The sequence below is a fragment of the Mycobacterium sp. DL440 genome (assembly GCF_011745145.1).
Classification (GTDB): Bacteria; Actinomycetota; Actinomycetes; order Mycobacteriales; family Mycobacteriaceae; genus Mycobacterium.
Window position 1 is genome coordinate 5644105 of sequence record NZ_CP050191.1, and the last position, 57127, is coordinate 5701231.

The 57127-nt window shown below is 63.9% G+C and carries 56 protein-coding genes and 5 pseudogenes (1 of these 61 cut by a window edge); 36 read left to right on the plus strand and 25 right to left on the minus strand.

The annotated features are described in order from the left end of the window. Positions 1 to 90: 90 nt before the first annotated feature. A complete protein-coding gene (locus HBE63_RS27445) occupies positions 91 to 552 on the plus strand; it encodes a MarR family winged helix-turn-helix transcriptional regulator (RefSeq protein ID WP_166907967.1) in 462 nt (153 codons plus the stop codon). Here HBE63_RS27445 and HBE63_RS27450 read toward each other — a convergent pair. The 4 genes from HBE63_RS27450 to HBE63_RS27465 all read right to left on the minus strand — a co-directional run bounded on the left by HBE63_RS27450 (position 513) and on the right by HBE63_RS27465 (position 6391). Beyond that, the gene (locus HBE63_RS27450) at positions 513 to 2552 is read right to left on the minus strand and encodes a universal stress protein (RefSeq protein WP_166907969.1); all 2040 of its coding nucleotides are present in this window, start codon (positions 2550 to 2552) and stop codon (positions 513 to 515) included. The genes HBE63_RS27445 and HBE63_RS27450 overlap by 40 nt on opposite strands. A gap of 148 nt (positions 2553 to 2700) precedes the next feature. Further along, positions 2701 to 3726, minus strand: a complete 1026-nt coding sequence (locus HBE63_RS27455) for an alcohol dehydrogenase catalytic domain-containing protein (RefSeq protein WP_166910275.1) — start codon at positions 3724 to 3726, stop codon at positions 2701 to 2703. A 2-nt stretch (positions 3727 to 3728) separates the two neighbouring features. Next, the gene (locus tag HBE63_RS27460; protein WP_166907971.1) at positions 3729 to 5645 is read right to left on the minus strand and encodes an NAD(P)/FAD-dependent oxidoreductase; all 1917 of its coding nucleotides are present in this window, start codon (positions 5643 to 5645) and stop codon (positions 3729 to 3731) included. A gap of 149 nt (positions 5646 to 5794) precedes the next feature. Further along, positions 5795 to 6391 (minus strand): TetR family transcriptional regulator, encoded by a 597-nt coding sequence (locus tag HBE63_RS27465; protein WP_166907972.1) that lies wholly within the window; start codon positions 6389 to 6391, stop codon positions 5795 to 5797. Positions 6392 to 6472: 81 nt separating this feature from the next. Between HBE63_RS27465 and HBE63_RS27470 the strand changes: the two genes are divergently transcribed. From HBE63_RS27470 to HBE63_RS27480, 3 genes are all read left to right on the plus strand, one after another. Further along, complete coding sequence (locus HBE63_RS27470; RefSeq protein WP_166907975.1) at positions 6473 to 7528, plus strand: NAD(P)-binding domain-containing protein; 1056 nt, start codon at positions 6473 to 6475, stop codon at positions 7526 to 7528. 178 nt (positions 7529 to 7706) lie between these two features. Continuing rightward, positions 7707 to 8276, plus strand: a complete 570-nt coding sequence (locus HBE63_RS27475; protein WP_243858328.1) for a TetR/AcrR family transcriptional regulator — start codon at positions 7707 to 7709, stop codon at positions 8274 to 8276. 76 nt (positions 8277 to 8352) lie between these two features. Continuing rightward, a complete protein-coding gene (locus HBE63_RS27480; RefSeq protein WP_166907979.1) occupies positions 8353 to 9186 on the plus strand; it encodes an SDR family oxidoreductase in 834 nt (277 codons plus the stop codon). Between the two features lie 46 nt (positions 9187 to 9232). Here HBE63_RS27480 and HBE63_RS27485 read toward each other — a convergent pair whose 3' ends face one another. After that, positions 9233 to 10024: an LLM class F420-dependent oxidoreductase gene (locus tag HBE63_RS27485; protein ID WP_166907981.1), complete on the minus strand. Its 792-nt coding sequence runs from the start codon at positions 10022 to 10024 to the stop codon at positions 9233 to 9235. A 15-nt stretch (positions 10025 to 10039) separates the two neighbouring features. Between HBE63_RS27485 and HBE63_RS31615 the strand changes: the two are divergent. Next, positions 10040 to 10411: pseudogene (locus tag HBE63_RS31615) on the plus strand (transcriptional regulator); the annotation flags it as partial. Between the two features lie 52 nt (positions 10412 to 10463). Continuing rightward, on the plus strand, positions 10464 to 10640 hold the full coding sequence (locus tag HBE63_RS31620) for a hypothetical protein (protein ID WP_243858820.1): 177 nt from the start codon (positions 10464 to 10466) through the stop codon (positions 10638 to 10640). A 46-nt stretch (positions 10641 to 10686) separates the two neighbouring features. Here the strand turns inward: HBE63_RS31620 and HBE63_RS27495 are convergent, their stop codons facing one another. Beyond that, entirely contained in the window at positions 10687 to 11172 is a 486-nt protein-coding gene (locus tag HBE63_RS27495; RefSeq protein ID WP_243858330.1) for an MFS transporter, read from the minus strand. 14 nt (positions 11173 to 11186) lie between these two features. After that, positions 11187 to 11507 (minus strand): annotated as a pseudogene (locus tag HBE63_RS31220) (acyl-CoA dehydrogenase family protein); the annotation flags it as partial. Positions 11508 to 11529: 22 nt separating this feature from the next. On the opposite strand from HBE63_RS31220, the gene HBE63_RS27505 reads away from it, so the two are divergent. Next, positions 11530 to 12447, plus strand: a complete 918-nt coding sequence (locus HBE63_RS27505) for a class I adenylate-forming enzyme family protein (protein WP_243858332.1) — start codon at positions 11530 to 11532, stop codon at positions 12445 to 12447. Beyond that, positions 12444 to 12791 carry a hypothetical protein gene (locus HBE63_RS27510; RefSeq protein WP_166907987.1) on the plus strand — a complete coding sequence of 116 codons (348 nt, stop codon included), beginning with the start codon at positions 12444 to 12446 and terminating at the stop codon, positions 12789 to 12791. Before HBE63_RS27505 ends, HBE63_RS27510 begins: the two co-directional genes overlap by 4 nt. A gap of 48 nt (positions 12792 to 12839) precedes the next feature. Here the strand turns inward: HBE63_RS27510 and HBE63_RS27515 are convergent, their stop codons facing one another. Beyond that, the gene (locus HBE63_RS27515; RefSeq protein ID WP_166907989.1) at positions 12840 to 13730 is read right to left on the minus strand and encodes a crotonase/enoyl-CoA hydratase family protein; all 891 of its coding nucleotides are present in this window, start codon (positions 13728 to 13730) and stop codon (positions 12840 to 12842) included. Positions 13731 to 13859: 129 nt separating this feature from the next. On the opposite strand from HBE63_RS27515, the gene HBE63_RS27520 reads away from it, so the two are divergent. Next, positions 13860 to 15329 carry an amidase gene (locus tag HBE63_RS27520; protein WP_166910278.1) on the plus strand — a complete coding sequence of 490 codons (1470 nt, stop codon included), beginning with the start codon at positions 13860 to 13862 and terminating at the stop codon, positions 15327 to 15329. Between the two features lie 36 nt (positions 15330 to 15365). On the opposite strand, the gene HBE63_RS27525 is transcribed toward HBE63_RS27520, so the two are convergent. Beyond that, positions 15366 to 15962 (minus strand): TetR/AcrR family transcriptional regulator, encoded by a 597-nt coding sequence (locus HBE63_RS27525; RefSeq protein ID WP_166907990.1) that lies wholly within the window; start codon positions 15960 to 15962, stop codon positions 15366 to 15368. A 95-nt stretch (positions 15963 to 16057) separates the two neighbouring features. On the opposite strand from HBE63_RS27525, the gene HBE63_RS27530 reads away from it, so the two are divergent. Genes HBE63_RS27530 through HBE63_RS27550 form a run of 5 tightly spaced genes read left to right on the plus strand, consistent with a single transcriptional unit; the run spans position 16058 to position 20256 of the window. Beyond that, positions 16058 to 16588, plus strand: coding sequence for a DUF4242 domain-containing protein (locus HBE63_RS27530; protein WP_166907992.1), 531 nt, complete (start codon positions 16058 to 16060; stop codon positions 16586 to 16588). Beyond that, the gene (locus tag HBE63_RS27535) at positions 16585 to 17607 is read left to right on the plus strand and encodes an acyl-CoA dehydrogenase family protein (RefSeq protein ID WP_166907994.1); all 1023 of its coding nucleotides are present in this window, start codon (positions 16585 to 16587) and stop codon (positions 17605 to 17607) included. The genes HBE63_RS27530 and HBE63_RS27535 overlap by 4 nt, the downstream gene beginning before the upstream one ends. Next, complete coding sequence (locus HBE63_RS27540; RefSeq protein WP_166907996.1) at positions 17583 to 18299, plus strand: ABC transporter ATP-binding protein; 717 nt, start codon at positions 17583 to 17585, stop codon at positions 18297 to 18299. Before HBE63_RS27535 ends, HBE63_RS27540 begins: the two co-directional genes overlap by 25 nt. After that, positions 18296 to 19462 (plus strand): ABC transporter substrate-binding protein, encoded by a 1167-nt coding sequence (locus tag HBE63_RS27545; RefSeq protein ID WP_166907998.1) that lies wholly within the window; start codon positions 18296 to 18298, stop codon positions 19460 to 19462. Before HBE63_RS27540 ends, HBE63_RS27545 begins: the two co-directional genes overlap by 4 nt. Next, positions 19459 to 20256 (plus strand): ABC transporter permease, encoded by a 798-nt coding sequence (locus HBE63_RS27550; protein WP_166908000.1) that lies wholly within the window; start codon positions 19459 to 19461, stop codon positions 20254 to 20256. Before HBE63_RS27545 ends, HBE63_RS27550 begins: the two co-directional genes overlap by 4 nt. Positions 20257 to 20294: 38 nt before the next feature. Here the strand turns inward: HBE63_RS27550 and HBE63_RS27555 are convergent, their stop codons facing one another. Next, the gene (locus tag HBE63_RS27555; RefSeq protein WP_166908002.1) at positions 20295 to 22433 is read right to left on the minus strand and encodes a DNA gyrase subunit A; all 2139 of its coding nucleotides are present in this window, start codon (positions 22431 to 22433) and stop codon (positions 20295 to 20297) included. Positions 22434 to 22449: 16 nt separating this feature from the next. After that, positions 22450 to 24480, minus strand: coding sequence for a toprim domain-containing protein (locus HBE63_RS27560; RefSeq protein WP_166908006.1), 2031 nt, complete (start codon positions 24478 to 24480; stop codon positions 22450 to 22452). Between the two features lie 346 nt (positions 24481 to 24826). On the opposite strand from HBE63_RS27560, the gene HBE63_RS27565 reads away from it, so the two are divergent. Beyond that, positions 24827 to 25255, plus strand: a complete 429-nt coding sequence (locus tag HBE63_RS27565; RefSeq protein WP_166908008.1) for a hypothetical protein — start codon at positions 24827 to 24829, stop codon at positions 25253 to 25255. On the opposite strand, the gene HBE63_RS27570 is transcribed toward HBE63_RS27565, so the two are convergent. Then, on the minus strand, positions 25248 to 26165 hold the full coding sequence (locus HBE63_RS27570) for an alpha/beta fold hydrolase (RefSeq protein WP_166910280.1): 918 nt from the start codon (positions 26163 to 26165) through the stop codon (positions 25248 to 25250). The genes HBE63_RS27565 and HBE63_RS27570 overlap by 8 nt on opposite strands. Before the next feature lie 192 nt (positions 26166 to 26357). Here HBE63_RS27570 and HBE63_RS27575 point away from each other — a divergent pair. The 3 genes and pseudogenes from HBE63_RS27575 to HBE63_RS27585 all read left to right on the plus strand — a co-directional run. After that, positions 26358 to 27458: pseudogene (locus HBE63_RS27575) on the plus strand (sulfite oxidase); the annotation flags it as partial. Between the two features lie 84 nt (positions 27459 to 27542). Beyond that, complete coding sequence (locus HBE63_RS27580; RefSeq protein ID WP_166910281.1) at positions 27543 to 27914, plus strand: YidH family protein; 372 nt, start codon at positions 27543 to 27545, stop codon at positions 27912 to 27914. Beyond that, complete coding sequence (locus tag HBE63_RS27585; RefSeq protein WP_166908010.1) at positions 27911 to 28243, plus strand: DUF202 domain-containing protein; 333 nt, start codon at positions 27911 to 27913, stop codon at positions 28241 to 28243. The genes HBE63_RS27580 and HBE63_RS27585 overlap by 4 nt, the downstream gene beginning before the upstream one ends. Before the next feature lie 59 nt (positions 28244 to 28302). Here HBE63_RS27585 and lysE read toward each other — a convergent pair whose 3' ends face one another. Continuing rightward, entirely contained in the window at positions 28303 to 28902 is a 600-nt protein-coding gene (gene lysE, locus HBE63_RS27590) for an L-lysine exporter (protein ID WP_166908012.1), read from the minus strand. 439 nt (positions 28903 to 29341) lie between these two features. Between lysE and HBE63_RS27595 the strand changes: the two genes are divergently transcribed. Continuing rightward, complete coding sequence (locus tag HBE63_RS27595) at positions 29342 to 29614, plus strand: hypothetical protein (protein ID WP_166908014.1); 273 nt, start codon at positions 29342 to 29344, stop codon at positions 29612 to 29614. A 9-nt stretch (positions 29615 to 29623) separates the two neighbouring features. Here the strand turns inward: HBE63_RS27595 and HBE63_RS27600 are convergent. Then, a protein-coding gene (locus HBE63_RS27600) for an IS3 family transposase (RefSeq protein WP_166908016.1) occupies positions 29624 to 30786 on the minus strand; the annotation gives its coding sequence in 2 pieces (ribosomal slippage) (positions 29624 to 30499 and positions 30502 to 30786; 1161 coding nt in all). Positions 30787 to 30965: 179 nt separating this feature from the next. On the opposite strand from HBE63_RS27600, the gene HBE63_RS27605 reads away from it, so the two are divergent. Next, the gene (locus HBE63_RS27605) at positions 30966 to 31553 is read left to right on the plus strand and encodes a DUF305 domain-containing protein (RefSeq protein ID WP_243858792.1); all 588 of its coding nucleotides are present in this window, start codon (positions 30966 to 30968) and stop codon (positions 31551 to 31553) included. Between the two features lie 21 nt (positions 31554 to 31574). On the opposite strand, the gene HBE63_RS27610 is transcribed toward HBE63_RS27605, so the two are convergent. From HBE63_RS27610 to HBE63_RS27635, 6 genes are all read right to left on the minus strand, one after another. Then, positions 31575 to 32258 (minus strand): TetR/AcrR family transcriptional regulator, encoded by a 684-nt coding sequence (locus HBE63_RS27610; RefSeq protein ID WP_243858334.1) that lies wholly within the window; start codon positions 32256 to 32258, stop codon positions 31575 to 31577. A gap of 10 nt (positions 32259 to 32268) precedes the next feature. After that, positions 32269 to 33498, minus strand: a complete 1230-nt coding sequence (locus HBE63_RS27615) for a CaiB/BaiF CoA-transferase family protein (protein WP_166908022.1) — start codon at positions 33496 to 33498, stop codon at positions 32269 to 32271. After that, a complete protein-coding gene (locus HBE63_RS27620) occupies positions 33498 to 34691 on the minus strand; it encodes a cytochrome P450 (protein ID WP_166908024.1) in 1194 nt (397 codons plus the stop codon). Before HBE63_RS27620 ends, HBE63_RS27615 begins: the two co-directional genes overlap by 1 nt. A gap of 194 nt (positions 34692 to 34885) precedes the next feature. Beyond that, a complete protein-coding gene (locus HBE63_RS27625) occupies positions 34886 to 35668 on the minus strand; it encodes a FadR/GntR family transcriptional regulator (RefSeq protein WP_055119796.1) in 783 nt (260 codons plus the stop codon). Positions 35669 to 35743: 75 nt separating this feature from the next. After that, a complete protein-coding gene (locus HBE63_RS27630) occupies positions 35744 to 36742 on the minus strand; it encodes an LLM class flavin-dependent oxidoreductase (protein ID WP_166910283.1) in 999 nt (332 codons plus the stop codon). 289 nt (positions 36743 to 37031) lie between these two features. After that, complete coding sequence (locus HBE63_RS27635) at positions 37032 to 37451, minus strand: hypothetical protein (protein WP_166908026.1); 420 nt, start codon at positions 37449 to 37451, stop codon at positions 37032 to 37034. Positions 37452 to 38658: 1207 nt separating this feature from the next. Here HBE63_RS27635 and HBE63_RS31625 point away from each other — a divergent pair. The 13 genes and pseudogenes from HBE63_RS31625 to HBE63_RS27700 form a co-directional block, all read left to right on the plus strand. After that, positions 38659 to 39023: pseudogene (locus HBE63_RS31625) on the plus strand (ABC transporter permease); the annotation flags it as partial. Between the two features lie 817 nt (positions 39024 to 39840). Next, entirely contained in the window at positions 39841 to 40773 is a 933-nt protein-coding gene (locus HBE63_RS27645; protein WP_208301226.1) for an ABC transporter permease, read from the plus strand. A gap of 59 nt (positions 40774 to 40832) precedes the next feature. Beyond that, complete coding sequence (locus HBE63_RS27650) at positions 40833 to 41645, plus strand: ABC transporter permease (RefSeq protein ID WP_243858794.1); 813 nt, start codon at positions 40833 to 40835, stop codon at positions 41643 to 41645. Positions 41646 to 41667: 22 nt separating this feature from the next. Next, entirely contained in the window at positions 41668 to 42744 is a 1077-nt protein-coding gene (locus tag HBE63_RS27655; RefSeq protein ID WP_166908031.1) for an MlaD family protein, read from the plus strand. Further along, positions 42741 to 43742, plus strand: a complete 1002-nt coding sequence (locus HBE63_RS27660) for an MlaD family protein (protein ID WP_166908033.1) — start codon at positions 42741 to 42743, stop codon at positions 43740 to 43742. The genes HBE63_RS27655 and HBE63_RS27660 overlap by 4 nt, the downstream gene beginning before the upstream one ends. After that, the gene (locus HBE63_RS27665; RefSeq protein WP_208301227.1) at positions 43730 to 44701 is read left to right on the plus strand and encodes an MlaD family protein; all 972 of its coding nucleotides are present in this window, start codon (positions 43730 to 43732) and stop codon (positions 44699 to 44701) included. Before HBE63_RS27660 ends, HBE63_RS27665 begins: the two co-directional genes overlap by 13 nt. Next, positions 44701 to 45801 (plus strand): MlaD family protein, encoded by a 1101-nt coding sequence (locus HBE63_RS27670; RefSeq protein WP_166908035.1) that lies wholly within the window; start codon positions 44701 to 44703, stop codon positions 45799 to 45801. Before HBE63_RS27665 ends, HBE63_RS27670 begins: the two co-directional genes overlap by 1 nt. Beyond that, positions 45798 to 46796, plus strand: coding sequence for an MlaD family protein (locus HBE63_RS27675; protein WP_208301228.1), 999 nt, complete (start codon positions 45798 to 45800; stop codon positions 46794 to 46796). The genes HBE63_RS27670 and HBE63_RS27675 overlap by 4 nt, the downstream gene beginning before the upstream one ends. Continuing rightward, the gene (locus tag HBE63_RS27680; RefSeq protein ID WP_166908037.1) at positions 46793 to 47743 is read left to right on the plus strand and encodes an MlaD family protein; all 951 of its coding nucleotides are present in this window, start codon (positions 46793 to 46795) and stop codon (positions 47741 to 47743) included. The genes HBE63_RS27675 and HBE63_RS27680 overlap by 4 nt, the downstream gene beginning before the upstream one ends. A gap of 39 nt (positions 47744 to 47782) precedes the next feature. Then, positions 47783 to 48448 (plus strand): hypothetical protein, encoded by a 666-nt coding sequence (locus HBE63_RS27685; protein WP_166908039.1) that lies wholly within the window; start codon positions 47783 to 47785, stop codon positions 48446 to 48448. Between the two features lie 29 nt (positions 48449 to 48477). Further along, complete coding sequence (locus tag HBE63_RS27690; protein WP_166908041.1) at positions 48478 to 49101, plus strand: hypothetical protein; 624 nt, start codon at positions 48478 to 48480, stop codon at positions 49099 to 49101. A 141-nt stretch (positions 49102 to 49242) separates the two neighbouring features. Further along, positions 49243 to 49674 carry a hypothetical protein gene (locus tag HBE63_RS27695; protein WP_371814829.1) on the plus strand — a complete coding sequence of 144 codons (432 nt, stop codon included), beginning with the start codon at positions 49243 to 49245 and terminating at the stop codon, positions 49672 to 49674. A gap of 79 nt (positions 49675 to 49753) precedes the next feature. After that, entirely contained in the window at positions 49754 to 50146 is a 393-nt protein-coding gene (locus HBE63_RS27700; RefSeq protein WP_208301229.1) for a hypothetical protein, read from the plus strand. Between the two features lie 354 nt (positions 50147 to 50500). Here HBE63_RS27700 and HBE63_RS31630 read toward each other — a convergent pair whose 3' ends face one another. Next, positions 50501 to 51037, minus strand: coding sequence for a hypothetical protein (locus HBE63_RS31630; RefSeq protein WP_166910292.1), 537 nt, complete (start codon positions 51035 to 51037; stop codon positions 50501 to 50503). 589 nt (positions 51038 to 51626) lie between these two features. On the opposite strand from HBE63_RS31630, the pseudogene HBE63_RS27710 reads away from it, so the two are divergent. The 3 genes and pseudogenes from HBE63_RS27710 to HBE63_RS27720 all read left to right on the plus strand — a co-directional run. After that, positions 51627 to 52415 (plus strand): annotated as a pseudogene (locus HBE63_RS27710) (MCE family protein); the annotation flags it as partial. Then, the gene (locus tag HBE63_RS27715; protein WP_166908043.1) at positions 52382 to 52963 is read left to right on the plus strand and encodes a mammalian cell entry protein; all 582 of its coding nucleotides are present in this window, start codon (positions 52382 to 52384) and stop codon (positions 52961 to 52963) included. The pseudogene HBE63_RS27710 and the gene HBE63_RS27715, both read left to right, overlap by 34 nt. Further along, on the plus strand, positions 52960 to 53691 hold the full coding sequence (locus tag HBE63_RS27720) for a hypothetical protein (RefSeq protein ID WP_243858338.1): 732 nt from the start codon (positions 52960 to 52962) through the stop codon (positions 53689 to 53691). Before HBE63_RS27715 ends, HBE63_RS27720 begins: the two co-directional genes overlap by 4 nt. Here HBE63_RS27720 and HBE63_RS27725 read toward each other — a convergent pair. The 4 genes from HBE63_RS27725 to HBE63_RS27740 all read right to left on the minus strand — a co-directional run. Next, the gene (locus HBE63_RS27725) at positions 53671 to 54291 is read right to left on the minus strand and encodes a cysteine hydrolase (protein WP_166908045.1); all 621 of its coding nucleotides are present in this window, start codon (positions 54289 to 54291) and stop codon (positions 53671 to 53673) included. The two genes, HBE63_RS27720 and HBE63_RS27725, sit on opposite strands and share 21 nt — an antisense overlap. A gap of 128 nt (positions 54292 to 54419) precedes the next feature. Beyond that, positions 54420 to 55532, minus strand: coding sequence for a cytochrome P450 (locus HBE63_RS27730; protein WP_243858795.1), 1113 nt, complete (start codon positions 55530 to 55532; stop codon positions 54420 to 54422). 59 nt (positions 55533 to 55591) lie between these two features. Continuing rightward, positions 55592 to 56389 (minus strand): SDR family oxidoreductase, encoded by a 798-nt coding sequence (locus HBE63_RS27735; protein WP_166908049.1) that lies wholly within the window; start codon positions 56387 to 56389, stop codon positions 55592 to 55594. 14 nt (positions 56390 to 56403) lie between these two features. Beyond that, positions 56404 to 57127 carry the 3' portion of a mycofactocin-coupled SDR family oxidoreductase gene (locus tag HBE63_RS27740; protein ID WP_166908051.1) on the minus strand. The gene runs 107 nt beyond the window's last position, so 724 of the gene's 831 nt are visible here — the last part of the coding sequence; its start codon lies off the right edge, out of view; it ends in the stop codon at positions 56404 to 56406.

Genomic DNA, 57127 nt, shown 5'->3' on the forward strand with positions numbered 1-57127 from the left:
GGCGGCTCCAATTGGATGCGTTAGAGATGAACGTGGGGGACCGGGCATTTCATCCCATCCGATTAAATCGGATCCGATATAATTTGAACCATGGCGCCGGCGACTCCGCAACTCTCCGATTTCCTGTGCTTTGCCATCTACTCGGCCAACCTCGCGTACGGCAAGGCCTACAAGCCGATCCTGGACAAAGAGGGCATCACGTACACGCAGTACATCGCGCTCGTCGCGCTCTCGGAGCAGGATCACCAGACGGTCGGCAGGCTCGGGGAGAAGCTGTTCCTGGAGTCCAACACGCTGACTCCGATCCTGAAGAAGCTCGAAGCGCTGGGATACGTGACGCGGCACCGTGATCCCAGCGACGAGCGTCAGGTGGTCGTCAGCCTTACCGACGCCGGTCGTGCACTCCGCGCGCAGACCCTGGAGATGGACCTGCTGGCGGCGACCGGTCTGTCATTGGACGAACTCAAGACCTTGCAGCGCGGCGTGTCCACGCTGCGGGACAACCTGCGAAACTACGCGCGATCCCCCGTTGATCCTGCGCCCACGGCGTGAAAGTTCGAGTGGGCGGCGTCCTCAGCGCAGGATGAACGTCGACAGTCCTCAGGGATGACCAGCACCGGTGTCGTGGCGTGCGCGACGACGGCGCCGGCCACGCTGCCTTCGAGGTGCCCCAACAGACCGTTGCGCCGGTGCGGGCCGACCACGATGAGGCTTGCGTTGTGGTCGTGAGCGGCGTCGACGATGCCCTTCCAGATGGGTGCTGCCTCCACGGCCACGCTGCGGGCCGAGAAGCCGGCCCGGGTCGCCAGCGATGCTCCGTGGGCAGCCGTCTGCTCGGCGGCCCGGCGTACCTCGGTGGCCCGGTCGGCGTCGAAATGCGTTGCCTCCACGGGCGTGAACCCGACATCGACGGGCTGCCACACGCACACCACCAAGGCAGCGCGGTCGACGGACAGTTCCGCCGCGGCCTGTTCGATGGCGGACGCGGCACGTGGTGTTCCGTCGTAGGCGAACAGCACCGGCCCGGCGGAGGCACCGGGCATGCCGTGCTCGGATGGCACCGCAGTCGGGGTCCGGTCGGGTGGCGCGGCCGGTGCGGTCAGGCCCGGACGCAGCCGCGCGAGCAGCGGTGGTGAGTACCAGGCCGGGGATTCGCCGTCGAGGAACCGGTCGAGGTCGGGCCGCTGAGGTCGGGCCCCGCTGAGTGCGTAGACGGCCACCCCGAAGATCGCACCGCCGACCGATAGTCCGAATCCGATCCACAAGGCGTCGCCCGTGCCTGCGGTCAGGCCGCCGGCGGCAGTGGCGGCGAAATGGGCGAAGATCGGCGCGACCATGAAGGCGGCAACGGCCCGCAACAACTCGATGATGGCGAAAACCCGTTGGAGGCTGTTGGATTGCAGCGAGAAACCTGCGACGAACAGTGCCGGCGCCACCGTGGCACCCAATGCCAGCCCGGTCAGTGACGACGCCAGCAGCGCCAGCGGCTGGTTGGCGGGAATGGCGAGCCGGAACACCACGATTCCCGCGGCCAGCAGCGCCATGCCGACCAACGGGAGGTAATGCATCGACCGCCTGGTGATGACGGCCCCGAACACCAGGGCCATGATGACGGCGCCGCCGAGTTCGGGCAGGAACAGCAGACCGACCCGCACCGGGCTGTAGGTCTGCATGAAAACCTCTGCCGTCAGAGCCGTCGCCGCCACCGACGCGGCTGCCGCGAACAGGGCGACGCCGACCCCGGCGACGGGGATCGAACTGGTCAGCATCGTGCGGACGGTCAGCAACGGGCGGCGGGCCCTGAACTGGTAGACGATGAGCACCACGATCAGCGCCAGCCCACCGAGCATCGGCACGCTCACGGCCGGGTCGGTGAAATCGTGGCTGGTGAGTTGCGCGGCGCCGACGAAAGCGGCTGCACAGCCGACCGATGCCAGGCCGATGGCCTTCAGGTCACGCGGTGCGTCGAGATCGGCCGGCGGGGCGTCTTCGAACGTCAGGGCGGCCATGATCAGGGCTCCGACGGCGATCGCCGCGACGATCCAGAACAGTGGGCGCCACGCGAGGGCTTCGGCCTGTGCACCGCCGATGAACGGGCCGAGAGCGACGGCTCCGAACACGGCCATGTTCATGATCACTGCGGTGTAGCGCAGCTTGTCCCTGGGGAAGCCGATGGTCAGCGGTGGAGCCGCGGCGATCAGCAGCATGCTGGTGGCCAGCCCCTGCAGAATGTGGCCGGCGATGAACATCGTCCCGTTCAAGGCTGATGCCGCGAGCACCGAGCCGACCACCAGCACCACCGCGTAACCGAGCAGCATCCTGCGCTGCGGCAGGTGTTGGGCGAACTGGACGGCCAGGACCGTACCCACGGCATACGCCGCGTTACCCAGGCCGAAGCCCAGGCTCATCGTCTGGGTCGAGATGTGCAGTTGCTCGGAGATGATCGGGAGCAGCGGGTCGACGGCTGCCGATAACGCCAGGTAGGGGATCAGCGCCAACGTGACCATGGTGGCCACGGCGGGATATCGGCCGGCGAGGGGACCCTGGCGCATCAGCGCCGCCCGGCGAGGGCTGTTGGCAGTGCCTGGCGCTGCGGCGCCGCGTTCGGACAGTCAACTAACGAGTTCGATTGGCGCACGTGTGCGTGGAACCGGCACTCGCCTTAGTTCTATTCCCTATGCAAATATTTTGTGACGGGCATTACAGGTCCAGCCGGATCTTGAGGTGATCGCCCGAGCGGGAGAACGCCTTGGCGTAACCATCGGCTGCCTCGTCCAGCGACATCGTGGTGGTGAAGATCCCGTCGACATCGAGACGGCCGGCCTGCAACAGCGGGATCAGTTCCGGCCAAGTTTGCTGTACCGGCGCGGTGGTGAAGCGGATGGTCAGGCTGCGCAGCAGGCAGCCCAGGGCGGGCATCGGGTAGGGCTGGAGATCGTGCACGCCGACGATGGACACCGTGCCGCCGGCGCGGGCGGCGTCGATGGCGTCGTTGATCGAGGCGTCCATGCCGACCGCGTCGATGACGGAGTCGACGCCGAGGCCGCCGGTGGCTTCCCGGATCGCCTGTGCCGACGGCGGGGCGAAGGTGATGGCTCCCGAGGCTTCCGCCCGGTCGCGCCGGGCCTCCACCGGGTCGACGCCGAAAACCTTTGCCGCACCGAGGGTGATGGCACTGCGCAGGGCGCACATGCCGACCGCGCCCAGGCCGATCACCGCGACGGAACCGCCGACCGGAATGTCGGCGCGTTTGGCCGCCGCCCAGCCCGTGGCCAGGTTGTCGGTGAGCAGTAGGGCTTGCTCGGTGCTGATGCCTTCCGGCACCTTCAGGAGCTGGAAGTTCGCAGCCGGGACCGCGAGGAGTTCGGCCTGGGCGCCGCCGAGCAATCCGGTGCCGAAGATCTGGGGGCCCTGCACGCAGCGGATCGGGTCGTGGGTCGCGCAGCCACTGCAATGCCCGCAGCCGGCCACCGAGGACACCAGCACCCGGTCGCCGACGGCGCATCCGGTTACCTTCGGGCCGATTTCGACGATTGTGCCGACGGCCTCGTGACCGATCGACACCGGATCGACGATCGGGTAGTGGCCCTCCAGGAAGTGCAGGTCCGATCCGCAGATCGAGGCGGCCTCGATCTTGACGACGGCTCCGTCGGGACCGGGCAGGACCGGGTCCGGCCGGGTTTCGACGCTGACCTTTCCGGAACTGTCGACGACGACCGCGCGCATGCTCACGCCTCCTGCACTGTAAAGTCTGACCAGACGGGTTCGTTGATGGCGGAACGGTATTCGCTCAACCGCCACGGGCTGACGGTGTGGATCTCACCGTCAGCGTTCTTGAAATACGAGTGCTTGATCGAGGGCTGTGCCCACACGGTTTGGCGGATCGCCTCCTGCGAGCGGCGGTGCCATTCCTTCGTCGGTTCGGGCAGTGGCTCCATCGTGCGCAGGCCCTCGGTGAGGAGATGTTCGAGGCACTGGTTGATGTAGCGCATCTGCAGCTCGGAGTTGAGGATCAGGCTGCCGCCGTGGGCCAGGTGGGTCCCGGGCCCGTAGGTCATGAAGAAGTTCGGGAATCCCGGCACCGTGATACCCCGGTAGGCGTACGGACGCTGGCCCCAGGCGTCGTGCAGGTCGATGCCGTCGCGCCCGGTGATCTTCATCGGGAACAGCACGTCGGTGGCACGAAAACCGGTGGCGTACACGATGATATCGGCGTCGTACGTCTCGCCGTCGGTCGTGACGATCCCGGTCGGGGTGATCCGTTCGATCGGGGTGCGGATCAGGTCCACGTTGTCGCGTTTGAGGGTGCCCAGCCAGCTGCCGTTGTCCTGCAAGGTGCGCTTGCCGGTGGCCGGATAGTCGGGCAGCGCCTTGGCCAGCAGTTCGGCGTCGTCGCCGACCTGGGTGGTGATCCAATCGGTGAACATGATGCGGGCGATCGCGTTGATCTCGCTGACCGCGTTGCCTTGATCGTCGTAGTCGGGGTCCACCCGGGCGGCGTCCAGGCCCTTGTCGGCTCCGGGCCACAGCAGTAGGAATCGGTACCAGCGGCCGTAGTACGGCAGGTGTTCCATCGCCCATCGCACCCCGTCGGCGACGGACTCGTGATACATCGGGTTGGGGAACATCCACTGCGCGGTGCGCTGGAAGACCGTGAGGTGCGCGACCTTGTCGGCGATGGCCGGGGCGATCTGGAAGCCACTGGCGCCTGCGCCGATCAGGGCGACCCGCTTGCCGGTGACGTCGACGTCGTGGTCCCACGCCGCGGAGTGAAAAGCCGGTCCCGCAAAGGTTTCCGCGCCGGGGAAGTCGGGGATCTGGGGCCGGTTGAGTTGGCCGACGGCGGTGATGACGGCGTTGGCTCGCAGTGTCTCGGTGCCGGCCGCCGAACGTACCGTGACGTTCCACATCTCGCCGTCCCATGCCGCGGAGACGACCTCGGTGTTCCATCGGATGTTCGGTTCGAAGTCGTGGCGGTCCACCACGTCGCGGAAGTACTGGCGCAGCTCGTGCTGTTCGGCGAAGAAGTGGTCCCAGTGGTTGCTGGGTTCGAAGCTGTAACAGTAGAAATGGTTGGCCACATCGACGCGGGCGCCGGGATAGCTGTTCTCCCACCAGGTTCCACCCGGGCCGGCGTTCTTCTCGACGATGGTGAAATCGATACCCGCCTGCTTGAGGCGTACCCCGGCCAGCACGCCGGACTCTCCGCAGCCGATGACGATCACGCTGAAATCGCCAGTGTCCTCCAGTGCTGTGGGCCGGCGCGGGTCGACACCCTCGAGGTCGAGTTCCTCCAGCATCAGTGGCAGGTTGTCCTCGTCGACCGGCTCGCAGGCGGCCCAGTCCAGCATCTCCCGGATCAGCTCGGCGGGCAGCGGGTCGGGGACCGGACAGCCGCGGTCGCGGTAGTCGACGATCACCGGCAGTGCGACCTCACGGACCCGCGCCTTGTCCTCCTCGCTCATGAAGCCCTGCACCTCGTTGAGGAACAGCCCGGCCTGCTTGAACTCGCGGATGTAGCGCGGGTCGCCGGTGACGTGCACCAGCGAGAGCAGCAGCGTCGGGATGCTGACCTGCTCCAACGCCGCCGCGATGTCGGCATCGGGCGTGGTGAACGGCTGGCCGACATGGAAGCTCCGGGTCACGCGGCGTTACGCTACTGCCCGTAGCGTTATGTGACAAGGGTCGGTTCTCGCTTATCGCAACCCGTACGACAAATACGCTCTGACTTACTGCTACTGGCCTGAGCCGCCGTTCACGCCCGCGGGGGTACCACCCATTCGGGTGACACGCCCTAGTTGGGTGTCTGTCCTTGAGCTGACGGAGGATTCGCCAAATGTCTTATCGCCGCCAGGGTTTGGTCGATAGTGTGCGGAAGGTCAGGGTCGCCGTGCTGGTCGAGCCAGCGGGTCACTGCTACCCGGAGCGTGGTCACAGCGATCTCGGCCGCCAGCCGAGCGGTCAGGTCCTCGATGCCGCGGTCAAGGAAGCCTCGCTCCAGGGTTTGTGCCAGCAGCGAGAACTTGCGCAGCTCGCGCTCGTGTAGAGCCGGTTCGGCGTCGACCGCCGCCCGTCGGCGCAGCAGGTAGTCGAGGCTGCGGCTCTCGAAGATCTGGGCCGCGGCGTGGGCCAGGTTCTCGGTGATGAATTCCATCGGGCCGACCGACGGCGGGGCCTCGTCCATGAGGCGGGCTACCTGCTCGGGCACCAGCTCCTCTTGGGCGAATAGCACCTCCCGCTTGTCGGCGAAGTACCGGAAGAATGTTCGGGTCGTGAGCCCGGCCCGCGCCGTGATCTGCGGCACGGTGGTCTCGCTGAAGCCCTGCTCGAGGAAGAGGTCAAGCGCTGCCTCTTCGAGCCGTTCTCGCGTGCCCGGCTGCCATCGCCCCATGCCGGCAGATTCTAGTGATGACACATCGTGTCAGGATATGTCATAGTGATGACATGACGTGCCATCGATGTGGAGGCGACTATGCCGGGTGAGACCTGGGTGCTCGGCGCGACCGGACGGGTCGGCCGGGAGGTGGTTAAGCGTCTGCAACAGGCGGGCGCCGAGGTGGTGGTGGCCAGCCGCAATCGGGAGCGGCTGATCCACCTGTACCCGGACGTCCGGGCGGTGACCGGCTCGCTCGCGCAGGTGTGCGCGAGGCTGTCCACCGCGGCGCCGGCCGTCGTGATCAACACGGTGGGCCCGTTCGCGGTCACGGCTCAGCAGGTCGCGCGGGCGTGCCCGCCAGGCACTCACTACCTCGACATCGCCAACGAACTGGGCGCGTTCGAGCAGCTCCACGGCATGGACGAGGAGGCGGCGGCAACGGGTAGCACGCTGGTATCAGGCGCGGGCTTTGGCGTGCTCGGGACCGAGGCCATCCTGCTGCATCTGCTGGCGGGCGAAGAGAAGCCGTCGCGGGTGCGCGTCGACGCCGTCGCGTCGGTCGCAACCGACCCCGGTGCGCTGGGCGAAGCCCTGGCGGCCACCATCGTAAAGGGATTGCTCGACGGCGGCCGCGAGGTGCGGAAGGGTCGGCTGGTACACACCAGGGCCGGCGGTGCGGCCGTGCGATTGACCACCCCCGACGGTGACGTGGTCACCACCGCCTCCCTGGGCGGCGGCGACCTCTTCGCAGCCTGGCAGGCCAGCGGCGCCCCGACGGTGATCGGCGCCTCGGCTCTCGTCCCGGCCAACCCGGCCCTCCGGGCAGCGCTGCCGGTAATCGGTGGCGTACTGCGTGTGCCCGGCCTGGTCGGGTTCGCTACTCGGACGCTCGCCCGCGCCACGACAACTACGGCCAAGGATCGCCCGCGCCGCTCGTCCTGGGGCCGCGCCCGCGTCGAATGGTCATCCGGGTGCGTACGTGAGGGCTGGCTGCGCACCGGCGAGGGGATGACATTCACGGCCAGTGCGGCAACCGAGGTGGCCCAGCGCCTGGCCAAGGGCGAGGGCCGCCCCGGCGCGTTCACCCCGGCCCGGCTCTTCGGTCCTGAGGTGGCTCTGACCGCTGGCGCCGAGTTCGTGGTGACGGAATGACGAAGAGAAGACGTGAGATAAAGATGTGGGCGTAACGTGCGAGGCCGCACCCGCGCCTCGGCTCGCAGAACCGGCGAAACCGCCGTGTTTCACTGGGGAGATGGATCCAGAGCGCTCCGAGACAGTCACGGGGCGAACGCGCGGGCGGGGTGCTCGGCAGGGGCCGACCCGGCGGACGGTGAAGCGAGCGGAGCGGCACGACCGGGTCTACGAAGCCGCCATCGCGCTGTTCGTCGAACGCGGATTCGAGGCGTCCTCGATGGACGAGATCGCCGACCGGTCGGGGCTGTCGCGCAGCACCGTCTTCACGCACTTCCCCCGCAAGACGCTCTTTCTGGAGGAGTGGATGCGGCGACGACGGAACGAGGCCCGGAGGTCGGCGCGAACTGACGGGGTGGCGGGTCGGCCACTTCGGGAGGTGCTCGGCGCCTACCTGGACGCCCTGGCCACCTCGAACTCCGCTGCCCGTGCCGAGATGTGCGCGTTAGTCCCGCCCGCCCTCCTGCACACGACGATGCTGGTCGACCATCCAGTCGGGGTGGACTTCGCCGCCCTAATCGTGGAAACCGAGGCGGTCCTTCGACCGTCCGTGCGACCGGAACGGGTCGGACGGCTGCTCGCGTCGGGCTACGTCTCCGCGATGTCGCAGTGGATCCAGGAGGAGCCCCCAGCGTCAGATCTCGGAGCCGAGCTGCGCGCGTTGCTGGACCTCGTGCTGTCGGGGGCTCAGCCGGACGAACTCGAGTAGCGCTCTACCAGGCGTGATGTCGTGAAACCGGACTCAAGTCTTGTTTCGTCACGGATTCACTCGTAGGGTTTCAGAGGTGACCACACTCATCACCGGCGCGACGGGTGGAATCGGAGCGAGTCTGGTTGGACGATTGGTGTCGGCCGACCATGCCGTGAGGGCAGGCAGTCGCAGTCCCCGCAAAGCGGCAGGACTGGGCGCCGAGGTCGTCGAACTGGATCTCGCCGCGCCGGAAACCTTCGAAGAGGCATTGGCGGACGTCGACCGCATCTTCCTCTACGCGGAACCCGCCGCCATCGAGGACTTCGTCGACTGTGCAGAGCGCGCAGGTGTCCGGCGGGTCGTCCTGCTCTCCTCGGACTCCGCCGAAATGGGCAACGCGGAACACAACTCGCTGGCGCGACATCACGCCGACGTCGAAACGGCCCTTGCTGCTGCGTCTTTCAGCACTACGGTGCTGCGGCCGGGAACATTCGCCACGATGACGCTCGACTGGGCATCCTTCATCCGCGCCGGAGTCCCGGTCGAGCAGCCCTTCTGGGGAGCCTGTCTCGACGTTATTCATCCCGAGGACATCGCCGACGTGGCCGAGTGCGCGCTGATCGACGACGATCTGGAAGGGCTCGTCCTGCCGATTGGCGGCCCGGAGGTGCTCAGCTTCCATCAGCAACGCGACACTCTGGCAAGCCTGCTCACGCGAGAACTGGACTGGCGTGAGCCCAGCAGAGAACAAGCCGTGCAACATCTTTCGCGGCACGCTCCGCTACCTCTGGTCGACGCCATCCTCGACTATTGGTCGCAGCTGCCGCGCCACCACGACGAGGCGAGGCGACCCGTCGAGCGCATCACCGGACGGCCCGGGCGCACGTTCCGGCAGTGGGCCGGCGAGCGGCTCGATGCGTTCCGCTGATCGCCGACGTAGCCTTGAGCTGAGGGCTGATCCGCGCGCTGTGGGATCAGTTGAGGCCGAGCGGTCCGGCCAATTCGGTGAGTGAGGGGATCAGCTTGTCAGGTCCGGTCAGGACTTGTACGGGTACGTGGGTCGCGCCGGCAGTGAGATGCTCCTTCAGTCTGGCGGCGACGGCATCGGTGCTGCCATACGCGACGAGGGCGTCGATCAGGGCGTCGCCGCCGGGGGCAGCGACGTCGGAGTCGTTGAACCCCAATCGCTTCCAGTTGTTCACATAGTTCGTCCCTTCGAGGTAGATGGCGAGAGCTTCGCGTCCGATGGCCCTTGCCTCGGCGGCGTCCGTGTTCAGCACCACCTTGTGCTCCGGAGCGATGAAAGCATCGGGTCCGACCAAGGCGCGCGCCTGGGCGGTGTGTTGCGGGGTGCTCAGGTAGGGATGGGCTCCCGCGCTGCGGCGTGCGGCCAGCTTGAGGACCTGGGGGCCGAGCGCGGCGACGACGCGCTGGTCCTTGGGCACGCCATATTCATCGAGCTTGGCGAGGTGCTCGGTGAGCGCGTCGTAGGGTTTCTTGTACTCGGCGATCAGCTCGGGATGTCCGGCCCCGATACCGAGCAGGAATCGTCCGGGGTGGGCCGCCTCGATACGGTGGAACGACTCGGCGACCGGACCGGCGGCCGCCGACCAGATGTTCACGATGCCCGTTGCCACCTTCAGTGTGTTGGTCGCCTCAAGGATTGACTCAACCCAGTCGAGTTCAGCCGGCGGCGATCCGCCTGCCCAGATAGCGCCGTAGCGCGCCGACGGGTGCAGGGTCTGCGTCGCGACGAGGTGGCGCACCTGGCGGGGGTCAGCGTGTCCTACTACACGCGGCTGGAGCAGGGGATCTCTCGCGGCGCGTCACCCGAGGTCCTGGAAGCGATTGCCGTTGCGCTGCAGCTAGATACGCACGAACGTGAACACCTCGACCGGTTGGCCGGGGCAGCCCGGCGGGCACCTCGGCCCAGGCGCCCGCGGCCAGAAAAGGTGAGCGACGAGACCCGGGACCTGATGCGTGCCCTCGACGGGGCTCCGGCGCTGGTTCTGGGCCGGCGCACCGATGTCCTGGCGTGGAATCACCTGGGGCACGCGCTGCTGGCAGGACATGTGGATCGGGCCGCCGTAGACGATGTGGTGAACCGGCCCAACATGAGCCGAATGGTGTTCCTGGACAGGCACAAGCGCGAGGTCTACACAGACTGGCGACGCAAGGCCAAGGCAGTGGTGGGCAATCTGCGTCGTGGTAGGCGCCCTGACTGTCACCCAACAGACGCTGGCCATCGCGCGCTCGCCTGGTCAGAGTCTGATCGTGGTGACCACCGTCGCGGGGTCACCCTCGGAGCGGGCGCTGGCGCTGCTGCGAACTCTGGGTGCACCCATGCTCGACCGCGAGCCGTCCGAGAGATCCCGCTTCTGAGGCTCACTCGGCAATGTCCATGAGCACCAGCAACAGCGCCGACGCTTTACGTGCTCGCAATGCGGCCTGGGGCCGGTTCGTCCGTTGACCGCGGTGCGTTGGCACGGTCTCGCGTCAGCATGATTGTGGGCACCGCGGCGAGCGTGAAGAGCACCCCGGCCATGAGGACGTAGAGGTGAACGCCGGTGGCCGTGCTCACCAGGGCGCCGTCGACGCCGGTGCCGGGCGCCTGGTTGGCCTTGAGTACTTCGCCGCCTGCGACGTTGACGACGACCGATCCGAGCGCGAGCACGACGGATACCAGGCCGGCGATGGTCCCCTGCCGCTCGGGCGGCACGAGATCGGTCGCCAGGTTGTACCCGGACGCGCCGATCGCCCCCGCTGCCATACCGAGCATGGCTCCGCAGGCGATCGCCAACGGCAGCACCGATACGCCTGCCAGCATCGCGAAGGTCGCCGCCGCGCCGAGGGCGATGCCGCCGAGGAGCGGCAGTGCGGGACCGAGCCGGCCCGAGCAGACGCCACCGATCACGACCGCGTTCTCGTGCAGAGAATGCCATTCGAGATGAACGTCTTGGTTCCGTTGAGGATGTAATCATCACCGTCACGCACTGCGCGGGTCGACAGCCCCGCGAGATCTGAGCCGGCACCCGGTTCGGTCATCGCAACCGCGGCGATGAGCTCGCCGCTGCACAGGCCTGGCAACCACCGTCGCTTCTGTTCGTCGGTGGTGAATTTCAAGAAGTACGGTATTGCGACATCAGCGTGCATACCGAGGCCTTGGCCGGGTGTCAGGGCACCAGCGCGGGCGAATTCTTCGATCCGCACGGCGTTGTACCGAAAGTCGGGTTCCCCACCGCCGCCGTATCACGTCGCCGGTGTCGCCTCGGTGTTGTCTGCTGTATATGCGGGCCGCCGTGTGGTGCAGCTGCCGAATTTCACAGCGGAGAACTGGATTTCGGCAGTTGTGAGCGAACACATCACCCATGCGATGGTGGTGCCGACGATGCTGACCCGGATTGTGGACCTGCTTACGCGCCAGAATGTGGGTTTGCCCAGCCTGCGCCATCTGTCCTATGGCGGTGGCCGGATGCCCTTGCCGGTGATCGAGCAGGCAATGCGACTGCTTCCTGATGTCTCGTTCGTCAATGCCTACGGGTTGACCGAAACCAGATCAACGGTCGCCCTGCTCGGACCCGATGACCATCGCGAAGCATTCGCTGCAGCCGACGGTCATATCCGGCGTCGGCTCGGGTCGGTGGGACGTCCGATAGGTGGTATCGAGATCGAGATCCGCGACTCCGACGGTAAGAGTGTCGGACCGGAGGTGAGCGGCGAGGTGTGGGTGCGTGGCGAGCAGGTGGCAGGGGAGTACTCCGGGGCTGGTCCGCGTGTTGACCACGATGGCTGGTTTCCCACCAACGATGGGGGATATCTGGATTCGGCCGGCTATGTGTTTCTCGAGGGCCGCCTCGACGATGTGATCGTGCGCGGCGGTGAGAACATGTCGCCGGGTGAGATCGAAGATGTGCTCTTGCAGCACGATGCGATCACGGACGCAGCGGTGATCGGCGCGCCTGATGCCGAGTGGGGCGAGAAAGTCGTCGCCTTCGTGATCTCGAACCGCTCCACCGTGCACGCCGACGACGTGCGCGATTGGGTGAAGAGTCGGCTACGGTCATCACGCACTCCACGCGATGTCCACTTCGTCGACGAGCTGCCCTACTCCGACACCGGCAAGCTGCTGCGCCGTGAACTACGGCGAGGACTGATTGAGCCGTTGACATCAGACGGAGTCAGTCGTTGATCGAGGTCAGGGTCGGCGCGCATGTGGTTCTGCGAACATGGACGTCCAACGTTGAGCAGATCGCGACGCTGCATGTCGCCGCCATTCGGCGGTTCCGCCTGGGACTCGGCTTTCCTGCGACTTTTGTCGGCTATGACAACGATCTCGACAGGCGGCCTGCCGGTCATCGCACTGTCTGGTTTTCACCTTCGGTACCAGTGGTCTTCGACTATGGAACCGACTACCAACCGACAGGGATTGACGAAAGCCAGGTCAGCCGGGCCACGGAGGAAATGGACACCAGCGAGTTCGGCGTGATCGTCCTCAACGCATGTATTCCCACCCCTTTCACTGTCGAGGTGTAACCGTGACGGGGGCGGTTGACGGCAAAACTCGCCCCGAACGGCTTCCGATCAGTGAGGTACTTCGCCGCCGGCGATCCACTCCTCATAGAACGGCGGCATCTCGGAAGCCCGCCCAGTGAACTCCGGGGCACGCTTGTCGAGGAAGGCCCGTACGCCGTCGTGGCCGTCCCCGGTGCTGCTGTAGAACATCGCCAATGAGTCGACCCGATGTGCGTCGACCGGGTGTGGCTCAGCGGAATTCCGGTAGAGCATCTGGCGCATGAGCGCGACCGATACCGGTGAGCGGTCGCGCGTCCACGCGTCGGCCAGCTCCTGTGCCTCGGCGATCAGTGCGTCCGGCTCGTGGACGGCCTGCGCCAGCCCGATCTCGCGGGCCGCGTCTGCGGTGAGGATGTCGGAGCGGTACACCAGGTCCAAAGCCGCTGGCATACCAACAATTCGGGGAAGGAACCACGTCGAACACGCTTCCGGGGTGATGCCGAGCTTGCCGAAGACCAGCCCGAAGCGGGCCTTCGTCGACATGAGTCGGGCGTCCATCGCCAGGGTCATCGTCGCGCCGATGCCGACCGCGGCCCCGTTGATGGCGGCGATCACCGGCTTGCGGCAGGCGTAGATCGCCAGGGTCACCCGGCCGCCGGTATCCCTGACCCGGCGAAGTTCGGGGTCGTCGAGGTCGGCCATGTCTGCCAGGCTCGGCGACTTCGACTCGTCGAGGCCGAACACATTGCCTTCGCTCGACAGGTCCATGCCGGCGCAGAACGCCCGGCCCTCGCCGGTCACGATGACGGCACGCACCGCGTCGTCGTCGTTGACCGCGACGAAGGTCCGCTCCAACTCATCGGCCATCTCGACCGTGAAGGCATTGAGGTTGTCCGGGCGATCGAGGACGACGGTGAGGATCCCGTCGTCGAGCTCGTGCCGGATCGTCGTGAAGTCCACGGATGCTCCTTCTCGGGTCGGTTGATACTCAGCTTGCCCAAGGAGAATTCCGTGGCAGCAACGACCCCCATTTTGTTCCTCCTGGGCGGTAGGCCACCGCGCAACGTCACCTGGGTCTACCTTCGTGGGGTGGACTTTGACGAGTACCGGGCGCACGACGCCACGTCCTTGGCGAAACTGGTTGCTGACAAGCAGGTTTCGGCGGCTGAGCTGCTCGCCGCTGCCCGGCAGCGGGCGGCGGCGGTGAACCCGAAGATCAACGCCATCGTGCGCGAGGTCCCGGCTTCGCCGTCGGATGAACTCACCGGACCGTTCGCCGGGGTTCCGTTTCTGATCAAGGACCTGGCCCAGGACTACGCGGGATTGCCGACCTCGGCCGGTTCACGTGCACTGATGTCACTGAACGCCCCCGAGCACGCCACGGTCGTACAACGCTGGATCGACGCAGGCCTGGTCATCTTCGGGAAAACCAACACACCCGAGTTCGGCGCGAAGGGAATCACCGAGCCGGAGGCGTGGGGGCCGGCCCGCAATCCCTGGGATCTGGAAAGGTCGCCGGGTGGCAGCTCGGGAGGATCTGCGGCGGCCGTCGCAGCGGGCATCGTGCCCTGCGCCGGCGCCAATGACGGTGGCGGATCGATTCGCATTCCGGCGGCGAGTTGTGGACTCGTCGGGCTGAAACCGGGCCGCGGGCTGACGCCGTCGGGCCCGGCGGTCGGGGAATCCATGCACGGCGCGGCCGTTCAAGGCGTCGTCTCGCGGACGGTGCGCGACACGGCGGCGATGCTCGATGTCCTTGGCGGTGGTGAACCGTGGGGGCCGTACGTGCCGGGTCTGCCCGCTGAGTCGTTCGCCTCATGTGTGGGCGCGGATCCCGGGAAGCTGCGGATCGGGCTGCGGGTGCCGACGGCGATCAACCCGGCACCGCACCGCGAGGCGTTCGCCGCCGTCGAAGCCACTGCTGCCGCGCTGACGGGGCTGGGCCACCATGTCGAGGAACTGCCCCAGGCGCCCTTCGACGACGCTGCGCTTGCCCGCGATTTCCTGCTGACCTGGTTCGTCTACAGCGCGTGGGAGCTCGCCGAGGCCAAGCGGCTGACTGGCGCGGGTGACGACGCTTTTGAACGTGACACGCTCATCATGGCGGCGATCGGTCGCGCCACGAGCAGTGTCGACTATCTGGATGCGGTGCAGCGGCGCCACGAGCACACGCGGCGGCTGAGCACGTTCTTCGAGTCGTATGACCTGCTGCTGACGCCCAGCCTGGCGACCCTGCCGCCACGGATCGGCGAGTTCGATCTACCGGTCGTTCTGCAGCATGCCGCCGATGCACTGATCAAGACCCGCACCGCAAGCCTGTTGCGCTACACCAAGATCGTCGACGACATGGTGGACAAGAACCTTGGCTGGGTGCCCTACACGCAGTTGGCGAACATCACTGGCCGCCCGGCGATCTCGCTGCCTGTGCACTGGACGGCAGAAGGTCTGCCGCTCGGCGTCCAGTTCGTCGCACCGCTTGCCGGCGAATCGCTGCTGCTCAAGCTGGCGGCCCAACTGGAGCAAGCGCTGCCCTGGGCCGGTCGCCTCCCGCCGATCTGAGCAACGACGCCTACCCGGCAGGCTAGCGCGGGCGCGTCACCGTGGCCGCTCGATCAGTTCCTGGGCCAGTGCGCGCGCGGCGGTGATCGGTTCGATCGAGCGCTCCAGCTTGGAGCCCAGCAGCGCGCCGTCGTAGAGCAACTGGATGTGCCGGGCCAGCGTCTCGGGGGCTGGGACGCCGGCCTGCTCCAGTAGCGCGGACAGCGTGGACCGCAGCCACTTTCGGTGGGCCTGTACGGGTTCGAGCTCCGCACTGGGGTATTCGGTGGCGGCGTTCGCGTACAGGCACCCGCGGTAGTTGCGCCGGGTCGCCGAGCCTGATGCGAGATCGAAGAACATCAGGATTCGCCGCACGGGGTCGTCGATGCCGGCGACCGCCTGTTCCCAGCGGTTGCGATCAGCGTGATCCAAATCAGTGAGGTAGGCCATCACCAAAGCGTCTTTGGAGCCGTAGCTGCTGTAGAGACTCGCCTTGGCGACTCCGGCCTCGCGCAGGATCTGGTCGATGCCGACGGCGCGAATGCCCTGGTTGGCGAACAGTTCGGCTGCGGTGTTGAGCAATCGCTGCGCCGGCGGGACGGCGCCGGTCGTCGGCGCAACAGGCGACGCGGTGACGGTCCGGGGCGTGCTCATGACGTCAGCCTAACGCGGAGGATCGCATAGACAGACCAGTCTGTCTATGCGAATCTCGTGCCGTTCCAACCCCTGCGACGCCGAGGATTACCAACGTGACTCTGTACCTCTACGAAATCACCCCCGACGCCACGGATGCCGCCGCGGTGGGACAGCTGCTGAAAACTGTCGACGCCGAGATCGCCAGCAGCGGTGGCGAACTGATCGAAGCCCAGGTCACCGCGCAGCGCCGACGGATCTTCGCCATCGCCGAATTCGCAGGAGATTCGGCCGTTCTGGACGCCGAGAAGCTGGCCGCGGCCACCGTCACGGGCCCGCATCAGGTCCGGCTGGTCGGTGCCGACCTGTCAGCGCTCAAAGCGGCCCGCCCACACGCCGGCTATCTGGTCGAGTGGGATCTGCCCGCCGAACTGGACATGGAGGCCTATCTGGCCCGCAAGAAGGCTAATGCCCCCAAGTACGCCGATGTGCCGGAGGTGCAGTTCCTGCGCACCTATGTCCGCGAGGACATGGACAAATGCCTGTGTTTCTATGACGCTCCCGACGAGGCTGCTGTGCGCCGGGCCCGCGACGCGGTCAGCACCCCGATCGACCGTCTGTACGGATTGGACGGACCGCTCCCGTGACTGCCACGCTCGCGGAGTCCGCCCTGGCTCAGGTGGCGCAGACAGTCGCTGCCCGCGCCGCCGATCTCGACGAGCAGCGCACCGATGTCCGCACTGATCTGGCCGAACTCGGACGGGCCGGGTTGCTCGATCTCGAGCTGTCCGACATGGTGCGCGTCGTCGACGAGGTGTCAGCGCACAGCCTGGCCGTCGGCTTCTCTACCTGGGCCCACCACATGGCCATTCGGTACCTGCACGCGGCTCCGAGAGGTGAGTTCGGCGAGCAGATCAGCGCTCTCGCTGCCGCACAGCGGATCGGTGTCACCGCGATGGCGGCCGGTCTCAAACAGGTCGCCGGTCTGGGCCAGGTGCCGATCTCCGGTGCGGCTGATGGCTCAGATCTGGTGATCAGCGGCCCGATTCGCTGGGCCTCCAACGTGTTTCCCGGTGCGCTGCTCGTACTGCCGGTCCGCATCGGTGAACGCACCTTGGTCGTCACAGTGGACGCCATTGCCGACGGCGTCACGGTTGACCCCGCGCCACCGTTGACGGCACTCGGGGCCACGGCGTCCACCTCGCTGCGCTTGGACCGGATTCGGGTCGCTCCACACCAGGTGCTCACCACCGACCTGGGCGCGTTCGTCGGCGAGATCCGGCCCGCATTCCTGTTGTTGCAGACCGCGTTCTGCGTCGGCGTCACGCGTGCGGCCCTGACCGCGGCCACCGAGGCACACACCGGCCCGCTGGCCCGGTTCGGCGCCGAACTCGACGACGCGGTCACCCGCGCCACCGATGTCAGATCGCGGCTGTACCGCTGGGCCGCCGACCCGGATGCGGCGACGGTCGCCCAGCTGATCCGGCTGCGACTGGATGCGGCCGGCCTGGCCGTAGATGTCACCCGTCTGGAGCTCTCGCTGACCGGCGGCGCCGGCTACACCCTGGGCAGTGCCGCCAACCGGCGGTTCCGGGAAGCCGCCTTCCTGCCCGTGCAATCACCATCGGAAGGACAACTGCGGTGGGAACTCACGCGCTACGAATAGCCAACGGCACCAGACATTTCGGCGCGACAGCGGCGCTGACCGACATCGATCTGCAGATCCGCGCCGGCGAATTCCTCGCGGTACTGGGTTCCAGCGGCAGCGGCAAGTCCACCCTGTTGCGTATCTGCGCCGGGCTGGACACCTTGAGTGCCGGCACGCTGACCTGGTCGGGGGACGGCACCCGACCGCGCACCGGGATGGTTTTCCAGCAGCCGCTACTCATGCCGTGGTTGAACGTCGCCGGCAATGTGGCCTTCGCTCGCCGGTTCACCGCGCAGCGGAATGGGTTCGACGCCGACCACGCCGCGAAGCTCATCACCAGATTCGGACTGGATCCCCTGGCCGCGCGCTACCCCGACGAGCTATCCGGCGGACAGGCCCAGCGCGTAGCGATCCTGCGCGCCGTCGCCACCCGGCCGCAGCTGCTGCTTCTCGATGAACCGTTCAGCGCGCTGGACCCTGCGACGCGTGGCGATCTGGTCGGGTGGCTGGGAGAGCTGGCGCGGGAACTCGACATCACCGTTGTGCTCGTCACCCATGACGTCGACGAGGCACTCTCGTTGGCGCAGCGCGTCGTGCTCCTCGACGGAGGACGGATACGCGCGGACTGGACGGTCGGCGAGGACGGAACCCCCACGCGCAGTGAGATTCTCGACCAGTACCGCACCGATGCCGCGGTGGAGGTGCCGTGACGCTGCTGACGCGGCGCTCGCTCCTGGCCGGAGCGGCCGGATTGACTGCTGCCGGTGGCCTCTTCGGTATCGGCGGGCTGGCGCACAGTGCGGTCAGCAGCCCGCCGGGTGCCGACGGTGCCCTGCGGGTGGGCTATCTGCCCATCACCGATGCCGCACCGCTCCTGGTCGCCCACAGTGCCGGCCTGTACCCGGCTGGGATGGTCAGCTCGGCGAGGCCTGTGCTGTTCCGCAGCTGGGCGGCGCTGGCCGAGGCATTCATCACGCGCCAGGTCGACGTCGTGCACCTGTTGATGCCGATGGCCGTCCAGCTGCGCTACACGCTGGGCGCCGGGGTCCGCGTGCTGGGCTGGAACCACACCAACGGTTCGGCGCTGACGGTGGCGCCGCACATCCGGGATCTGAGCGATCTGGCCGGCGCGCAGGTGGCCATCCCGTTCTGGTGGTCGATCCACAACATCGTGCTCCAGCAGCTTCTTAGGGCGCACGGCCTGCGACCAGTGTTGCGGCGCAGCGCTTCCCGATCCGACCGTACAGTCGAACTGATCGTGATGAGCCCGTCGGACATGGTGCCTGCCCTGGCCAACGGCACGCTGGGCGGGTATGTGGTGGCCGACCCGTTCAACGCTGTCGCGCAGATCAAGAAGATCGGCCACATCCACACCTTCCTCGGCGACGTCTGGCGCGATCACGCCTGCTGTGCGCTGGTCACGCGTGAAGACGTCATCGCGAGCCGGCCGCAGGCCGTGCAGGCCGTGGCCGATGCGGTGGTGGGAGCGCAATTGCGCATCGATGCCGACCGTGCCGCTGCGGCGGCCGCGCTGACGGGTGGCAAGTATCTGCCACAGCCGACACCGGCGATCGCGCTGGCGCTGACCTACCCGAAACCGCCCTATCCGCTGGTACATCCGGACTGGCAACCGCAACGTCTGGGATTCCAGCCCTTCCCGTACCCAAGCTTCACCCGTCGCCTCGCCGAGGCCATGCACGGCACCGTCGTCGACGGCGACCGCCGGTTTCTGGACCGGCTCGACCCGGACGCGGTGCACGCGGAACTGGTGGAGGACCGGTTCGTCCGCCGATCCCTGATCACTCATGGTGGGCCCAATGCCTTCGGTCTGACCGCCGACCTCACCCGAACCGAACAGGTGCAACCGCTATGACCATCATCAGTGCCGACAAGGTTCCCGCATCCGAGGATGTTTCGCGCTGGCGGGGAAGGTTCGCGCCGCCGGCCGTCGCGGTTCTGGTCACCGTCGCGCTGTGGTGGCTCGCGACATCCGTACTCAGCGGGCCCGACTCTCTGCTTCGCCAGACCGCACCGCAGCGGGCGGTACCGGCACTGGTCGGACTCATCGAACGCGGTGTGCTGGTGAGCGATGTCGGTGTCAGCCTGTGGCGATTGGTGATCGGGCTGGCCGTCGCCGCCGTGATCGGGATACCGCTGGGCCTGTTGATCGGGATCTCCGGTGTCGCCGAACGTGCCGGAGGACCGATCATCGCCTTTCTTCGGATGATCTCGCCACTGTCCTGGACACCGATCGCGCTGGCGCTGTTCGGCATCGGAAATCAGCCGGTGATCTTCCTCATCGCCGTCGCCGCGGTCTGGCCCGTGCTACTGAACACGGCCGCCGGTGTGCGCGCCGTCGACCCGGGACTGCTCAACGTGGCGCGTTCATTCCACGCCACCCGCTGGGAACTGCTGAGCACGGTGATCCTGCCGGCGATCCGCACTCACGTGCAGACCGGGATACGGCTGGCGCTCGGCGTCGCGTGGGTCGTTCTCGTGCCCGCCGAGATGCTCGGAGTGCGCTCAGGACTCGGCTATCAGATCCTCAACGCCCGTGACCAGTTGGCCTACGACCAGGTAGTGGCGGTCATCGTCGTCATCGGCCTGCTGGGGTTCGTGCTCGACGCCGCCGCACGTTGGCTGCTGAGCCCGGCGCGTCGTACCTGAGCACGGCGCGCGATGTCCGGTGGGTTGAGCAGTGACGTCTACGGTGCCGGCGTGATCCCGCTGCCCGCGCTCTTGACCGAAGCCTTCGCGCGCTTCTCCGCCCGCACGGCTCTCCCGCCACGCACGAACCCGGTCACGGAAATCGAGACCGAGAGCAGCGCGTCCTCGCCGTGGACGAACGGGTGGAAGCCGACACCGGCACCACCGCGGCCCTTCACCGGGATGTCGGCGACTTCGGTGACCTTCCAACCCTTTTCGGAGGTCGACAGGATGGCCTCGCCGTTCTCACAGCTGATCGGGAGCGCGGCGATGACCTCGTCACCGTCACCCACCAGCTTCACCCCGGCCACACCGTTGCCCGCCGCGCCCTGGGGATTCACCGCCTCGGGGTCGATGCGCAGGATCTTGCCGCGTCGGGTCACCAGAGCCAGGTGGTAGCCGGGCGTCATCACCCCGGAGCGCAGCAGCCCGGTGATGTCCGGGGCCACCGGGATGTCGCGGATCTTGAACGGCAAGCCGTTTCCGTTGGTGAACTTGACCCGGCCGTCGGTCCACACCGCCCAACCCAGGCCCGAGGTGAGCAGGTCACCATGGCTGTCGGAGAACACGCCACGGTCGTCAAGGCGCCAGGAGGCGTTGACCTTTCGCTCGCGCGGCCCGTCCTCGTCACCACCCGACGTCGTCGGGGTGGCCTCGAGGTCCAGCACGGTGCGGCGGTCGAACTCGGGACCTTTGAACAGTTTCGCGGTCTCCACCAGCTCCTTGTCGATCACCTTGCGGCGCGCATCAGGGTTGGAGACCAGTTCGGTCAGTTCGGCGAACTCGGCGTCCAGTTTGTCGGCTTCGGCCTGCAGCTCGATCACATCGAGCTTGGTCAGCCGTCGAAGCTGCAGCGCCAGAACATAATTGGCCTGCTCTTCGTCGATCTCGAACCGCTTCTGCAGGCCCTGTCGAGCGTCGTCGACGGTGTCGGAACCGCGAATGACGGCGACGGCGGCGTCGATGTCCAAATGGATCTTCATCAGGCCCGCCACCAGGTGGCGGCGCGCGGTGACCTTCTCCAGTCGGTACTGGCTGCGGTGCAACACCACCGAGTCGCGCAGATGCAGGAATGCGGAGATCAGTTCCCGCACCGACCACCAGCGCGGCACGCGGTCCTCATCGAGGGCGACCAGGCTGGCGGCGAACGTCGATTCCAGCGGGGTCAGCGACAGCAGTTGCTCGCGGATGGTCTCGGCGCTGTGCCCGCGCTTGGCGGTGACGACGATGCGTAGCCCGTTGCGGCGGTCGGTCAGGTCCGACATATCGGCCACGCCGGACATCTCACCGGACTCGACCATCGCCCGGATCCTGTCCTGCACAGTGTTACTGGCGACACCGGGTGGTAGCTCGGTGATGATGCAGTTCTTGCCTTCGACCGACACCGTGCCGCGCACCGTGAATTGGCCGCGGCCGGTGGTGATGTACTCCCGTAGACCGTTCGCGCCGACAACGGTGGCCCCGCAGCCCCAGTCGGGGCCGGGAATGAGCTTCATCAAGGTGTCGTCGGTCGTGTTCGGCCTGGCCAGCAGAGCCCGGCAGGCGGCCATCACCTCACGCGGATTGTGCGCGGGCACCTTGGTGGCCCACCCTTCGGCGATGCCCATGGCACCGTTGCAGAGCAGCACCGGCCACTGGGCCGGCAGCATCGTCGGCTCGGTCCACTCGCCGTCGAACGTCTGCACCATGGGTACCGCGTGATCGTCGAGTTCCGCGGTCAGCGCGGCACCGGGAGCCGACAGCCGCATCTCGGTGTAGCGGTCTGCGGCGGGAATGTCACCCTGGATGCGCGGGAACGCACCTTGTCCGTCAATGACTTTCACGCGCTGGAACTCGGCCGCCATCAGCGCCGCAGCCCCGTACATCGACGCCCCGCCGTGCGGGTGCAGGTTGCCGGTGACAGCCGAGCAGATCTTCGAGGACTTCTGCGGTTTGTTGCCGGGCAGCAGTTTCGAGTCGTGCATCTGGTAGAGCAGGCGGCGCTGGCCCGGCTTGAGCCCGTCGAACGCAGAGGGGATGGCGCGGTCGCTGACGCTGTAGAGCGCAAACGTCAGCTGGTAGTGATTCCAGTAGTCGTCGGCGCTCTGGTCGAGCACCAGATCGGGATTCTGCTCAGGGAGGTCCAGGGTGGCAGTCACAGTGTTTTCCTACGTCCTAGGTCAAGTCGAGCGCTGAGGTGTCGACGCGGGCGGCAACTTCGGCCATCCAGGTGCGCCGGCCCTCCGGGGGCCCGCCGAACAGGGTGTGATGCAGCTTGGTTTCGCCGTCGTCGAGATTCACCCGAATCACGGTGCGCCGCTGCGGATCCAGCACGGTGTTCCAGAAATCGTCGGCATCCATCTCGCCGAGACCCTTGTTGCGCTGTACTTCCACCTTGCGTTTGGAGGTGGCCTTCAAACGCGCCACGGCGGCGTCGCGTTCGGACTCATCCTGGCAGTAGATCCGCTCCTGGTTGTCCTTGACCACGAACAGTGGCGGCAGCGTGACGTAGACCATGCCGGCCTCGACGAGTGGCCGGTAGAAGTCCAGGAACATCGAGATCAGGCTGGAGTTGATGTTGCCGCCGTCGGGGTCGGCGTCGGAGGCGAACAGGATCCGGTCGTAGCGGCACAGTTCCGGATCGCAGTGATCGCGCACGCCGCAGCCCAGGATGCGTTCGATCGAGTCGAATTCGTCTTTGGCCCGCGCCTTGCTCAGGGCGAACCCATAGACGTTGGGCGGCTTGCCTTTCAGCGGGAAGGCGGCCTGGAAGGTGGCGTCGCGCGCCGCTTTGATCGTGCCCAGCGCGGAATCGCCCTCGCACAGGAACAATTCGGCGCCCGAGCCGCGGCCGGTCTCCCGGCTGGGCAGCAGCTTCGGTGGCAGCGAAAGGTTCGTGCCCAGGCCCTTGGCTTTCGAGGCCGCGCGGGACCGGGCCTTCGCGCCTTCGGCGCTGCGTCGCGCGCGGGCGGATTCCAGCGCCAGTTTGGTCCACAGCGACACCGCGTCGTTGTTGGCGGGGTTGGCCGCCCAGATGGTGACGCTGCGCGCCACATCCGGGGCCATCGCCACGTTCAGCGACCGCGAGGACACCGCGGTCTTGGCCTGCGAATCCCACGCCACATCCGGTGCGCGGGTGTCCACGGCCAGCGCGGTGACCGCGGCGAAATCCTGCGGTTCCGGACCGTCCTCACCTTTGGCCAGGCCCAGGTCGCGGATGCGGGACGCACGGTCGGCCAGGGCCTCGGAAAGTCCCTTCATCGCGGCGGTGAGGTGCGAGCCGCCGTTGGGGGTGCGCACGGTGTTGCAGAACGCGGCCACGGTGGCCGGTTCGGATGGGCCCGCGGTCAGCGCCCAGCGGAACGGGGTCGCGCCGCGACCGGTGGTGTACTCACCGCGGCCCTCCACGGTGGCGCGCACGCCGGGTACGGGATTGCCTGCGGTGGTGCACATCAGATCGAGCAGGGTGTCGGAACCCCACGGGCCGTTGAACGGCTCGATCAGGGCGGGCGGCACTTCCTCACCGGGCCAGCCCTCGTCGACGACGATCAGGTGCACCCCGGGCGACATCCGCGCCGCGGCGTGGGCGCGCAGCAGTACCTCGCCGATGTCCACGGTCGAGTCCGGGACCACGGCCGGGTCGAAGAGGATGCGCACCGTGGTGCCGTGTGCATCGGGCTTGCGGTTGCCGATGCCGCGCAGCTTCTGCGTGTCGGCGCGGGTGAACTCCGCATCCGGGTCAAAGTCTTTGCCGTCGAAGGTCCCCGGGTAGCCGCCGCCGAAGCTTTGCAGGTAGGTCTTCCCGGCCCGGCGCACGGTCACGTCGGTGCGCGCGGAGATGAAGACGGCGGCCGCTGCGCCGATGCCGTTGAGGCCGGCGCCGGTGCTGGTGGCGTCGGCGTGGGCGGAGAACTTGCCGCCGGCCCGCGCGGTGCCCAGGGTCTTGACGATGCCGTTCTTACCGGTGGGGTCGGAGTCGACGGGCAGTCCGCGGCCGTCGTCGGCGACGCTGACCGAGCCGTCGGCATGCAGGGTGATGGTGACGGTGGACCCACCGTGGCTGGGATCGGCGACCTCTTCGATCGCGTTGTCCACCAGCTCGCGTAACGCCGTGTTGAGCACGTCGAGGCCCAGGTTCACCGCCGGCCGCAGGCGGGTGTGCTGGACATCGTCGAGCTCGGTGATGTCTGCGGCGTTGTAACTCACTGCTGGTCCTTTCCCACCAGGGCCGATGCCGGAGCGATCGGTTCCAACCGCTCGCTGTTGGCGGGCGGCGTAAGCATTCTCCCCTGGGAGGCAGACAGCCCCTGACAGCCACGGCCGAAAGAATGGGCGCCGAATCAAGACCCGACGCCTCGGGGATTGTGCCGGGCCGATCCGCGCGCTGACAAAAGTCATCTCAAATTGAGATGACTTTGATCAATAACGATCGTTGGACTTGATCGGAACGTTCGGGTCAGATGAAGCGTGTGGTGTTCACCTCGGCCCGCCGGCTCGTGCGGATGCCAGGTGAATGTCGGTATGTCCCAGTTGAATCCCGAAGGAGCAAGGCATGCCCGTCGTCCGTTTCCAGATGTCATCAGCGCTCGACCCCGTCGCCCTCATGGACGTGTTGACCGACTTCGGGCCGTCCCGTCCAAGTCGGTGGCCGACGATCGACGAGGAGCATTTTCAGGTGCACGCGCTGGGGGACACCTGGGCTGAAGTGACCGAGGGAACAGCTGCGGCGTGGGAACGTGCCCGCTACGACTGGGATACCAAGCGCCGGCGCGTCACCGTGACCACCCATGACTCGAAGGTCTTCGGCCCGGGTGGTGGCTGGACCTTTCAGCTGACACCGCAGGCAACCGGTACGCGCGTCGACATCGAACTCGTCCGCACTCCCACCGGGCTCAGACGGAAACTGCTGGCCGCCCTGTTGCCGGCCGTCGCCCCGAGCGCACTGAAGAAGTCGTTCGCCGGGCCCCTTGGCGCTAAGTGATCGACCAGAATTCGAGCAGGGTCCGGATGGTCGCCACCAGCGGTAGGGGTTGATCCAACATCGGGTGGTGGCCGGCCTCGGCGAGTTCGACGAACGGGCCGCGTAGTTGCAGCATCGACCGGATCTGGGCGGCCATCGGCGGCGGGACCACCCCGTCCTCGCACCGCAAATACCCGACCCGGCAAGGGATTCCGGCAAACGTGTTCTCCAGCAGCTCTTCGTCGGTGGACGTCTCATCCAGGAGATGGCCGCCGAAGATGTCCGGGTCGAATTTCCACACCCATCCGTCGTCGGTCTTGCGCACGGATTGCACGGCGATGTGGTGACCGATGTAGGGCAGCGTCACGTCCTGCTTCGGTACCGCACGGAATCGGGCCAGGATCTCGTCCTCGGTCGGGTATCCGGCGGTGTCGCGACGGCGGTTGCGCAACCGGACCTCCTCCGGGGCGCGATCGCGCAGCGGGGAGTCGATGACCAGGATGCTGTCGATCTGCGCGCCGTAGCGGGTGGCGGCCGAGGCGCCCACCCAGCCGCCCATGCTGTGGCCGACGATGGTGGGCCGCGCCGAGGAACCGGAGGCTTCCGATGCTGCGAGGACTTCCCGGGCCCAGATCGACAGGGCGTATTCGGTGCGGGTGCCGCTGTCGCCGTGCCCGCTCAGGTCGGGTGCGACGACGCGATGGGTGCGGGCGAAGAACGGAGCGATGTGATCCCACCAGCCGGAGTGGGCGCCGCCGCCATGGACGAACACCAGTGGCGGATTGTCCGGGTCGCCCCAGGTCCGCACATGGATGGCGCATCCGTCGACGTCGATTGTCGAGTGTTCGGGTGTCTGTTCCAGCGCAGAGGTGAACCACGCCGGCGCGTTCGCAAAGGGGTGCGGGGCCGGGGACGGTTCACGCCGGAACATGGGACTCACCTGGTAATTCTGTCTCATCCCGCGAGTTCGATCGAGACCCGGCCCCGGTGATCGGGACGTCGCACGTTGCAGGCGGGCGTGAGCACAAGGTGTCCTTGTGACCCCACAAGAAGGACGCGGCTACCGGTGGCCCTCAGGACGGCGAATCATCAGGTCATCGCCACCGATCCAAAGGGCATCACGATGGACAATCACTCGGACGAGTTATGGGGCAAGCGACACGACATGATCGTGCGTGGACAGGTGCCGTTCAACGCTGAGCCACCGGCCTCGGTGTTGGCCGGTGCTGCGATGACCCCGGAGGATGCCTTCTACAGCCGCAATCACGGTCCGGTTCCCGACATCGCGCCTCAGCAATGGACTCTGACGGTGGGGGGCTCGGTAGACCAGCCGCTCACGGTCACCTATGAGGAACTGACCACCCGGTTCGCCTCCCACTCGGTGGCGGCGACCCTGGCCTGCGCCGGCAACCGGCGCGCTGAACTACTCAAGGTGCGCCCGATACCCGGCAAGGACCCGTGGACCCACGGCGCGATTTCGACCGCAGCATGGCGCGGCACCAGGTTGGCCGATGTCCTCGATGCGGCCGGAGTGCACCACGTCGATGGCCTGCACGTCGAGTTCCTCGCCCCCGACGTGGCAGAGGAGGCCGTGCCCCCGCAGTCCTACGGCAGCTCCATCCCGTTGACCAAGGCCCTGTCAGGGGAAGTGCTGTTGGCCTGGGAGATGAACGGCCAAGCGCTTCCCCGCATCCACGGCGGCCCGGTGCGGGTCGTGGTGCCGGGCTACATCGGAGCCCGCAGCGTGAAGTGGGTTACTGCCATCACCGTGCAGCCAAAGCCTTCGGACAACTATTTTCAGGCCCACGACTATCGCATCCTTCCGCCCGAGGTCGATCCCGACACCGCGGCGCCGGGTGAGGGCATCGCGTTATCGTCGCTGCCGCTGAACTGCGACATCCTGATACCCGGCGATGGGGAGGAGATTCCTGCCGGTCCGCTGACCATCCGCGGGTATGCCTTGCCTGCCGACGGCCGGGACATTCGTCGCGTCGACGTTTCCCTCGACGACGGTCGCACGTGGTGCCAAGCTGACCTGGAACCCGCGTCGAGCCAGTGGGCTTGGCGGCTGTGGTCTTTGACGGTGCAGGCCAGCCCGGGGCCAATGAGCCTGACCGCGCGCGCCTGGGATGACACCGGTGTCACTCAGCCGGAATCGCCTGCATCGCTGTGGAATCCGCGCGGGTACCAAAACAATGCCTGGGCCCACGTGGAACTGACCGTCGTGGAACCTCGCCGCCCGGTTCAGCAGTCGGCGTCAAACGATGTGCGGCCCTCGACGCGGCCCGTGCCCGATCGCAGCGCCAACATGACCAGCGGGCAACGCCCTGACGGCGTTTCGGACATCGAGCCCGACTACCGGTTCACCCTCGCCAACGAGCGGACGTTTCTCGCCTGGCAGCGTACTGCGCTCGGTCTGCTGGCCGCAGCCGTTGCGGTGGTCCAATTCCTGCCTGAACTACCGATTCCCGGCGGGCGCCACGCGCTGGGAGTCCTGCTTGCGATGCTGGCCACGCTTACCGCCGGCGTGGGTTTGTGCCGGTGGGGGCAGGTTGATCGGGCTATCCGCAAGGCCATGCCGTTACCCCGGCATCCCATGCCGGGGTACCTCGCAACGGGCCTCATCGTAATCGGCCTTCTCACTGTGGGTTTGGTGATCGGCAAGGCGGTCACCGGTTGACTGACCTCGCGCCGAACAACCCACGGGACCGCGGCCTACAGGTGGAACGGACCGCACTTGCGTGGACGCGCACCTCGCTTGCCGTGTTGGCCAACGGCGCGCTACTGATGGTGCGGGACGTTGATGGTTACGACGGGCCGCGGTGGTTCCTCGTGGTCGGTCTTGCCGTCACGATAGCGTTGTCCACGGCCCTGATCGGCGTCCGGCGCCAACGAGCGCTTCGCAGTCGCCCACTACCGCAACGGATTACGCCGCGCCGTGAAATGCTTCTGACTGGCGTCTCGGTGCTTGTCCTTACGCTTGTTTCGGCACTTGCACTGTCGGTCTGACCGAACCGCTGGCAATGCGAAGCCGCCCTTTCTGCAGAACGGAACGATGCGGTGGGTGCTCAAGACGCCGCGAGGCTCATGCCGAGCCCGATCATCATCACTGCGATCAGTCCGTCGAGGATGCGCCAGGTCATCGGGGTGGCGAACAGGCCCGCGAGTCGGCGGGCGCCCAGGCCCAGGCCGGTGAACCACACCGCACTCGCGGCCACCGCGCCGGCGCCGAACAGCCACCGCTGCTCACGATGTTCGTTGGCCAGCGAGCCGAGCAACACCACGGTGTCGAGGTACACGTGCGGGTTCAGCCAGGTCAACGCCAGGCAGGTGACCAGCACCTCGGCCAGGCGAGCCGGTGTGCGTTCGGACGGATTGAGGGTCGACGGCCGGAAGGCGCGACGCGCGGCGAGCACGCCATAGCCGATCAGGAAGGCCGCGCCGCCGTACTTGGCCACCGCCATGGCGTCGGGGTGTGCGGTGATCAGGGCACCGACCCCGGCGATGCCGGCGGCGATCAGGATCAGGTCGGAGACCGTGCACAACGCGATGACGGCGACGATGTGCTCCCCACGGATGCCTTGACGCAACACGAAGGCGTTCTGCGCGCCGATCGCGGCGATCAACGCCATGGTGGTCAGGAATCCGATGAGTACGGGTGAAGCCATGCGTCTGAGGCTAGGGACGTGCGCTGTTCAAGTACAGCTAATGATTCTTCATATACATTAGCTGTACTTATGCATAGGCGTGAGTCGGTACTGTACCGATACCTCCTCCTGCCGTTTCCAATTCTCCGCTGGCAATTCCATTAGGAAACTGGCAAAAATTGGCAATTGCCGGAATCAAATGGAATCCCGGATGCGCGAACTGGCTGGTCCGGGCCCTGGCGAGTGCGGCGGGCGGCTCAGTTGGGGCGTCGGCAAGAAGGAACACTGCGGCCGCGTCTGGGAATCCGCGGGGCTGGATGGTCGAGCGTTCGTGGATCAATCACTTTGAGAAAGCGAATGATTCGTCGATACGTCGAGGTTTGAACTGCGGAGGTTCTGGGACTGTCATACAGACGCATTGCGCTGGTGTGCAATGCACTACTAGTAGTACATTGCGGCCGTGGCTTCGACCCCGCCTGGCTTTGAGCCTTCCGAGTACGTGTCCGGGATCGCTCTGGATGTGCTCGACGAGTTCTACATGAGGGTGCTCGAACTCCGACTAGTTCTGGAGGAGGTCCTGGCGTGGGAAGCGGATCTGAACTTCGATGAGCTCGAGTGCTTGCTCTGGGAAGTGCAGCAGGGGCTACGCGACGCGCACGCCGCGGCCAGCTTGGTCCGTCAGCGTGCTGCGCTCGACGAGAGTTGGGGGCGCGACTGCTGCACGATCAGGTGACAGTTTCGGTCACGCGGCCTGACTGGCCGGTGTGGTCATGATGGCTTCGAATTCGATCGGGGTCAACCGGCCGAGGCCGGTCTGGCGTCGTCGGCGGTGGTAGGTCCGTTCGATCCAGGTGACGATCGCGATCCGCAGTTCTTCCCGGGTGTCCCACCGGCGGCGGTCCAGGACGTTCTTCTGCAGCAGACTGAAGAAGCTCTCCATGGCCGCGTTATCGCCGGCCGCCCCGACGCGGCCCATCGATCCGACCAAGCCGTGGACGCCCAAGGCGTGGACAAATTTTCGGCTACGAAACTGACTGCCGCGGTCGCTGTGCAGAATGCAGCCGGCCACCTCGCCGCGTCGCGCCACCGCACTGTGCAAGGCCGTGGTCGCCAGCCGGGACTTCATCCGCGAGTCGATCGAGTACCCGACGATCCGGTTGGAAAACACGTCCTTGATCGCGCACAGGTAGAGCTTGCCCTCACCGGTGCGATGTTCGGTAATATCGGTGAGCCACAACTGATTTGGAGCATCAGCGGTGAAGTCACGCTCAACGAGATCATCATGAACCGGCGGCCCGACCTTGCCGTTCTTGCCGCGTTTCTTGCCGAACGCGCTCCACCACTTGTTGTCGGCGCAGATCCGCCAGGCGGTGCGCTCGGCCATAGGCTCACCGGCGTCACGGGCCTCCTCGACCAGGTAGCGGTAGCCGAACTCGGGGTCCTCGTGGTGGGCGTCGAACAAGGCGTTGGCGCGGTAGGCCTCGACGAGTTCGGCGTCGGCAACGGGGTTGGCCAGCCAGCGATAGTAGGGCTGGCGGGCGAGCTTGAGTACCCGGCACGTCACCGCGACGGGGACCCCATCGGCGGCGAGCTCTTTCACGAGCGGGTAGAGCCTTTTCCCGGCAGATTGGCCTGCGACAAATACGCTGCCGCCCGACGCAGCACCTCGTTTTCCTGCTCGAGCAGCTTGATCCTTCGCCGCGCTTCACGCAGCTCACCGGATTCGTTGGTGTTCTTGCCCGACTTGGCGCCCTCGTCGATGTCGGCCTGGCGCATCCACTTGTGCAGCGTCATCGGATGGACACCGAAATCTTTGGCAACCTGCTCGATCGTCACACCGTCATCGCGGTTACGAGCGACCCGCACGACGTCGTCACGAAACTCACGGGGGTAGGGCTTTGGCACAAGGACATCCTTCCAGCCTGCCGGCATGGGCAAGCCAACTCAGATGTCACCTGATCGTGCAGCAGACCCCTTCCAACATTCGTGACATGGTCGCGTGGGCACAGGCGGAGCGCACGGTCCAGGGTTTGCATGATCGATAAGCTGCTGAGATGAGGTGCATTTCCTTCCGATTGCTCGCCGTGCTGAGCGCCATGGCCGCGATTCTGCTTCTGGCGTCCTGCAGCGCCGCGACATCGGATGAGAAGCCGAAGCCGACATCGGAAACTCCCGTCATCACTGGTGAGCCGGCCGGATCGAATGCCGACGACGCATCGTTTGTGATCAACATGGTTGCGAGTCATAAGCAGGCTGTTCAGCTTTCCGGATTGGTCTCCAATCGCTCGGCCGACCCGAACGTCACTCAATTGGCTGCCGACATCTCGTCATCACGTGGACTGGAAATCGAGCTGATGAAGGCGCTACTCGCCCAGTGGAACGCGGATTCCCCCGCACTGCCTGCCCCTGACGGCCCTGGTGCCCCTGAGACCACTGCAGTGGGTACGGTCGACGACGGGACCGTGGCCCGAATGCAAGCATTGAACGGCCAGGACTTCGATGTGCTGTGGCTTCAGTCGATGATCGAGCACGGCCAGGGAGCCGTTCAGATAGCCAGTGCTGAGGTCGAGCACGGCCATAACGTCGATGCCGTCGCGCTGGCCAACCGGATAGTCGAGAAGCAGCAGGCGGAGATCAACCACATGCAACAGATCCTCGCGGGAGACAGCTAGCGAGCTGGTCAGGAAATTGGGCTACGGATCGTTGTGGCGTAGCTGATCCGCGAGATTGTTCAGCGCGTCGAGGGCGGCTCCGACCGCAACCTGGACTTCCATGGTGCGCGAGATGCGTTCGCCGCTGAAGCCATTTGAGGCCGCAAGTCCGGGGATGATGAAGTGGCGGAAGCGTCGTACGACCTCGTCTTCGGACCGATCGATTTCCTCGGCGGCGAGGTAGGTCTGCTCGACGAGGAAGTCGACCATCTCGTCGATCTCGATATCAGTACGCACCTCGCCGCTGTGCTGGCCTTCGACCAGGACCGGCCCCATCGCATCCACGGCTACCTGATGAACGCGGGGATCGTGGACGGTTGCGGAGTGCTGGGCGATGAGAGCCGAGATGGATGGATCGGACGGCAGCTCTTGCGCGGTGTACACCAGCGCGGCCTCGATCTTGGCGAACACGCCGGTCTTGGCCGCCATGATCGCTTCCACCTGCAATACGTGCCTGCGGGCGCGTAACAAGGCAACCTGCACGAGCATCTCCGAGACACTGCCGAGCTGGCGGAAAGCGGTGGCGCGGGAGACGCCGGCGATCTTGGCCACCACTTCCATCTGCACTGCGTTGATCCCGCGGGCCGTGATCTCCTCATCGGCTGCGCGAATCAACCGGTCCTTAACCGTGCCGTCGTCACGTGAGTGGAAGTCGACGGCGTTCACGGAGGTCAGACTACGTGATCGCACCGGCGACTTTGAGCTCGATGAGGTGGTCATCGTCGACTCCTAGTTCGCGTAGTACGTCGTCGGTGTGTTCGGCGAACTGCGGAGCGCGTTCGAGGTTGCCAGGGTCGTCGTCGAATTTCACCGGGTTCGCCACCAGGCGCTGCGGATTGCCTTCGGCGTCAACGATGCTGGCGATGCGGCCGTTGGCGGTGAGTGCTTCGTCATTGGCCATCTCCCAGGCGTCTTGTACGGGCGCCCACTGGCCGGTGCCGCGACCGAGTATTTCTTTGCATTCGGCAAAGCTGAGCTTGGCGATCGTGTCGTGAACGATGCCATAGGCAAGGTCCGCGTTTTCCGCCATGGCCTGTAGCGATGCGAAGCGTGGATCGGCAGCGTATTCGTCGAGGCCCATCAGATGGCAGAACTCCGGCCAATACCGGGTCGGCTGAAGCATCGACAGTTGCACGAATCGCCCGTCGGAGGTGCGGTACGCGCCTGTGAGCGGGTTACCCGGGGCTTGGGTGCGGCGTTCGATCTTCGGCAGCGGACCGCCCCACAGCATCGCCATGTTGACATTGAACTGGGTGGTCCAGGCACCCACCGCGAGTAGGGACACGTCGAGCACCGACGGCTCGCCTGTCACATGCCGTCCATAAAGTGCGGCTGCCACGCCACCCGCGATGGTCATGCCGCCGATGTTGTCGCCGTAAGCGCCGGCGGGCATGAAGGCCGAGTGGTCGGCATCGGGTGGGTTGAGTCCGTCGGCGCTGCCGCCGCGGGCCCAGAATGCGGTCGCATCGTAGGCGCCGGAATCACTGTCGGGTCCGTGCATGCCGAATCCGCTCCCCGCCACGTAGATGATGTCGGGGTTGACGCGGCGAACGTCATCGACATCGATGTTCAACTTCGCACGTGCCGATGGTAGATAGTTGGTGAGAAAGACATCGCTGCGTCGGACGAGATCTTCGAAAACGGGCCGGCCTTCGGCATTGTCGAGAGCAAGTCCCACGCTGCGTTTTCCGCGATTGGGCGCCTCCATGATCGGCGCGAACGACGATCCCGGTTTCGAGGCCGCGGCGCCGAGCACCTTCACCAGCCCGCGCTGGGCGTCACCGGTGACCGGATGTTCGATCTTGATCACCTCTGCGCCCCAGTCGGCGAGCACCGCACCGGCTGACGGCACATAGGTGAACTGTGCCACTTCGAGAACACGAACTCCGTTGAGCGGCTTGCGCATCAGAGGTCCCAAACCAGAGGCAGGCTCTCCAACCCCAACTGCGAGCCGCTCTCGAGCATTTGCGCGTCTGGGGCCACCCGATAGTTCGGTATCCGCTTGTGCCATTCCTCAAGCGCGATCCGGAGTTCTTGACGGGCCAGGTGCGAACCGAGACACCGGTGCGGACCGGCACCGAAACCGATGTGATTGTTCGGTTTACGAGTGATGTCCACCGACGTCGCATCGGGGAAGGCGGCGTCGTCGCGGGTCGCGGCAGCCAGCGGAATGTTCACCATGTCGCCGGCCTTCATCGGGCATCCTTGAATCTCGATATCAGCCATCACCTTTCGGGCCGGAATGACGATCGCGTAGGCGCGGACGAACTCCTCGACTGCGGTCGGGATGGTGGCGGGTTCTGTAACAATCCGCTCCCGGTCGTCGTCGTTCCGGGCGAGGTGAAGGAACGCCCAGCCGAGCGTGACCGAGACGGTGTCGAGGCCCGCCATGAACATCAGCAGGCAGAAAGACAGGAGATCCTGGTCGGTGACCGGCTTTCCGTCAATCTCGTAGTTCAGTGCCTTACTTACGATGTCGTCGCGTGGCTGTTCGCGACGCTCGGCGATGACGGTCGAGAACCGGCCCATCACCGCGAACATCGCGGTCATCTGCTTCTGTAATTTCTCCTCGTCACTGCCGCCGGCGTGGAGGATGTCGTGCTCCCACTCCAGGTATTGGTCGAGTTCGTCGACGGGCAGGCCCATGAGATCGAGAAAGATGGTGGTCGGAAAGCGGGTTGCGAAGTCGGCCATGAAGTCGCACGATCCGCGCTCGGCGATGCCGTCGATGAGCTCGATCGCGCGCTGCCGCACTGTCGATTCCATTCGTGCCACCGCGCCCGGGGCGAACAGTGGGCCCAACTGGCGGCGCCACTGCTTGTGCTCGTCGCCGTCCAGCATCTCCGGGATCCACTTGATTGCAGGTTCCGGATCCAGTGCGGTCACCACGCTGTTCGAGAAGACCTCCGGGTTCTGCATGATCTCCAGGATTCCCTGGTAGTTGCACACAGTCCAGAACCCAGGGCCGAATTCATTTCGGTACCAAGGGAACTGAGCACGCAGCTCGTCATACCGACGAAACCAGGTGCCCTCGGGTTCGGTTGTCGTGTAGTCGAAGGTAGCGGTCGGCACGGTCTCGGCCCGCTCACTCGTTGTCACTCTGCCTCCTACCTGCGATGCATACAGAGAATCGTCTCACCGATGCGACGAAATTAGGTAGATAGTATCAGTGAAGGGGTCCCAGTGCGAGACCTGGGACACAATTAGGGGGCCGTATGAGCGCGAGCACACGGGTCAGATGACCCGCGGCAGGCGGGCGCATGGCTGGGGCGGCCGGCACCGAGGGCGAGGATTCAGTAGATGATGTCGCGGACTTGAGTTTTCTCGTAGCCCTTGAGCAGGGCGGCGCCGGAGTTCTCCATGTGTTTGCGCCAGTGTGTCTCGGTCTCAACAACTTTGCGCGCGGAGACCAGATCGTAGAGCCGAGCATAGGAGCGCATGAGTTTGGTGTACTGCGCTTTCGGTACAACGTTCTGCGCGCTCTTGAGAGCGGCTGTCATGTGCCTTTCGAAGATCTCATGGAGCATGCCGGCGATCATCGCCAGGGTGGCGTTACCCGACAGTTCCACCAAGCCTCGGTGTAGCTCGGTCGTGGCCGTCGCCAGCTGTCTCGTTTCCCACGCCGTGGGGATCCCGTCGATCAGCCGTTTGAGATCTCGATGCGTCTTCGCGGTCCCGTCTTTGGCGAGCAGTCCGGCTGCATACGGCTCGATGCCGATCCGTGCTGTCATGACGTCGGTAAGAGTCGTTCCCGAAAGCGCGAGTAGCAGTCCGGCGGGCCTCGCGACGACTTCGGGCCCTGGTACGCAGACCCGGGCGCCGGTACGTGAGCCGCGACGGACCTCCACCAAGCGGTCAGATTCCAGCACCCGCACGGCTTCTCGTATCGAAGGTCGACTGACCTTGAAGTGTGCCATCAGATCGGCCTCGTACGGCAAGAAGTCGCCGTCCTTGAGTTGCCCGTCGACGATCATCCGCCGCAGCGTGTTCGCGACCAGCTCTGCTGTTTTCGGCGAGCGAACCGCGGTGGAGGATTCCGGTGGGATCATCGGCGCGATGGGTTCCTGTCGAGGCATCCAACCCTCCTGACGGTTTCACGAAGCGCACCCAGTAAACCATGTCAGCGTGGTGTGCCGTGGGTAGGCGAGTCCCTATGCTTTGACTTGCTGCATGAGTCTGATGGCTGCTGCATCGTAGGCGGCGCGGCGACGACGTCCTACCAGGAAGCTCGGTGGCGATACAAATGCCAGGTCTGGCAGCCGCTTTCGATTCGCGAGCATCTCCGACGCCTGTTTGGTGTCCCCGCATATCGCGATCGACCACAGCATCTCATCGCTGACGTGATCTGCGATCGTGTCAGGCCGGCCACTGCGAAAAGCCGTACGGATGGCCGCAACTTCGTCCTGCCAGCCGTGCAACTCGATGAGGGAATCGTAAGTTCGGACGGTCAGGTAGAACGCGATCTGCAACCGCGCCTCCCGGATCGCGCGCTGCGGGTCTTCGTCGTCGATCGCGGTGATCAGCCAACCCCAGCGCCGCAAGGAGGCGACATCGCGGCCGCTTGCCTCCGCCCCTCCGGCGAGCTCGGGCTCGACCAGCTCAGTCCACCAGCGATCGGTGAACACTCCGTGGCCGAGGATGCCGTCCGCGACGCGGCCCGCGGTGCGCACCATGATCTTGTTGAACGCTCCGACCAGGATCGGTACATCGAGCCGGCCGAAAACTGGTGCGCGGATGTCGGCGTCGATCGAGTAGAACCGGCCCTGGTACCGGATCGGCTCGCCGTTCTCGGCATGGAGAAATGCCTGGATGGCTTCGATGAGTTCGGCCATGCGCGGCGCGGGATGGTCGGCGTCGACGCCGAACCAGTCGCGATTCATCCGAGGGGTTCCCGATCCCAGGCCGAGAAACACCCTGCCGGGCGCCTGCCTGGAGAGGTGGCGGACGGCCGCGGCGTGAATGAAGGGTGAGCGCGCGAAGGCGTACGCGATGCCGGGACCCACCATCGCGGTCGCGGTGTCGCGGGCCATGTCAGCGGCGTTGACATAGGCACTCAGGTCAGCGAATTCACCGGTACAGAAGCCGCCGGCGCCGGCCGCTTCGGCACTTGCTGCCAGCTCTCGCCCGGGCCAGGGGAGTCCCCACTTCATCATCGACCTCACAATGCGGTTGTACACAACATAGATCACCTAGTGAGATATGACCATACGTGGTCAGGCGGCGGCGTGGAAGCTGGCGGTGGCCCATGGTCGATGGCGGTTCGCATGTGACGATCCGTGACGTCACCGATCTCGCGAATGTCACCAGGGGGCTCCGAATCCTGGGTTCCCTTGTGGCATTGCGCATCTGGACCGCAGCGGCCGCTTCGTGATTCGCTCCGAGTAAGGCTTGCCCGATGACTGTGGTTTCGGCGGGCCGGCGCGTTCGCGCCCCCAACGGCTACAGCGTGGTCTCTACTGGCCCTAGTGTTGTGCAGATTGAGCCCTGAGTCGTGTACGCCGAGCCGCAGCCCCTGCCCGTGGTGGTGTATGTCGTCCCGGGTTTGTACGGTGCAAGGACCTGCGCGTTGCTCGGCACGGCACTGAAACCGCATACCGGCGGAGCCGACGACTCTTGCGGGGACAGGCAGACCGTCAGGGAGTTGGGGCTGATCGCTCCGGTGCACGGATACGGGGTCAGTGTCGCCCGGACCATGGTGGTCTCCGATACCTGGACCACCTCCGGCTTGGAAAGGGTGTAGCTGCAGGACGGTTCGGCCCGGCCATCGCCGGCAGGGTTGGCGCTCGCCGTGACCGCGAAGCTGAGGCCGGCGAGCGTGGTCGCGAAGCAGCTGATAATGACAGCGAGACACCGACTCATGAGCGGATGGTACAACCGGATCCGCAGTCTCAGTTGTGAATCGCAGCCGTGTGTACACGATGGACACCGTGGGATCCGAGACTGTGCAAGCTCACGAAGGCCCTCCGGCGAAACCGCCAATCCGCAAGAACATGCCGCGTGAATGGGTCGGGTAGATGTCGTTATACCTGGGGCGAGCAACCCATAGATATCCGACGTGGGGCAGGCCAGGGAATGGCAGGGGGTCGGCTGCGGAGCTGTCGCGACTACGAAATAGGAACATATTTAATCCTGTAAATGGATAGATGATTTACTAGGCTCGTGGGTGTGCACGCCACGCGGGGAACCGCAGTCATTTCTCCACCGGACAATCGCGGCGGTGCCAGATCGGGCCGACTGCGGTGCGGCCGGCCGGGCTCAACGAGCTGGGCGGTGCGCAGCTGCTCGGTTGCAGTCGCGGCGGCATCGAAATCCGGCGTTGGGCACCCGAGCGGCGGTACCTCGACCGCGCGATGCGGGGTAGGGCGGGGGTTCTGAGCCTGGCGAATTCCGATTTGAACCGGCCAATCGCATTGACACGTATATCGCGTGGTTGTTCTAAGAACGGTGGCAGAAAGTGGACATCTACTTTGGCGAAGAATGCGCGCAGCACAGTCTGAACAAAGAAATGCATCAATGGGCATCTAGTCGATGTTAAATGCATTCACAGCAACGGTCGAGTAAAAGGAAATGTCCTTGCTGTCGACTCGTACCGTAGGGCGCATTACAGCTCGTATCGGAAGAGCGCAGCAACTATTCATGCAGACCGTTGTGCTCCTGATAATCGACAGGTGAGACGGCAAGCCGGGTACTGTCCAACAGGTCACAGCAGTTACCCAGTGCGCCCGATATCGAGTCAACGCAGGAGCTAAACTGGCGTAACTGCAGGTTGTAGGGCTGTCGTGAACTTCGGGCGAAACTGTGCTGTCACATGCACCCGCTGCAAGTCTGAGACGGTTCGGCCCAATCGGCACATGACTCCGCAGCAAATTTGACCTATCAAACTAGGTGGTCTTGGTGGTCGGCGCCCACGCTAGTCGGCAACAGTTGCTCGTATGGAAAATTGTGGTGTACGGTTCACCCGCAACGCGCTTGTGTCTCCGATCACAAGCGCCCGGTAGTTTCCGAACTTTAGGCGCGAAGGATTCAGCGATCTTGCCAATCTGGGCGAAGACGGGAGGTGGTGCTGGTGGTTGGTGCGCAATCTGTCACCAAGCTGGTTCGCGGCATCGGAGAGTTCTTCGCGATAACACTGGACACGTTGGTCCAGATGGTCAGGCATCCGTGGGCCTGGCGCGAGTTCGTCCTGCAGACCTGGCGCGTGGCGCGGGTGGCGCTGATGCCGACCATCCTGTTGTCAGGGCCGTCACCGTGCTCACCATCGACGTCCTGCTCGTCGAGATTGCCGCTGCCGACTTTTCCGGCACCGGAGCGGCGATGGGCACGGTCATCCAGACGGGGCAGATCGTGACGGTGGTGGTGATCGCCGGTGCCGGCGCGACGATCACGTTCGCTGCCCGCGGTGCGCGGACCATCCGCGACGAGTTCGGCGCGGGACTGGTGGTCCGTCTGCGTTTAGAGCTGGTGGAGAGCGGCTCTGCCGCGTCGGGCACCGGCGGTGATGACTTCGGAGAGTTCGGCGACCCACGAACTCGACGCCGGGGTGGGGCGCCGGCGGCGACGACCCCTGTGCGCCAACGATTTCGCGATCGCAGGGGTGGAATGCGCCGAAACGTTGTGGCCTTTGGGCAAATCGGGCAGAACCTCGTCGCTGACAACGTTTCTCGCGGCGAACACGTTGATTGTGCCGTTGCGCTTGTCGCCATAGGTCACGGCTCCCGCGCGGCCCGCCTTCATATTCATATGCAGCCCAACAACATCGAAGAACTTGCCTTCGAAGTCGGGATCGTTGTCAACCTCGAAAATCTCCACCCCCCGCGGCTTGAGATAGTGATCGGCCCGGATCTCGGCGGCGGCGCCCTTGCCGATCCCAACCCCCGCGACTACTTGCTTTGCGAGCCGACAACGCCGGCACCACAACATCTCCGAGTCGACTCCGCGCCGTCGCGCGATCTACTCATCGACCACCCCATCTCTGGCCCACAACAGCGCGCGTGCCCGAACTACTCGTCGTTGCGGCAACGACGTCGAGGCAGCCATCCGCTGAAACCCCGCACAAAGCGGGCTCGAACATCGATGTCGAAAGCGACGAGCGAAGGGAGTCGGTCGGCAATGCTGAGCGCCCACGATGTCGACATGCCGGCCTGCGCGCGGACTTCGTCGCAGAGTGCGTGGACACATACGAACAGACCTGCTGCCCTGGGCGCCAGGGCAACAGTGGTTAACAACGTACCGGAGGGTTGAGTGCCAGATGCCACTGCAGACTAGGCGCGAAGAGGCCCGTCAGCAGGACGAGGGGGTGTATTCGCCACGCCCTGATGAAGACACCGTCGTCACCAGTGTCCGGCGCGATCGGTCAACCCGGCTGCGCCTCCGCGTCGCCAAGGCGATAGCGCGCGTCGGTGCTATTCCCGCGCAGAGCGCTGCAACGACAGGGCGCGGTGTACTCCTCGCGGCTTCAGTTCTGCGATACACCGTGACTGACACACTCTCGCTGCGGCTCCCTGTAGGTGAGCTTATTCTCCAGGCTTGGAGCTTGCTCAAAGTGACGGCGACGCCGGCAGTGCTGATGGCTATACCCATCGGTGCGCTGGTGGCCGTTCAGACAGCGGGCCTCGTCAACCAGATGGGGGCCAGTTCGCTTATCGGTGCTGCCACCGGGATTGGCATCATTCGACAGGGCGCTCCGATGACTGCGGGCTTGTTAATGGGTGGTGCCGCAGCGTCTGCGATCGCCTCGGACTTCGGGGCCAGGGCCATACGCGAAGAGCTCGATGCATTACGAACGCTTGGGATCGATCCAGCACGACGACTGGTTGTACCGCGTTTTCTCGCGCTCATTCTGATTTCGCCGATTCTATGCATAATCGTCATCGCATCTGCGGTCGCAGCCTCATACATCATGGGAGTGACGGTCATGGATGTCACGCCCGGAAGTTTCTGGATGTCATTCGGATCATTCGCGAAGATGGTTGATGTGTGGTTCGCGATGGGTAAGACAGTTATATTTGCTGCGATTGTTGGCGTGATTTCCTCGCTCCGTGGTATGGAAGCCAAGGGTGGCCCGCGCGGTGTTGCAGATGCGGTGAATTCATCGGTAGTGCTCAACGTTGTCGGTATCGTCATCGTGAATCTCGCCATCACCCAGGTGCAGACAATGTTCTTCCCCACAGAGGTGGCGTAATGGCGTTGCCGTCGCAGGGCGTTCGGGGGGCGCCATCAGCCCATCTGAGACTGGCTCGTATGCCGATAGGATATCTGAGCCGCACATTCAGAACCGTAGGGCAATGGGTGGTGTTTATTTCACAGACTTTCTGGACGCTGCCCATAACCGTCCGCCGATATCGGCGGGAAACGCTGAAAGTGATGAATAGTTTAGCGTGGGGTCGGGGATCGATAATCGTCGATGGCGGGGTGATCAGCGTACTGCTCATCCTCGGTTTCATGCTCGGCGCCATGGTGGCGATCGAAGCCTTTGCGATCCTGAATCTGGTGGGATTTGGCGCGTTGTCCGGAATCATCGGCGGATTTGCCAACGTCCGGGAGATGGCGCCATTGGTGGCCGGGATCGCCTACGCGACTCAGGCCGGTTGCCGGATGACCGCCGAGATCGGTTCAATGCGAATCGGCGATGAGATCGACGCCACCGAAGCAATGGGGCTGCAGTCAATTCCGTTCGTGGTGGGTACCCGACTTGTGGGCGGTATGTTGTCGGTGGTGCCGGGCTTTATGTTTGCACTGGTGGTCAGCTTCTTTGCTTCCAATGCTGTGATCCGGTTGTTTTATAATCAGCCGGGCGGTACCTACGATCACTATTTCACGATGTTCCTTTCCACGACAGACGTCGTGTATTCCCTCATAAAAGGTATTGTATTTTGCACAGCCGTGACGTTGGTTCATTGCTACTACGGATTTTTTGCTTCGGGTGGACCCGTCGGTGTCGGTGAAGCTTCGGGTCGGGCAATTCGATCTAGCCTCGTTGTGATCATGGTCCTGGATTTCGCCCTGACCGTAATCATGTGGGGTGTTAAACCGGTCTTCGTGTTCAAGGGGTAGGTGGATCAGATTGCTATTCCGGATGTCGGCGGAAGCCGAAACGCGCAGGCTCACGATTATTGGCGTGGCAGTGATGTCGTGCCTGGCGGTGGCATGTGTGCTTATTGTCATCAACCCATTCGGCGACCGCATGGCCGACCGGATCTCGATCGTGATGGCTATGCCGTATGTGGGCCAGGGCGTCACTCCGGGAACTGCGATGATGATGCACGGTGTCAATGTAGGAGAGGTCACCAGTGTTTCGAGCTTGCCTACCGGCGGCGTTGAGCTCAGGGCGTACCTGCAGTCCGGACCTGCTGCGGGTTTGACCGACACACTGAGTCTTGATTTTCGGCCGGCGAATTATTTCGGCGTCACTGGTGTCAATCTCGTTCCAGGACCGGGCGGGCAAGCTCTACGAGATGGCGCAAAAATCGATACGGTGCCACGCGGAAACTTCACGCTGCCTACGATGCTTTCTCGTCTGGGTGAGATTACCGACGGAGTGGTGACGCCTCAGCTGATCCACGTCATCGAAAGAGCGACCCGGTACACAGACGTGCTCAATCCGCTGATCGAGACAATGGTGATCACAGCCAATGCGCTCACCAAGGTACAGACGGTAAGTACCGAGCAACTTTTGAGGACCACGACGGGCGTGACCGTGGTGATGCCGTCGTTTGTCGCGACGCTGGCCGACGTGGGCGACAACTTCACCCGTCGTTCGTGCATGAGTACGTTTACCGAAAAATGCCTCAAGGGCGTTCCGAACGTACCCCCAGAATTCACTCCCGGTTCAGATATTCCTGAGGAATTTTGGCGTACCAGAGCGATCCCGACGCTTGATTACGTCTCGGCATCGTTTTTCGCCGCGATCGGAAAACTGGAGTCGTCACATACTGAAGACCTCCTTCCGGCGGTCGGTCTGGTCCAGACGCTGACCGATGTGATACCGGGTCTGGTGACACCCGAAAATGTGGGCTCGAGCCTGGTGGAATTGCGAACTCGATTGGAAAAGCTGTATGCCGGATCACCTGACCAGCGTGCACTGCAGGTGCACATCGTGCTCGACAATCTCCCCGGCGTCGCGGCTCCGATCAGCGCGATGGGGGGTCCGTGATGAAGCCTAGTGGTGCGTTATGGAGATTTGCGCTGAGCGGCGCCTTCGCCCTTCTGGTGTTTATCGTGATCGTGAACCTTCTCAGGCAGCCAGTTGCGGCCACCACGCGTTCTTACACAGCCGAATTCACTGATGTGGCGGGTTTGTATCTCGACTCAGACGTCCGCGTCCGCGGGGTGCGTGTGGGGAAGGTTCAATCCGTCTCGCTTGAGCGCAAAGCAGGGCAGAGCCTTGCTGCGGTCGAATTCAGTCTTGATAAGCGTTACACAGTAGTGCCTGAGACACGGCTTGCCATCAAATACCAGGTGCTTACAGGGGCGCGTTACGTCGATGTCGTTAATCCGTCCGAGGATGCGAACGCAAGCCCTTTGATCAGAGTGCCGACGAACATGACACAGCCATCGTTCGACGTCACGACTCTGTTCAATGGGCTCCAACCGGTTCTCGCGACATTGAGTCCGCCCGATATCGACAAATTCACGGCGAACGCCGCGGCCTATCTTGCGGGCGACGGCAGTGGCCTCGGACCGATGTTGGAGAGTATCCGGACGCTGACCAGCTTCGTATCGGACCGGCAGCAGGTGATTGCGACTCTGATGCGAAATCTTGATGCAGTGGCGGGCGAACTCGGCGGGCACTCCAAAGAGTTCGTCCAAATTCTGGACTGGATAAACCGGCCGATCGACGGCTCACTGACAGTATTGGACGAATTCCGTAAGTCGGAACTGTATGGGCCGGGGTTCACGTCTTCGGCTGTAGAACTGTTGCACAACCTGGGATTCAAACCCGGTGCTGATCTCGACGCAGGGCTCGATCGCGCCGTCACAGTGTTCGATGACTGGACCGATGCTGTCAAGCGAGTTCCGGTCATGTGGGATAACATCCAGCCCCCTGCGCCGCCGGGTGTGGCGCTGCCGTGTTCGCATGGGCCGGCCCAGTTGCCGGAGTTCATGGACGTGCTGCTGAATGGGCAAAAGGTGATCTTATGCAATCACTGAAAATTTTCAGAAACTCGACGTTCTGGGGCGTCGCTGCGCTGGTCATGACTGCGGTGGTGGCGACAACAGCAGCGGTGCTCTATATCGACCCTCCGGGATACAAGGCGGTTGTCTTCTACACCGACGACGCGGCATCCCTCCATTCTGGTGACGCCGTGAGGATTGCCGGAATAACGGTTGGGAAGGTGAAGAAGCTGTCGATCGAACCGGATCGGGTCAAGGTAACGGCAAGTGTGGATAAAGACGCATTTGTTGGTGATCGGTCTCAGGTTCAGGTGCGCATGCTTACGGTGGTCGGTGGTTACTATGTGAATCTTGTACCACTGGGCGAAAAGTCGCTGGGTAACGGTTCCATTCCGATGGAACGTGTGACGATGCCCTACAACCTGGTGACTACGCTGACCGACGCCACAAAGATCACCGACAACGTTGACACTAAGCCTATCCGCGAATCGCTGGATGAGATCCAGCAGGGACTTACCGGAACGAACGTGGAATCGCTCAGGGCGGTGATCGATGCCGGAAATACTCTGACTGCCACGATAGGCAAGCAACGGGGACAGATAACTGCGATTCTCGACCTGTCAGACGAATATATCGAGTCGCTGAAGGATTTCCGCGGAGTACTCCAGGAGATGGTTTCGAAGATAGCCGTCCTTGAACAAACGCTTGTTTTGTACAGCAAGGGTTTTGGCGCTTCGCTGAGCGGCCTGGGCGACGTGGGTGATGCGCTCCTCCGTCCGGTTGAAGAGCTTTATCTCGGAAATCGGGAAGAGTTTCTCCAGCGGGTCCGCGATTGGCAGGACACCGTTAGGAGATGGGCCGACAACAACAGCAGGATCATCCCCAGGCTGCGTCGCGTCAGAGACAAGATCGAGCGTGTTCTGGATGCGCAGAACGCTCCACCGGAGTTGCTCGCCACCGATTTGTGCATCCCGATGCCAGGAAGTCCGTGCTGATGGCCGAAGTAGTGGTTCGACCCAAGTTGCGCATTGCTTTTGCTCTGCTCACCGCTGTTGTAACTGTCGCCGGGGCATCGTCCTGCGCCGTATCGAGGGGTTCCGCGGAGACCGGATATTGCGCGATCATGCCGGACAGTGTCGGTTTGTACGTAGGAAACCCGGTCACCCAGATGGGCTACCCGGTTGGCAGAGTCACATCGATCGCTCCCCAACGAATGAATGTTCGCGTCGAATTTTCCGTGGACCAGAGCCGGCCTCTTCCCGGTGATGTCAAGGCGGTTACCCGATCGCCGTCGCTCCTTGCCGACCGCGCGCTGGAACTGGTCGGCAACTACAACGGGGGTCCGCGGCTCGTTGCCGGCAGCTGTATAAGCCTCGACCGCGCCGCGACACCCAAAAGTTTGTCTCAGGTGATCGGATCGGCGACCACATTTCTGAACGCGATCAGTCCCGACGACTCGTCGAATATCGGTGACACTGTTCGTGGGATCGATCAGTTGGCACACAATAATGGCGCGGCCGCGAATCAGTTGCTCACCAGCACGTCAGCACTGCTCGATAGTCCCGACAAGGCGGTCAGCGATGTCGGTTCGATCGTGAGCAATCTTGCGCAACTGACGACGACGCTGAAAGACATCAGGGGCCCAATGAAAGAGGCTCTACTCGATGCAGTCAAGACCACCCCCGACATGGCGACGGCGCTGGAGGGTACCCACCGACTCGCTTTGCCACTCGCGGAGTTCCTCGTGATGACTGCTGACGTGGAGAAGGAGTTGGGTGACGAGACGCAGCTGACGCTGGACACGGTGAGCGCCACCGTAAGAAAGCTGAGTCCCCACGCCAACCGGTTTGCGGATCTGCTCAATCCGGTGCCGTGGTGGATCAACACCGCAGCTAATCATTTTAACCAGCGTCAATTCCATACTTTCAACATCGCCTATCGGCCACCGATGTTTCGGATTCCGACACACGACGGGCTTGCCCTCTGCGGTTTCATGAACGCCTCGACCCCCGGAAGTTGCGCCGACGTCCATGGTCAACCCTATGCGGTGGATGTCGCGTTGCTTCAGTACGTGCTCACGCAGGCGAACCGATGAGCCGTTGGATGCGGTCGGTGGGTGCCGCGGTTGGGGTTATGTTGCTGTCATCGTGTGCGTCGATCACCGTTAATTCGCTGCCCCAACCAGGTGGCAGCTACCGCGACGGCTACAACATCGTCATGGAGTTCGCCAACGCACTCAACCTGCCCGACCGGGCAAAAGTAATGATGGACGGCACCACCATCGGGGTCGTTACCGGAGTCAATCTCACCGGGGATCACGTCGACCTTACTTCGCGGATCGATTCAGCAGTGGTGGTGCCGTCGAACGTTCAGGCGACAATGCGGCAAGCGACCGTCCTCGGCGATATTTATGTCGAGCTCGAACGCCCGCAATCGGGTGACGGGGTAGCTACCGCTGTCGGCCCGGAGGGAAGGATTCCCATGGCGCAGACGACGTCTCCTCCTCAGCTTGAGGACACGATCGCGAACTTGGCGAATTTTGTTGGCAGCGGGTCTATCCAGCGCGTTCAGAACACGATTATCGGCCTCAACCGGGTTACTCCGCCGGACCGTGGTGAGCTCCGCCAGATGGTGACGCGTGTTGCCACCGATCTCTCGGATGTAGCCAACAATATCGATGTCGTAGACAAATGGCTTGAAGGTGCAGCGGGGACAGCCGATGTCATGAACAGGAATCTCTCTTCATTTAGCTTTTGGTTCTCACCCACCGGTATGCGGGGTTGGGACCGTGCTACACAGGTCGGCGTTTACGTAGGAACCCTGCTTCCGTCCATCGGGAGCGTCTACAGTAGTGGATTCTGGTTGGTGCCGATGCTGAATTCGACCGCCAAAGCGATGGGTGCTGTACAGCAGACCAAATGGGCATTCGAAGGCGAAGAATATGAAGCATGGCATAAGCTGTTCACGAATAACTTCCTTCCGGTGGACAAGTACCCGGCAATAAACATTACGTCGATAGTCGGGCCCGACGGGCGCGAACTATCTGGCAATGTTCAGGATGTGCTTCGAATCCTGGGGGCGACACCATGACCATAAAAAATGTGCTGTCGTTCGCGGCGTTCGGATTAATTATCGTTTTCGCGATCGGCTACCTCGGGTCATTTGGCTTGAGGGTCGGAGCACCCGCCGGTACCAACTTGTCCATGGCGATCTCCGATACCAATGATCTCAACGTGGGCGCCAATGTGCTGCTGCGCGGTGTACCGGTCGGCAAGGTGACCAGGATCGAGTCGGGCGTCGAGAGCGCTACCGTCGATTTCTATGTCGACGCCGCCTACGACATCCCGGTCGACAGTGACGTTCACATAGAGAACCTGTCCGCGCTGGGCGAGACGTATATAGGGCTGAGTCCACGGACGAACGAGGGACCGATGTTGAAGGACGGTCAGCGCATCGCCACCGAGTCGGTAACGTTGCCTCCTTCGATCTCGCAGCTGGCAACCAGCGTGGTCCGGGTGCTCAACCAGCTCGACCCCGACCAGCTCAAGCGGATCCTCAATGAGGCCGACGCGGCTCTGCCGGATCCTGTGGCGGTGGAGCCTAACTTGGCTCGGGCAAGCATGCTGCTCAACAACACCGCAATGGGTATGCAGGGTCGGGGGCAAGAGGTACTGGGGAACTTCCAGCTCCTGCTGCAGAACGCGGGCTGGGTGGGGCCGGCGCTGGCGGATGTGCAGCAGCCGCTCCGTAACCTGAGTGTGGGTCTACGTGATTCATACAACATGTTGGCAAGAGCCGCCATTTGGGATAACCCGGAAACCATCAAGCAGACCGGATATCTGCTCGACCGATTTCAAGCCTTTTTGGACACCAGAGGCCCTGACATCAAGGTTCTGTCGGAAGCGTTGTTGCCAAAGTTTGAGGGCATCGGGGGCGCGTTGATGAATTTTGATAGCGCACAGATTCTAACAAATATGTTGTCGGCCTATCCTGAAGATGGCGCAATAACCCTGCACGTAACCATTCCGGAGGGTTAATTCGGGCGCCGCCGGGGTAATAAGTAAGGAGGAAAGCAAATGATCATCACCAACGACCAAGCCGAGAGCGCGACATCTGCATCTGGAGTGTCCGACGACGAGACCGAAGCGGAGGCGACGGACTCAGCGATAATTGAGACAACGGGGACGGCTGAGGATCAACCGAGGCCCGAGAAAGCGCGTGCGCGGATATCAATGTCCGTGCGATCGTTGGTCCTCGCCGTCGCAATTGGCATACTGGCGATCGCAGTTGGCGTGCTGTCATGGTTATTGATCGGCGCTCGTGCCGAGCTTGACGCAAAAGCTCGTCAGGCCGCCAACTATGACCGCGCCGAGGAGATGGCTCTCGACTATGCGGTGAATGCCGCGGAGATGGACTACAAAGACCTTAACGGCTGGAAAGTGAAGCTAGTGAAAGGTACTTCGCCAGAATTGAAGGAGAAGTTGACCAAAGCAGCCAACTCCATGGAGCAGATTCTTGTGCCACTTCAATGGAATTCCGAGGCGCGGCCACTGGTGGCGAAGGTGCGCTCGGACGTTGGGGGAGCCTATGTCGTCGACTCGTTCGTCACAGTGCTCACCAAGACTATGCAAGCGCCTGACGGTCTGCAGTCCACTGCAACGTACAGCGTCACCATCGACAGCAATAACGATTGGCAAATCAGCGATGTGGGCGGGATCGATGCCGTCGTGGGTTCAAAATAGCGAGATGCGTCGAACGGAATGGGATGCATATGCCAAGTAGAGGTGTTTTCAGCAGATGCTGTCTTTACCGAGGTGCTATCGGGGTAGCGTGTGTCTTGTTTTTGCTCCCTGGACTTGCCAGTGGCCGTGCGGCAGCCGATCCGCGTGCAGACGATGTGCCGGCCCCTCCGCTGCCGGTATTCACGCCCACCCCGAGTAATTGGGAGCCGCAATTCCCATTCCCATATGACGAAATGCGGAACAGCATTACACCTGCGGATATCGATGCGGAACGGGAAATGTGTCAGTGGTTCAATGCTCAATACGGTGATTTGAGACTGCAGATTGAGAAAGTCAACAACAGTGTCGTCCGTAGTAACGGAAATTTCAATGCCGAGGGCATTCCCCAGCAAGTCGACGCGGTCATAGCGAATATTGACCAGTCAGTCGAGTTCCTTACTCCACGAGCCCAGGTCCTGACCCAGAGTCAAGACTTCGCAGGGGACGTGTATTTCCCGCTCTACCAGGGCGAGAGCTTCTATGGACTCTGGCAGCAGCTGTCTAACGTCGGTAACGGCCTTAGGGTTCGCCAGCCGAACTGGTTCACAGGTCCATCGTTTCAGCGGGTGAAGCATTGGGGCAGCAAGATCGATCGATCCCATGTCTGTCGCTGAGCACCGCAACTCACTGCGTCAACGCCGCCGATAAGCGATCAGCAGCACCCGCTTCGACTAGGAGGACAGATAGTGAGAGGTGATCCCGATATCGGTGGGGCAGTTCGACTTCGCACGCGAATGGTAGCCAATGCGGCTACGGTGACCGTGACGACGGTCGGCATTTGTATGCTGCTCGCGCCGCCGGCGGCCGCTGACCCTGATCAGAATTTGCAGGATGCCGTGGCTTCGGCGCGTGGTACTGCATGCGGGCCGTTGACATACGATCCGGTTGCGGAACACGCAGCCGATATCGTGAACCGCGCAACGGACGAATACATGAGCCACACGGCCCGGAATGTCCCGATCGATGACGCTATGCCGATCCTGAAAGATCTTGGTAGCGGCGCGGGTAAGGCGGTCCGGCTACAGGGTGCCGGCCACAATTACAATGACGGTGATGCTATCAAGGGCGTGTTATTGGAGGGGTACAAGGCGATCCCCGATTGCTCTTATACCGACTTCGGCGTAAGCCTCCGGCACAATGTGGATACAGGTGACAGCATCGCCGTGGCCATCCTGACAGGGCCGTGACATTACGGGACAAATTGACCGCATGGCGTGGCTTCGCGGTTGTGGCCAATTCGACCATCGCAGGTTGCAGGGAGGTTACATGCTGCGTGTCGCAGGATTTATGGTCGCCGGGATTACCGGATACGCCTCAGTAGTTGTAAACCCGCCCGTTGCGCGGGCCGATGATCTGGTCACGTATGAAGTGATCTCTGACCAGATTGGGATGGCGAATATCGAATACCAGGATTCGACCGGGCGCATATTCGCGCAGAACATAGTGCTTCCATGGCGAGCTGACGCTACGGTGCATGCGGCACGTGATGCACCGCCGGACGGTAGCCAGGTCCGCGCGGACTGGCGTCCGGTTGCCGGACCGTCGAAGTGGGTGACGGTGCGCATCTCCTATGAGGGCAAAGTCATTTGTGAAAGCACTCTCGACGTCGGAGATGCCACTTGCTACGGCATCACACCGCATTTTCCCGGGCGTGAGTGACTTCGCGGCCTCGCGCTTATTTTCCCACCGTCTGGACGTTGGACAGAGAGCAGGCCGCGGCGCTGGAACGCTGCCGCGATGTATTCGTCTGTATTCGTAGACAGGTTAGGGCATGCTACATGCGCCCTGCTACCGGCACATCAGCCAATCCTTGCCGACCTCGGGATAAACGCGGGCCTGCTAAACCAAAAACCCTTACTCAGGCGTGAAATGCACCGTAAGTGTGCTGCTGGCACACCGCGGAGGCTCACGCCACTTCCGGTGTTGCACGTTCGTTACGTCGCGCTGCCAGCGTAAGTGAATGCGGACTAGGGCGACGAAGCCCTCCCAGGCTTTCCATCACCGACCCCTGAATTATCGGTAGCATGGGCCCCCGGTATCCGGGGGGCTACACGATGCCGGCCCCAGGGTCACCCAACTCAGATCCATCCAAGGAGCTGACAGCCAGGTCTGGGTGGGCTCGATCACGAAACGGAGCGGACCGCGTTCACAGTAGGTTTTACTGTCCGGTGTCACCGCACAGGTCGTCCCTTCGTGCTTGATGAAACTGCGCGGAGGCAGCGGCCGTTCCGCCTGTGTGGCAGGGAACCGTGCAGCCACCGACCAGTCATAGTGCATTGCCCGGTCTCCGTCGATCCAGCCAATATGACTGACTCCTGCCGGGGCTCCGGGAATAGCGCCAGCGCAACCGAAATCGCCTCTGCCCCAAATGCCGCAATTCTGTCCCGTCGGGGAGAGGAACCACACTCCGCCAGGAACCGCGAAGGTGCCGGCGTCGAGCCGATCGTAGTACCGGATGTCTGGATAAGGGTCAGGCGCTGCGGCCGGTGGCTCGGCGTGAGCCGTCACCGGGCTGCTCAGTGTCAAAACGGCTATACCTACGGCCGTCATCAAGGTGCGCCAGGGACGACTCGTTTTCCACATGCTCCTATTATGAACGAGATCGCCCGCGCAGGAAGGGATCTCTGAAAGGTAATTGGTCAGGCTCTCGTAGCGCACTGGGGACGGCGAGTATCGCGGCAACGGCGCGGTTAGCGATCGGAGCGCGCATTACAGCACCGATTCGTCGTAGTGGTCGGTGCTCTACAGCGCGTCGACGCGATACGGTGTGCCCCCGGCGTTCTCGATTCACTGGGTAAGGCATCGCCGGCAACCGGATCCCCAAGGGCGCCGTCGCCACGATCAGGGCTGATCATCGCCTAAAGCCGCGAAAGGCCGAGATATTCAAGGTCAGCAATTTGAGAAGGAGTTGGTCGATGACGTTGGCCTATACAGAATCCACCTGCGCGGGCAGTGGTGTTCTGCTTCGATGAGATGACCCAGTGTCTGAACCGTCGTGGTCTGGATGGAGACCTCGGGTAGGACCATAAGCGGAGGTCAGGGATGTGTACTGACTTCCCTCATCGCAATGATGCACAAAATCCGTTGTAGTGAAACGGAAGTCGGTCCTGCGACGGGTGAACAGCGCCTGCTCGAGAACCATCTGGCCACGGTCACCGGGCAACTGAAGGACAAGGATCAGGCGGTGCGGGGCGTTTTGCAGAACGCCGCGCCGGCAGTCGGCGAGGTCCGTGCCCTGTTCGACAGGTTGCAGCCGACACTGCCGGTGATCCTGACCAACCTGGTGGCCGTCGGCGAGGTGGCCGTCACCTATCAGCCCGACCTGGAACAGCTGCTGGTGCTGCTGCCTACCGGTACGGAAGCCATCCAAGGTGCCATCATGGCTAACCGAAATACCAAGCAGGACTACAAGGGCGGCTATCTGAGCTTCAACGTCAACGTCAACCTGCCGCCACCGTGCACCACCGGCTTTCTGCCGACACAGCAGCAGCGGGCCGCAAGTTTCGAGGACTACCCCGACGCCCCGCCGGGTGACCTGTACTGCCGGGTGCCGCAGGACTCGACGCTGAACGTGCGCGGTGCGCGTAACACGCCATGTGAGACGCGTCCGGGAAAGCGGGCGCCGACGGTGGCGATGTGCGAGAGCGACGAGAACTATGTCCCGCTGAACGACGGGTTCAACTGGAAGGGCGACCCCAACGCAACATTGTCTGGTCAGACGGTTCCTCAACCACCACCGGGAACGCCGGGCTCGACCGCGCTGCCGGCACCGGCCGCGGCACCGCCACCCCCTATCGCGGTGGCGAATTATGACCCGGCAACAGGGACGTACATCGGGCCTGACGGCAAGGTCTACACCCAAGCCAATCTGGCCCACGATGCAAAGGATCAAACATGGCAGACGATGCTGATGCCGCCGACGCAGTGAGTGCGTCAAATGGTGCCGTTGAGGATGAAGTGGCGGCCGACGCCGCTACCGACGCCAAACGCTCGATTTCGCCCCCACGACTGGCGCTCGTGGTCGGGCTCGTCGGTGTCGTGGCGCTGGGTGGCCTGTCAGGCTGGCTCGGTTTCCGCGCCTACCAGTCTCACCAGGACGAGAAGGAGCGCGAGCTGTATCTGCAGGTCGCCAGACAAGGCGCTCTGAACCTGACCACCATCGATTTTCAGCATGCCGACTCCGACATTCAACGCATCCTCGACTCCGCAACCGGCCAGTTCCACGACGAGTTCTCTCAGCGTGCCGAGCCGTTCCTCGAGGTCGTGAAAAAGGCGCAATCGAAGTCTGTGGGTACGGTGACCGAAGCGGGTCTGGAATCCGTCGCAGGTGATGAGGCCCAGGCGATCGTTGCGGTGACAGTCAACACGTCCAACGTCGGGGCACCCGAGCAACAACCCCGATCGTGGCGAATGCGCCTCACGGTGCTGAAGATCGGTGAGGACGTGAAGGTTTCGAATGTGGGGTTTGTACCGTGATCAAGCTGAGACGGCATTTCGATGCGGGCGCAACCGGTGAGTCGGCAGCCGACGAGGTCAAGCCGGCCGACGCGGTGGCCACTGAAGCCGATGCCACTGAAGTCGATGCGACCGAAGCGATCACCGATCGCGCTGCTGACATAGGTGCAGAGCAGCGCGACGCGCAGTCCGAGGCAGAAGACGACGGTGACGGCGCGAACGCTGACGATGACGCGGTGGGAGCGGAGTCAGTCGTCGCGGCAAAACGAATCAACTGGACGCGTGTGCTGGTCTACGGTGTGCTGCCTGGTGTGCTGCTGCTCGGGCTCACCGCGGGAATGCTGAAGTGGCGAGATTCGACGGTGCGCGCCGCAACGGCCGCAAGTGTTGAATCTGTGCAGGCGGCAAAGGATTCCACTGTGGCACTGCTGTCGTACAAGCCGGACAGCGTGGAACACGACCTCGCCAGTGCACGAGACCTGCTGACCGGTGACTTCCGCGACTCATACACTCAGTTGACCGAAGACGTGGTGATCCCTGGCTCCAAGCAGAAGCAGATCACCGCTGTCGCAACGATTCCTGCGGCGGCTTCGGTATCGGCGAGCCCGAATCATGCGGTCGTGCTCGTTTTCGTCAATCAGACCACCACCGTCGGGCAGGACAGGCCGACCGACTCGGCCTCGAGTGTGCGGGTTACTCTCGACAAGGTCGGCGATCGCTGGCTGGTCTCAGGCTTTGATCCGGTCTGATCCGGACCATTCGTGGATCAGTTCGTCGACGCTGGTCAGCTGGCCGAGGACGGCGATGGTGTTGTCCAGCACCTGCTCTGCGTAACTTGACGGCGTGCCTCCGACCGCGTCGCGTGGGACGGCGAGGTCGAATCCGGCCTGAGTGGCGTGTCCAGCGGTGTGGGTGATCGCCAGGTTCAGCGACACCCCAGTGAGGACGATGGTCGTCACGCCCAGCCCCTTGAGCACCGGCAACAACTCGGAGTCCAAGGTTGGGAACAGCCCATGGTGGCGTGGCAATACCAGGTCTGTGGAGGCCAGCAGTTCGGGAACCACAGCCGCAGCGGGGGTTCCCGGTGCCCAGTCTGCAGTGGCAGGTCCCAGCACCCGCCACAACCGTGCGGTGCCGGTTGGTCGACCGCCCAGGCTGCCCTCGTAGGTTGCGTGCACCACTTTCGCGCCGAATTCACGTGCACTGCCGAGCAATCGACGTATGTTTCCCACCAGGTCCGCGGCGTCAGTGGCCAGTGCAGGTAACACCGAATCTGGACCGAGCACACCGTTCTGGCACTCCACACATACAACGGCTGTGCTGTCAGGGTTCCAAGCTTTTGAAGCCAATTCTTATCCTTAGACGGTAAAAATATTTCACACCAAGATAATTCAAACCTCCGGTGACGCCCGGAGCTGACCCGGATCGCGCACAGACGCTGCAATCAGCGGCTCGTCGTCAAGTGCTCGGCGTAGGGTCAGCCCAGGGTCAGCGGCACGCGCTCCAGGGCAAAGGTGTTCGCGGGGAACACGATCTGCGGTTCGTAGCCGGCTTCCACCGAGAATTCGGGGATACGTTTCAGCCACTCCTCGAGGATGAGCGTGAGCTCCATGCGGGCCAGGTGTGACCCAAGGCAGCGATGCGGACCGCCACCAAAGCCCCAGTGCCGGTGCACCTTGCCGTCCATTACGACGTCATTGGATGAGATCTCGTCGCTGTCGTCACGGTTGATCGCGGCGATGCACAGCCGTACCCGCGTGTCGGCAGGCAGCGTGAAGTCCCCGATGGTCACTTCCTGGGTGGTGACCCGGGGAAGCATTGGTGCAGGTGGCTCCAATCGGACGATCTCCTCGACGAAAACGCTCATCTGATCGGGCTCCTCGCGCAACTTGACGCGCAACTCGGGATTGCGGGCGAGTTCCAGAAGCGCCGTGCTCATCGCTGCGGTGACGGTGTCCAGCCCGGCAAGCACGAACAGAAAGGCCAGTCCCATCACTTCGCCGTCGTCGAGTGCGTCGTCGCCGGTGAGCACCTGGGACAGGATATCCGGTCCGGGGTTGGCCCTCCGTTCGTTGACCGCCTCGGTGAGGTAGGCGAGCAGTTCCATTGCCGGGGTCAGGTCGACACCTTCGAGTGTCGGCGAATCCGCCAGTGCGATCACCGAATCCTTCCAGGCGATGAGACGGTCCCGATCCTCCAACGGCAGCCCGAACAGCGTCAGGAACACCTGTGAGGGGTAGGGGATCGCGATATCGGACACCACCTCGCACTCGCCCTTCGTGACCACGTCATCGATGATGTCGAGCGCTTGCTTCTGCAGCGACGGCAACATCTCGTTCAGGGTCTTCGGGCTGAAGAAGGGCTGCAGGATCTTGCGGAACCGGGTGTGTTCCGGCGGATCGAAGGAGATCGGCACCAGTGGCAGCGGGGAGCCCAGCACGTCGAATGCCTTCTTCGACGAGAAGAGTTCCGGATTGCGCAGTGCGGCGAGCACATCCTCGCGGTGTGACAGGTAGTACCAGCCGTCGATGTACACTACCCGTCCGGCGTCCCGCACAGCCTTCCACCCAACCCCACGATCGACGGCCATGGGCAGGCTCGCGAAGGAAAGTTCGGGTGCATCAAGGGTATTCACGTGTTCTCCTGGGTTTAGAACGCTGAGCGGTGCAAGCCGCCGTCGACTTCGATCCAACTGCCGGTGAGGTATCCGGCAGCTTCTGAGCACAGATACGTGATAAGTGAGGCGATTTCGCGCGACTTTCCCATTCGCCCGGCCGGTACGCGAGCCTGGGAGAGCATGAAGTCGCGGCGCTCCTCTTCGGAGCTGGCACCGAAATGCTGGTCAAGGTAGGCGATTGAGTTCTCGGTCTCGATCCAGCCGGGTGCGACGGTGTTGACCGTTATGCCGTGCTGCGCGTACTCGTCGGACACCGTCTTGAGCAAGCCGATCGTGGAGGGGCGACTGGTGTTGGCCACCGCATGGTGGATGTTGCCTGCCGGCTCCTTGGCAGTCGCCGACCCGATATGCACGAACCGGCCCCAGCCGGCCTCCTGCATCGCGGGCAACACCGCCTGCAGCAGCAGGATCTGGCTCATGGTGTGCGCTTCGAACGACTCGCGGTAGACGTTGATGTCACTGATGTCGACGAAGTCCCCCGGTCGCTGGTACTTCGCCTGCCCGATCACGATGAGCGGTGGCCCGTGTTCGGAGGTCACCGCACGGACGGCTGCTGCCAGCTGTTGTGGGCTACTCACGTCGGCGGGGGCGCCGAGGGCAGTGCCACCCTCGGAGCGGATCGCCTCCACCGCATCGTCGACATCGGCCTTGGTCCGGGCCAGTATGGCCACCCGGGCACCTTCCGCGGCAAGCATTCTGGTTACTTCGAACCCAATTCCCTTGCTGCCGCCGACGATCAGCGCCGATCGTCCCTCGATTCCGAAGTGCATTGCCGGGGTCTCCGCTAGCCTCGCCGAACGTCCATTCCCGCATCAACCTTGAGCAGGCTGCCGGTGAACGACCGGCCCGCGTCACTGAGCAGGAACAGGATGGCGTTGGAGACATCGCGGGGTTCGATCAACGGCAGGTCCGGCAGCGCGGTCTGTACGGCGTTGACCATGCTCGGGTTCGCTTCGATCACCTTGAACAGCGCCGGGTTCTCGGTGATCATCGGCGTGGCGCAGTTGGTCGGCGCCACCGCGTTGACGCGGATGCGGTCGGGGGCGAGCATGGCCGCGTAGGCCCGAACCAGGCCGACGATGGCGACCTTGGACATCAGATAGGCGTCGCTGCCGCCGCGGCCGTCGGTGAGATCCAGTAGCGCAATCATGGAGCTGGTCGCGATCAGGTGGCCGCCCTCACCGCGTTCCTTGATGTGGGGGATGGCGACCTGAAAGGCGTTCCACACACCGACGAGCATGATGTCGAGGCCCAACCGGAGGGCTTCGGAGGCATCGCGCTCATCGGCATTGGTGAGGACGGCGCCTGCATTGGCGAGCACGGTGTCGATGTGACCGAACTGCTCCACGCCGGCGTCGAATGCAGCCTGCAGTGCGGCTTTGTCGCGGACATCGGCCTTGCGAGTCAGCATCTGGCGGCCGGTCTTTTCGACCAGGCGTGCGGTCTCCTCCAACTCCTCGGCGGTCCCGAGCGGATAGGGGACGATGTCGAGGTTCTCGCAGATATCC

What these genes read in the sequence shown, in the direction of transcription:
- HBE63_RS27445 (WP_166907967.1), top strand. Translation starts at nt 91, where the DNA reads ATGGCGCCGGCGACTCCGCAACTCTCCGATTTCCTGTGCTTTGCCATC.
- HBE63_RS27450 (WP_166907969.1), bottom strand. Translation starts at nt 2,552, where the DNA reads ATGCGCCAGGGTCCCCTCGCCGGCCGATATCCCGCCGTGGCCACCATG.
- HBE63_RS27455 (WP_166910275.1), bottom strand. Translation starts at nt 3,726, where the DNA reads ATGCGCGCGGTCGTCGTCGACAGTTCCGGAAAGGTCAGCGTCGAAACC.
- HBE63_RS27465 (WP_166907972.1), bottom strand. Translation starts at nt 6,391, where the DNA reads ATGGGGCGATGGCAGCCGGGCACGCGAGAACGGCTCGAAGAGGCAGCG.
- HBE63_RS27470 (WP_166907975.1), top strand. Translation starts at nt 6,473, where the DNA reads ATGCCGGGTGAGACCTGGGTGCTCGGCGCGACCGGACGGGTCGGCCGG.
- HBE63_RS27525 (WP_166907990.1), bottom strand. Translation starts at nt 15,962, where the DNA reads ATGAGCACGCCCCGGACCGTCACCGCGTCGCCTGTTGCGCCGACGACC.
- HBE63_RS27550 (WP_166908000.1), top strand. Translation starts at nt 19,459, where the DNA reads ATGACCATCATCAGTGCCGACAAGGTTCCCGCATCCGAGGATGTTTCG.
- HBE63_RS27565 (WP_166908008.1), top strand. Translation starts at nt 24,827, where the DNA reads ATGCCCGTCGTCCGTTTCCAGATGTCATCAGCGCTCGACCCCGTCGCC.
- HBE63_RS27570 (WP_166910280.1), bottom strand. Translation starts at nt 26,165, where the DNA reads ATGTTCCGGCGTGAACCGTCCCCGGCCCCGCACCCCTTTGCGAACGCG.
- HBE63_RS27580 (WP_166910281.1), top strand. Translation starts at nt 27,543, where the DNA reads ATGACCAGCGGGCAACGCCCTGACGGCGTTTCGGACATCGAGCCCGAC.
- lysE (WP_166908012.1), bottom strand. Translation starts at nt 28,902, where the DNA reads ATGGCTTCACCCGTACTCATCGGATTCCTGACCACCATGGCGTTGATC.
- HBE63_RS27615 (WP_166908022.1), bottom strand. Translation starts at nt 33,498, where the DNA reads ATGCGCAAGCCGCTCAACGGAGTTCGTGTTCTCGAAGTGGCACAGTTC.
- HBE63_RS27625 (WP_055119796.1), bottom strand. Translation starts at nt 35,668, where the DNA reads ATGCCTCGACAGGAACCCATCGCGCCGATGATCCCACCGGAATCCTCC.
- HBE63_RS27630 (WP_166910283.1), bottom strand. Translation starts at nt 36,742, where the DNA reads ATGAAGTGGGGACTCCCCTGGCCCGGGCGAGAGCTGGCAGCAAGTGCC.
- HBE63_RS27635 (WP_166908026.1), bottom strand. Translation starts at nt 37,451, where the DNA reads ATGAGTCGGTGTCTCGCTGTCATTATCAGCTGCTTCGCGACCACGCTC.
- HBE63_RS27645 (WP_208301226.1), top strand. Translation starts at nt 39,841, where the DNA reads ATGCCACTGCAGACTAGGCGCGAAGAGGCCCGTCAGCAGGACGAGGGG.
- HBE63_RS27650 (WP_243858794.1), top strand. Translation starts at nt 40,833, where the DNA reads ATGCCGATAGGATATCTGAGCCGCACATTCAGAACCGTAGGGCAATGG.
- HBE63_RS27655 (WP_166908031.1), top strand. Translation starts at nt 41,668, where the DNA reads ATGTCGGCGGAAGCCGAAACGCGCAGGCTCACGATTATTGGCGTGGCA.
- HBE63_RS27665 (WP_208301227.1), top strand. Translation starts at nt 43,730, where the DNA reads ATGCAATCACTGAAAATTTTCAGAAACTCGACGTTCTGGGGCGTCGCT.
- HBE63_RS27670 (WP_166908035.1), top strand. Translation starts at nt 44,701, where the DNA reads ATGGCCGAAGTAGTGGTTCGACCCAAGTTGCGCATTGCTTTTGCTCTG.
- HBE63_RS27675 (WP_208301228.1), top strand. Translation starts at nt 45,798, where the DNA reads ATGAGCCGTTGGATGCGGTCGGTGGGTGCCGCGGTTGGGGTTATGTTG.
- HBE63_RS27680 (WP_166908037.1), top strand. Translation starts at nt 46,793, where the DNA reads ATGACCATAAAAAATGTGCTGTCGTTCGCGGCGTTCGGATTAATTATC.
- HBE63_RS27685 (WP_166908039.1), top strand. Translation starts at nt 47,783, where the DNA reads ATGATCATCACCAACGACCAAGCCGAGAGCGCGACATCTGCATCTGGA.
- HBE63_RS27690 (WP_166908041.1), top strand. Translation starts at nt 48,478, where the DNA reads ATGCCAAGTAGAGGTGTTTTCAGCAGATGCTGTCTTTACCGAGGTGCT.
- HBE63_RS27700 (WP_208301229.1), top strand. Translation starts at nt 49,754, where the DNA reads ATGCTGCGTGTCGCAGGATTTATGGTCGCCGGGATTACCGGATACGCC.
- HBE63_RS31630 (WP_166910292.1), bottom strand. Translation starts at nt 51,037, where the DNA reads ATGACGGCCGTAGGTATAGCCGTTTTGACACTGAGCAGCCCGGTGACG.
- HBE63_RS27715 (WP_166908043.1), top strand. Translation starts at nt 52,382, where the DNA reads ATGGCAGACGATGCTGATGCCGCCGACGCAGTGAGTGCGTCAAATGGT.
- HBE63_RS27730 (WP_243858795.1), bottom strand. Translation starts at nt 55,532, where the DNA reads ATGGCCGTCGATCGTGGGGTTGGGTGGAAGGCTGTGCGGGACGCCGGA.
- HBE63_RS27735 (WP_166908049.1), bottom strand. Translation starts at nt 56,389, where the DNA reads ATGCACTTCGGAATCGAGGGACGATCGGCGCTGATCGTCGGCGGCAGC.